The organism is Castellaniella ginsengisoli (genome assembly GCF_040955415.1).
Classification (GTDB): domain Bacteria; phylum Pseudomonadota; class Gammaproteobacteria; order Burkholderiales; family Burkholderiaceae_B; genus Castellaniella; species Castellaniella ginsengisoli.
The window spans coordinates 1,177,121-1,230,957 of record NZ_CP158257.1 but is presented as its reverse complement, the minus strand read 5'-3'; the positions used below and the strand labels follow the sequence as shown (position 1 = coordinate 1,230,957).

General features: G+C 67.2%; 64 protein-coding genes (2 of these 64 running past the window's edge). 33 read left to right on the top strand and 31 right to left on the bottom strand.

Annotated features, from left to right (window positions below):
- The 4 genes from ABRZ00_RS05820 to ABRZ00_RS05805 form a co-directional block, all read left to right on the top strand.
- A protein-coding gene (locus tag ABRZ00_RS05820; RefSeq protein WP_368642665.1) for an isochorismatase family protein crosses the window boundary here: on the top strand, positions 1-606 show its 3' portion. 69 nt of this gene lie to the left of the window's left edge; only the last 606 of its 675 coding nucleotides appear in the window; its start codon lies off the left edge, out of view; the stop codon is at positions 604-606.
- Positions 603-1,424, top strand: a complete 822-nt coding sequence (locus tag ABRZ00_RS05815; RefSeq protein WP_368642666.1) for a 2,3-dihydro-2,3-dihydroxybenzoate dehydrogenase — start codon at positions 603-605, stop codon at positions 1,422-1,424. The genes ABRZ00_RS05820 and ABRZ00_RS05815 overlap by 4 nt, the downstream gene beginning before the upstream one ends.
- Positions 1,425-1,693: 269 nt before the next feature.
- Positions 1,694-6,397, top strand: coding sequence for a glutamate synthase-related protein (locus tag ABRZ00_RS05810; RefSeq protein ID WP_368642667.1), 4,704 nt, complete (start codon positions 1,694-1,696; stop codon positions 6,395-6,397).
- 9 nt (positions 6,398-6,406) lie between these two features.
- Positions 6,407-7,870 carry a glutamate synthase subunit beta gene (locus tag ABRZ00_RS05805; protein ID WP_368639869.1) on the top strand — a complete coding sequence of 488 codons (1,464 nt, stop codon included), beginning with the start codon at positions 6,407-6,409 and terminating at the stop codon, positions 7,868-7,870.
- Between the two features lie 47 nt (positions 7,871-7,917).
- Here ABRZ00_RS05805 and ABRZ00_RS05800 read toward each other — a convergent pair whose 3' ends face one another.
- The 4 genes from ABRZ00_RS05800 to ABRZ00_RS05785 all read right to left on the bottom strand — a co-directional run bounded on the left by ABRZ00_RS05800 (position 7,918) and on the right by ABRZ00_RS05785 (position 10,023).
- Positions 7,918-8,415: a hypothetical protein gene (locus ABRZ00_RS05800; protein ID WP_368639870.1), complete on the bottom strand. Its 498-nt coding sequence runs from the start codon at positions 8,413-8,415 to the stop codon at positions 7,918-7,920.
- 117 nt (positions 8,416-8,532) lie between these two features.
- Positions 8,533-9,006 (bottom strand): Spy/CpxP family protein refolding chaperone, encoded by a 474-nt coding sequence (locus ABRZ00_RS05795; protein WP_368642668.1) that lies wholly within the window; start codon positions 9,004-9,006, stop codon positions 8,533-8,535.
- Complete coding sequence (locus tag ABRZ00_RS05790; protein WP_368642669.1) at positions 9,003-9,461, bottom strand: anti-sigma factor; 459 nt, start codon at positions 9,459-9,461, stop codon at positions 9,003-9,005. The genes ABRZ00_RS05795 and ABRZ00_RS05790 overlap by 4 nt, the downstream gene beginning before the upstream one ends.
- A gap of 13 nt (positions 9,462-9,474) precedes the next feature.
- Positions 9,475-10,023 (bottom strand): RNA polymerase sigma factor, encoded by a 549-nt coding sequence (locus ABRZ00_RS05785; RefSeq protein WP_368642670.1) that lies wholly within the window; start codon positions 10,021-10,023, stop codon positions 9,475-9,477.
- Positions 10,024-10,168: 145 nt separating this feature from the next.
- Here ABRZ00_RS05785 and ABRZ00_RS05780 point away from each other — a divergent pair, with 145 nt between their 5' ends.
- From ABRZ00_RS05780 to tatC, 21 genes are all read left to right on the top strand, one after another.
- On the top strand, positions 10,169-10,990 hold the full coding sequence (locus ABRZ00_RS05780) for an ABC transporter ATP-binding protein (RefSeq protein ID WP_368639874.1): 822 nt from the start codon (positions 10,169-10,171) through the stop codon (positions 10,988-10,990).
- A gap of 16 nt (positions 10,991-11,006) precedes the next feature.
- Positions 11,007-11,795 (top strand): lipid asymmetry maintenance ABC transporter permease subunit MlaE, encoded by a 789-nt coding sequence (gene mlaE / locus ABRZ00_RS05775; protein ID WP_343834915.1) that lies wholly within the window; start codon positions 11,007-11,009, stop codon positions 11,793-11,795.
- A 39-nt stretch (positions 11,796-11,834) separates the two neighbouring features.
- Entirely contained in the window at positions 11,835-12,323 is a 489-nt protein-coding gene (gene mlaD, locus ABRZ00_RS05770; RefSeq protein ID WP_343834914.1) for an outer membrane lipid asymmetry maintenance protein MlaD, read from the top strand.
- A gap of 75 nt (positions 12,324-12,398) precedes the next feature.
- Positions 12,399-13,235 carry a VacJ family lipoprotein gene (locus ABRZ00_RS05765; RefSeq protein ID WP_368639875.1) on the top strand — a complete coding sequence of 279 codons (837 nt, stop codon included), beginning with the start codon at positions 12,399-12,401 and terminating at the stop codon, positions 13,233-13,235.
- A gap of 118 nt (positions 13,236-13,353) precedes the next feature.
- Entirely contained in the window at positions 13,354-13,965 is a 612-nt protein-coding gene (locus ABRZ00_RS05760; protein ID WP_368640906.1) for a phospholipid-binding protein MlaC, read from the top strand.
- Positions 13,966-14,069: 104 nt separating this feature from the next.
- Positions 14,070-14,861: an ABC transporter ATP-binding protein gene (locus ABRZ00_RS05755; RefSeq protein ID WP_368639876.1), complete on the top strand. Its 792-nt coding sequence runs from the start codon at positions 14,070-14,072 to the stop codon at positions 14,859-14,861.
- 29 nt (positions 14,862-14,890) lie between these two features.
- The gene (locus ABRZ00_RS05750; protein ID WP_343835014.1) at positions 14,891-15,649 is read left to right on the top strand and encodes an ABC transporter permease; all 759 of its coding nucleotides are present in this window, start codon (positions 14,891-14,893) and stop codon (positions 15,647-15,649) included.
- A 3-nt stretch (positions 15,650-15,652) separates the two neighbouring features.
- The gene (locus ABRZ00_RS05745) at positions 15,653-15,904 is read left to right on the top strand and encodes a BolA/IbaG family iron-sulfur metabolism protein (protein WP_343834910.1); all 252 of its coding nucleotides are present in this window, start codon (positions 15,653-15,655) and stop codon (positions 15,902-15,904) included.
- Positions 15,897-17,150, top strand: a complete 1,254-nt coding sequence (gene murA, locus ABRZ00_RS05740) for a UDP-N-acetylglucosamine 1-carboxyvinyltransferase (RefSeq protein WP_368642671.1) — start codon at positions 15,897-15,899, stop codon at positions 17,148-17,150. Before ABRZ00_RS05745 ends, murA begins: the two co-directional genes overlap by 8 nt.
- Before the next feature lie 10 nt (positions 17,151-17,160).
- Positions 17,161-17,820: an ATP phosphoribosyltransferase gene (hisG, locus tag ABRZ00_RS05735; protein WP_368639878.1), complete on the top strand. Its 660-nt coding sequence runs from the start codon at positions 17,161-17,163 to the stop codon at positions 17,818-17,820.
- Positions 17,821-17,850: 30 nt separating this feature from the next.
- On the top strand, positions 17,851-19,152 hold the full coding sequence (gene hisD, locus ABRZ00_RS05730; protein WP_368642672.1) for a histidinol dehydrogenase: 1,302 nt from the start codon (positions 17,851-17,853) through the stop codon (positions 19,150-19,152).
- A gap of 61 nt (positions 19,153-19,213) precedes the next feature.
- A complete protein-coding gene (gene hisB, locus ABRZ00_RS05725) occupies positions 19,214-19,801 on the top strand; it encodes an imidazoleglycerol-phosphate dehydratase HisB (RefSeq protein WP_343834906.1) in 588 nt (195 codons plus the stop codon).
- A 34-nt stretch (positions 19,802-19,835) separates the two neighbouring features.
- Positions 19,836-20,480, top strand: coding sequence for an imidazole glycerol phosphate synthase subunit HisH (gene hisH / locus ABRZ00_RS05720; RefSeq protein WP_343834905.1), 645 nt, complete (start codon positions 19,836-19,838; stop codon positions 20,478-20,480).
- Between the two features lie 53 nt (positions 20,481-20,533).
- A complete protein-coding gene (gene hisA, locus ABRZ00_RS05715; protein WP_368647867.1) occupies positions 20,534-21,304 on the top strand; it encodes a 1-(5-phosphoribosyl)-5-[(5-phosphoribosylamino)methylideneamino]imidazole-4-carboxamide isomerase in 771 nt (256 codons plus the stop codon).
- Positions 21,301-22,134 (top strand): imidazole glycerol phosphate synthase subunit HisF, encoded by an 834-nt coding sequence (gene hisF, locus ABRZ00_RS05710; RefSeq protein ID WP_343834903.1) that lies wholly within the window; start codon positions 21,301-21,303, stop codon positions 22,132-22,134. Before hisA ends, hisF begins: the two co-directional genes overlap by 4 nt.
- Entirely contained in the window at positions 22,131-22,565 is a 435-nt protein-coding gene (gene hisI, locus ABRZ00_RS05705) for a phosphoribosyl-AMP cyclohydrolase (RefSeq protein ID WP_368647866.1), read from the top strand. Before hisF ends, hisI begins: the two co-directional genes overlap by 4 nt.
- A 46-nt stretch (positions 22,566-22,611) precedes the next feature.
- Positions 22,612-22,956 carry a phosphoribosyl-ATP diphosphatase gene (locus tag ABRZ00_RS05700; RefSeq protein ID WP_343834901.1) on the top strand — a complete coding sequence of 115 codons (345 nt, stop codon included), beginning with the start codon at positions 22,612-22,614 and terminating at the stop codon, positions 22,954-22,956.
- 138 nt (positions 22,957-23,094) lie between these two features.
- Complete coding sequence (locus tag ABRZ00_RS05695) at positions 23,095-23,463, top strand: histidine triad nucleotide-binding protein (RefSeq protein ID WP_368639884.1); 369 nt, start codon at positions 23,095-23,097, stop codon at positions 23,461-23,463.
- A gap of 9 nt (positions 23,464-23,472) precedes the next feature.
- Positions 23,473-23,703, top strand: coding sequence for a Sec-independent protein translocase subunit TatA (gene tatA, locus ABRZ00_RS05690; RefSeq protein ID WP_368644576.1), 231 nt, complete (start codon positions 23,473-23,475; stop codon positions 23,701-23,703).
- 24 nt (positions 23,704-23,727) lie between these two features.
- Complete coding sequence (gene tatB / locus ABRZ00_RS05685) at positions 23,728-24,207, top strand: Sec-independent protein translocase protein TatB (RefSeq protein WP_368642677.1); 480 nt, start codon at positions 23,728-23,730, stop codon at positions 24,205-24,207.
- 8 nt (positions 24,208-24,215) lie between these two features.
- Positions 24,216-25,031 carry a twin-arginine translocase subunit TatC gene (gene tatC / locus ABRZ00_RS05680; protein ID WP_343834897.1) on the top strand — a complete coding sequence of 272 codons (816 nt, stop codon included), beginning with the start codon at positions 24,216-24,218 and terminating at the stop codon, positions 25,029-25,031.
- A gap of 51 nt (positions 25,032-25,082) precedes the next feature.
- Here tatC and dsbD read toward each other — a convergent pair whose 3' ends face one another.
- The 21 genes from dsbD to ABRZ00_RS05575 all read right to left on the bottom strand — a co-directional run bounded on the left by dsbD (position 25,083) and on the right by ABRZ00_RS05575 (position 38,907).
- Complete coding sequence (gene dsbD / locus ABRZ00_RS05675) at positions 25,083-27,119, bottom strand: protein-disulfide reductase DsbD (RefSeq protein ID WP_368644575.1); 2,037 nt, start codon at positions 27,117-27,119, stop codon at positions 25,083-25,085.
- 36 nt (positions 27,120-27,155) lie between these two features.
- The gene (gene cutA, locus ABRZ00_RS05670) at positions 27,156-27,560 is read right to left on the bottom strand and encodes a divalent-cation tolerance protein CutA (RefSeq protein WP_368642679.1); all 405 of its coding nucleotides are present in this window, start codon (positions 27,558-27,560) and stop codon (positions 27,156-27,158) included.
- Between the two features lie 136 nt (positions 27,561-27,696).
- The gene (gene rplQ / locus ABRZ00_RS05665) at positions 27,697-28,080 is read right to left on the bottom strand and encodes a 50S ribosomal protein L17 (RefSeq protein WP_043678910.1); all 384 of its coding nucleotides are present in this window, start codon (positions 28,078-28,080) and stop codon (positions 27,697-27,699) included.
- A gap of 178 nt (positions 28,081-28,258) precedes the next feature.
- Entirely contained in the window at positions 28,259-29,257 is a 999-nt protein-coding gene (rpoA, locus tag ABRZ00_RS05660; protein WP_343834892.1) for a DNA-directed RNA polymerase subunit alpha, read from the bottom strand.
- A 183-nt stretch (positions 29,258-29,440) separates the two neighbouring features.
- On the bottom strand, positions 29,441-30,064 hold the full coding sequence (gene rpsD / locus ABRZ00_RS05655; protein ID WP_368644574.1) for a 30S ribosomal protein S4: 624 nt from the start codon (positions 30,062-30,064) through the stop codon (positions 29,441-29,443).
- 10 nt (positions 30,065-30,074) lie between these two features.
- On the bottom strand, positions 30,075-30,473 hold the full coding sequence (gene rpsK, locus ABRZ00_RS05650; protein WP_325125302.1) for a 30S ribosomal protein S11: 399 nt from the start codon (positions 30,471-30,473) through the stop codon (positions 30,075-30,077).
- A gap of 14 nt (positions 30,474-30,487) precedes the next feature.
- Complete coding sequence (gene rpsM, locus ABRZ00_RS05645; protein WP_043678921.1) at positions 30,488-30,853, bottom strand: 30S ribosomal protein S13; 366 nt, start codon at positions 30,851-30,853, stop codon at positions 30,488-30,490.
- Positions 30,854-30,886: 33 nt separating this feature from the next.
- Positions 30,887-31,000 carry a 50S ribosomal protein L36 gene (gene rpmJ, locus ABRZ00_RS05640; RefSeq protein WP_003805360.1) on the bottom strand — a complete coding sequence of 38 codons (114 nt, stop codon included), beginning with the start codon at positions 30,998-31,000 and terminating at the stop codon, positions 30,887-30,889.
- 31 nt (positions 31,001-31,031) lie between these two features.
- Complete coding sequence (infA, locus tag ABRZ00_RS05635; protein WP_043678924.1) at positions 31,032-31,250, bottom strand: translation initiation factor IF-1; 219 nt, start codon at positions 31,248-31,250, stop codon at positions 31,032-31,034.
- Between the two features lie 5 nt (positions 31,251-31,255).
- The gene (gene secY, locus ABRZ00_RS05630; RefSeq protein ID WP_343834890.1) at positions 31,256-32,581 is read right to left on the bottom strand and encodes a preprotein translocase subunit SecY; all 1,326 of its coding nucleotides are present in this window, start codon (positions 32,579-32,581) and stop codon (positions 31,256-31,258) included.
- Positions 32,582-32,590: 9 nt separating this feature from the next.
- Entirely contained in the window at positions 32,591-33,031 is a 441-nt protein-coding gene (gene rplO, locus ABRZ00_RS05625; protein WP_320348320.1) for a 50S ribosomal protein L15, read from the bottom strand.
- 10 nt (positions 33,032-33,041) lie between these two features.
- Positions 33,042-33,227, bottom strand: coding sequence for a 50S ribosomal protein L30 (gene rpmD, locus ABRZ00_RS05620; RefSeq protein ID WP_043678932.1), 186 nt, complete (start codon positions 33,225-33,227; stop codon positions 33,042-33,044).
- A gap of 3 nt (positions 33,228-33,230) precedes the next feature.
- Positions 33,231-33,752, bottom strand: coding sequence for a 30S ribosomal protein S5 (gene rpsE, locus ABRZ00_RS05615; protein WP_269356055.1), 522 nt, complete (start codon positions 33,750-33,752; stop codon positions 33,231-33,233).
- Between the two features lie 9 nt (positions 33,753-33,761).
- Entirely contained in the window at positions 33,762-34,127 is a 366-nt protein-coding gene (gene rplR / locus ABRZ00_RS05610; protein ID WP_343834888.1) for a 50S ribosomal protein L18, read from the bottom strand.
- A gap of 21 nt (positions 34,128-34,148) precedes the next feature.
- The gene (rplF, locus tag ABRZ00_RS05605; protein ID WP_343834886.1) at positions 34,149-34,682 is read right to left on the bottom strand and encodes a 50S ribosomal protein L6; all 534 of its coding nucleotides are present in this window, start codon (positions 34,680-34,682) and stop codon (positions 34,149-34,151) included.
- Positions 34,683-34,695: 13 nt separating this feature from the next.
- Positions 34,696-35,091 (bottom strand): 30S ribosomal protein S8, encoded by a 396-nt coding sequence (gene rpsH, locus ABRZ00_RS05600; protein WP_343834885.1) that lies wholly within the window; start codon positions 35,089-35,091, stop codon positions 34,696-34,698.
- Positions 35,092-35,102: 11 nt separating this feature from the next.
- Positions 35,103-35,408 carry a 30S ribosomal protein S14 gene (gene rpsN / locus ABRZ00_RS05595; protein WP_343834883.1) on the bottom strand — a complete coding sequence of 102 codons (306 nt, stop codon included), beginning with the start codon at positions 35,406-35,408 and terminating at the stop codon, positions 35,103-35,105.
- 9 nt (positions 35,409-35,417) lie between these two features.
- On the bottom strand, positions 35,418-35,957 hold the full coding sequence (gene rplE / locus ABRZ00_RS05590; RefSeq protein ID WP_343834882.1) for a 50S ribosomal protein L5: 540 nt from the start codon (positions 35,955-35,957) through the stop codon (positions 35,418-35,420).
- 14 nt (positions 35,958-35,971) lie between these two features.
- On the bottom strand, positions 35,972-36,292 hold the full coding sequence (gene rplX, locus ABRZ00_RS05585; RefSeq protein ID WP_368642681.1) for a 50S ribosomal protein L24: 321 nt from the start codon (positions 36,290-36,292) through the stop codon (positions 35,972-35,974).
- 10 nt (positions 36,293-36,302) lie between these two features.
- Positions 36,303-36,671, bottom strand: a complete 369-nt coding sequence (rplN, locus tag ABRZ00_RS05580) for a 50S ribosomal protein L14 (RefSeq protein ID WP_153231433.1) — start codon at positions 36,669-36,671, stop codon at positions 36,303-36,305.
- 337 nt (positions 36,672-37,008) lie between these two features.
- Positions 37,009-38,907, bottom strand: coding sequence for an EAL domain-containing protein (locus ABRZ00_RS05575; RefSeq protein ID WP_368642682.1), 1,899 nt, complete (start codon positions 38,905-38,907; stop codon positions 37,009-37,011).
- 173 nt (positions 38,908-39,080) lie between these two features.
- On the opposite strand from ABRZ00_RS05575, the gene ABRZ00_RS05570 reads away from it, so the two are divergent.
- The 8 genes from ABRZ00_RS05570 to ABRZ00_RS05535 all read left to right on the top strand — a co-directional run bounded on the left by ABRZ00_RS05570 (position 39,081) and on the right by ABRZ00_RS05535 (position 49,798).
- Positions 39,081-39,758 (top strand): TetR/AcrR family transcriptional regulator, encoded by a 678-nt coding sequence (locus ABRZ00_RS05570; protein WP_368642683.1) that lies wholly within the window; start codon positions 39,081-39,083, stop codon positions 39,756-39,758.
- Positions 39,755-42,100, top strand: a complete 2,346-nt coding sequence (locus tag ABRZ00_RS05565; RefSeq protein ID WP_368647865.1) for an acyl-CoA dehydrogenase — start codon at positions 39,755-39,757, stop codon at positions 42,098-42,100. The genes ABRZ00_RS05570 and ABRZ00_RS05565 overlap by 4 nt, the downstream gene beginning before the upstream one ends.
- The gene (locus tag ABRZ00_RS05560; RefSeq protein ID WP_368642685.1) at positions 42,100-43,392 is read left to right on the top strand and encodes an acetyl-CoA C-acetyltransferase; all 1,293 of its coding nucleotides are present in this window, start codon (positions 42,100-42,102) and stop codon (positions 43,390-43,392) included. The genes ABRZ00_RS05565 and ABRZ00_RS05560 overlap by 1 nt, the downstream gene beginning before the upstream one ends.
- A 1-nt stretch (position 43,393) precedes the next feature.
- Positions 43,394-45,316: a 3-hydroxyacyl-CoA dehydrogenase NAD-binding domain-containing protein gene (locus ABRZ00_RS05555; protein WP_368642686.1), complete on the top strand. Its 1,923-nt coding sequence runs from the start codon at positions 43,394-43,396 to the stop codon at positions 45,314-45,316.
- 245 nt (positions 45,317-45,561) lie between these two features.
- Positions 45,562-46,908: an OmpP1/FadL family transporter gene (locus ABRZ00_RS05550; protein WP_368647864.1), complete on the top strand. Its 1,347-nt coding sequence runs from the start codon at positions 45,562-45,564 to the stop codon at positions 46,906-46,908.
- Between the two features lie 22 nt (positions 46,909-46,930).
- The gene (locus ABRZ00_RS05545) at positions 46,931-47,458 is read left to right on the top strand and encodes a DUF4442 domain-containing protein (protein WP_368647863.1); all 528 of its coding nucleotides are present in this window, start codon (positions 46,931-46,933) and stop codon (positions 47,456-47,458) included.
- Positions 47,455-48,105: a chalcone isomerase family protein gene (locus ABRZ00_RS05540; protein ID WP_368647862.1), complete on the top strand. Its 651-nt coding sequence runs from the start codon at positions 47,455-47,457 to the stop codon at positions 48,103-48,105. The genes ABRZ00_RS05545 and ABRZ00_RS05540 overlap by 4 nt, the downstream gene beginning before the upstream one ends.
- Before the next feature lie 22 nt (positions 48,106-48,127).
- A complete protein-coding gene (locus ABRZ00_RS05535) occupies positions 48,128-49,798 on the top strand; it encodes an AMP-binding protein (protein WP_368647861.1) in 1,671 nt (556 codons plus the stop codon).
- A gap of 54 nt (positions 49,799-49,852) precedes the next feature.
- Here ABRZ00_RS05535 and ggt read toward each other — a convergent pair whose 3' ends face one another.
- From ggt to rpsC, 6 genes are all read right to left on the bottom strand, one after another.
- Positions 49,853-51,628, bottom strand: coding sequence for a gamma-glutamyltransferase (gene ggt, locus ABRZ00_RS05530; protein ID WP_368647860.1), 1,776 nt, complete (start codon positions 51,626-51,628; stop codon positions 49,853-49,855).
- Positions 51,629-51,686: 58 nt separating this feature from the next.
- The gene (locus tag ABRZ00_RS05525; RefSeq protein WP_368647859.1) at positions 51,687-52,097 is read right to left on the bottom strand and encodes a ribonucleotide reductase subunit alpha; all 411 of its coding nucleotides are present in this window, start codon (positions 52,095-52,097) and stop codon (positions 51,687-51,689) included.
- A gap of 204 nt (positions 52,098-52,301) precedes the next feature.
- Positions 52,302-52,583 carry a 30S ribosomal protein S17 gene (gene rpsQ / locus ABRZ00_RS05520; protein ID WP_343834867.1) on the bottom strand — a complete coding sequence of 94 codons (282 nt, stop codon included), beginning with the start codon at positions 52,581-52,583 and terminating at the stop codon, positions 52,302-52,304.
- 1 nt (position 52,584) lies between these two features.
- On the bottom strand, positions 52,585-52,776 hold the full coding sequence (gene rpmC, locus ABRZ00_RS05515) for a 50S ribosomal protein L29 (protein ID WP_343834866.1): 192 nt from the start codon (positions 52,774-52,776) through the stop codon (positions 52,585-52,587).
- Positions 52,777-52,787: 11 nt separating this feature from the next.
- A complete protein-coding gene (gene rplP / locus ABRZ00_RS05510; protein ID WP_043678990.1) occupies positions 52,788-53,204 on the bottom strand; it encodes a 50S ribosomal protein L16 in 417 nt (138 codons plus the stop codon).
- Positions 53,205-53,206: 2 nt separating this feature from the next.
- Positions 53,207-53,837: the 3' portion of a 30S ribosomal protein S3 gene (rpsC, locus tag ABRZ00_RS05505; RefSeq protein WP_343834863.1), read on the bottom strand. 161 nt of this gene lie beyond the right edge of the window; only the last 631 of its 792 coding nucleotides appear in the window; its start codon lies off the right edge, out of view — the gene reads right to left on this strand; its stop codon occupies positions 53,207-53,209.

Sequence of the window (53,837 nt, the reverse complement as noted above, 5' to 3'; positions counted from 1 at the left end):
CCCGCCCCCCACCGCGCCGCCTTGCTGATCCACGACATGCAGGATTACTTCCTCGGCAAGTACGATGTGACGCAGGCGCCGATCCCCGATCTGATCGCCGCCATCGGCCGCCTGCGGGACCACTGCCACGCCCTGGACATCCCCGTCTACTACACCGCGCAGCCGTCCGTGCAGCCCAAGGCCGACCGGGCGCTGCTCAACGATTTCTGGGGCCCGGGCCTGACCGCGCCGGAACACCGGGAGGGCGCGCGCATCGTCGCGGCCCTGGAGCCGCGCCCGCAGGACACGGTTCTGACCAAATGGCGCTACAGCGCCTTCCAGCGCTCCGACCTGCGCGAACGGCTGCGCGCCCAAGGGCGCGATCAGCTCATCATCACCGGCGTCTACGCCCACATCGGCTGCCTGAGCACCGCGCTGGAAGCCTTCATGCAGGACATCCAGCCCTTTCTGGCCATCGACGCCTGCGCGGATTTCAGCCTGGAAGACCACGGCATGGCCGTGACCCACGTCGCGCGCCGCTGCGGCGTCAGCCTGACTCTGGCCGAAATCCTCGCCGCGCTGGCGCCGCAGGCCGCCCGCCCCACCCTTCGGGAGACCCCCGCATGAACGCCCTGCCCGACATCGGCCGCGCCGCACCCGGCGATTTCCAAGGCCGCCATTTCTTCGTCACCGGCGCCGCAGGCGGCATCGGCGCCGCCGTCGCCCGTCAACTGCTCGGCCGGGGCGCCCGCGTCTCGGCCCTCGACCTCGACCAGACCGGCCTGCGGCGCCTGCACGAATCCCTCCCGCACGGCACGGACGCTTCCGGCCGGCTGTGGACCGCCCCCCTGGACGTGCGCGACGCCACGCAGGTCGAACGGGCCGTGGCCCGGGCCGAGGCCGCCCTGGGCCCGCTGGACGGCCTGGCCAGCGTCGCAGGCATCCTGGAAATGGGCGACGTCGTGGATCTGGACGATGCCCAATGGGCACGCTGCTTCGACGTCAATGCCACCGGCGTCTTCCACGTCTGCCGCGCCATCGCCCGCCGCCTGCGCGAGCGCCGCGCGGGCGCCATCGTCACGGTCAGCTCCAACGCCGCCGCCACGCCGCGCGCCGGCATGGCGGCATACGCGGCTTCCAAGGCCGCCGTCACGCAATTCAGCCGCTGTCTGGGCCTGGAACTGGCGCCGCACGGCATCCGCGTCAACATCGTCTCGCCCGGTTCGACCGACACCGCCATGCAGCAGGCCATGTGGGCGCTGGGCAGCTCGCGCGAGGCCGTCATCGCCGGCGATGCCGCCCGCTGGCGCCTGGGCATCCCCCTGGCCAAGATCGCCGAGCCCGATGAAATCGCCCGGGCGGTCTTGTTCCTGCTCTCGGACCAGGCCAGCCACATTACCCTGCACGACTTGCGTGTGGACGGCGGCGCCACGCTGGATCAATAGCGTGGCCGAGGCCTGGAGGATCCGGGCTTGAAACAAAAAATCCACTCCCCATCCATCGGGGTTTCCCCTGAACCCCGAGGACAACCCGACAAAACACATTTTTTCTTTCAATTCATTTGATCCGTCCCCAGATATAAGAGACAGGATTCACAGCATTAATAAATAGGGACACATCAACAAAAAATCCTATTGTCAGCAAGGACTTGGGGCTGTAATTTTCCCCTTCTGCCGTGCCAAACGGCATCTGTATCCGCCACGCGAGTCCTGCCATGACCCACCCCGTTTCCTGTCCCCCCGGCCTGCCGGCCGCCCAGGGTCTCTACCGCCCCGAGCAAGAACACGACGCCTGCGGCGTCGGCTTCGTCGCCCACATCCAGGGCCATAAAAGCCACGCCATCATCCAGCAGGCCTTGAAGATTCTGGAAAACCTCGACCATCGGGGCGCCGTCGGCGCCGACGAGCTCATGGGCGATGGCGCGGGCATCCTGATCCAGATCCCCGACCAGCTCTATCGCGAGGAAATGGCCGCGCAAGGCGTGACCCTGCCGCAGCCCGACGACTACGGCGTCGCCATGGTCTTCCTGCCCAAGGAAACCGCCTCGCGCCTGGCCTGTGAACGCGAACTGGAGCGCGCCGTGCGCGACGAAGGCCAGGTCGTGCTGGGGTGGCGCGACGTGCCCGTCGACCAGGACATGCGGATGTCGCCCGCCGTGCGGGCCTGCGAGCCCGTCATCCGCCAGCTCTTCATCGGCCGCGGGCACGACATCATGGTCCCCGACGCGCTGGAGCGCAAACTCTACGTCATCCGCAAGACGGCCAGCCACGCCATCCAGCGCATGCAACTGGCGCACGGCCAGGAATATTTCGTGCCTTCGATCTCGGTGCGCACGGTGGTCTACAAGGGCCTGCTGCTGGCCAGCCAGGTCGGCCTGTACTACCGCGACCTGGCCGACACGCGCGCCGTATCCGCCCTGGCGCTGGTCCACCAGCGCTTTTCCACCAACACTTTCCCGGCCTGGCCGCTGGCGCACCCCTACCGCATGATCGCGCACAATGGCGAGATCAACACGGTCAAGGGCAACTTCAACTGGCTGCGCGCCCGCGAAGGCGCCATGAGTTCGGCCGTGCTGGGCGAAGACCTGGCCAAGCTCTATCCCATCGTCTACGAAGGCCAATCCGACACCGCCACCTTCGACAACTGCCTGGAGCTGCTGGTCATGTCGGGCTATTCCCTGGCCCAGGCGATGATGATCATGATCCCGGAGGCCTGGGAGCAGCACGCCGACATGGACGATTCGCGGCGTGCCTTCTATGAGTATCACGCCGCCTTGATGGAACCCTGGGACGGCCCGGCCGCCGTCGCCTTCACCGATGGACGCCAGATCGGCGCCACGCTGGACCGCAACGGCCTGCGCCCGGCCCGCTACCTGATCACCGACGACAATCTGGTGATCCTCGCGTCCGAAGCCGGCACGCTGCCAATCCCCGAACACCGCATCGTCAAGAAGTGGCGCCTGCAGCCCGGCCGCATGCTGCTGATCGACCTGCAGCAGGGCCGCATCATCGAGGACGAGGAAATCAAGTCCCAACTGGCCAACGCGCATCCCTACCCGCAGTGGATCGAGCGGCTGCGCCTGAAGCTCGACGACCTGCCCGCCCTGAAGGCCGACGACCTGCCCGAACCCTCCGCCAGCCTGCTGGACCGCCAGCAGGCCTTCGGCTGGACCCAGGAAGACTTCAAGTTCATCCTGGAGCCCATGGCGAAAAACGGCGAGGAAGCCATCGGTTCCATGGGCAACGATGCGCCGCTGACCGTGCTGTCGGACCGCCCCAAGCCCTTCTACAACTACTTCCGCCAGATGTTCGCCCAGGTGACCAATCCGCCGATCGACCCGATCCGCGAGCAGATGGTCATGTCGCTGGTGTCCTTCATCGGGCCCAAGCCGAATCTGCTGGACATCAACAACGTCAACCCGCCCCTGCGCCTGGAGATCAGCCAGCCGGTGCTGGACCGGGCCGCCATGGCGCAGTTGCGCCACATCAGCCGCCAGACCAACGACAAGTTCCGCTGCTGCGAGCTGGACATCACCTATCCGGTCGCCTGGGGCCGCGAAGGCATCGAAGCCTGCCTGGCCTCGCTGTGCGCCAGCGCCGCCGATGCCGTGTTGAGCGGCGACAACATCCTGCTGATCAGCGACCGCCACGTCGATGCCGAGCGCGTCGCGATCCCCGCGCTGCTGGCGACCTCGGCCATCCACCAGCATCTGATCCGCGCGGGCCTGCGCACCCGGACCGGTCTGATCGTGGAAACCGGCTCGGCGCGCGAAACGCACCATTTCGCGCTGCTGGGCGGCTATGGCGCCGAGGCCGTGCATCCCTGGCTGGCGCTCGAAACCTTATCGGCGATGCCGGACCCCCACGCCGCCGAAAACTACATCAAGGCGATCGGCAAAGGGCTGAAGAAGGTCATGTCCAAGATGGGCATCTCGACCTATATGTCCTACACCGGCGCGCAGATCTTCGAGGCGGTGGGCCTGCACGAAAGCCTGGTGGAAAAATACTTCACCGGCACGCCCAGCAATATCTCGGGCATCGATATCTTCCAGGTGGCCGAAGAGGCCCTGCGCACCCACCAGGCCGCCTTCAGCGCCGATCCGGTGCTGGCCGACGCGCTGGACGCGGGAGGGGAATACGCCTTCCGCATCCGCGGCGAACAGCACCTGTGGACGCCGGATTCGATCGCCAAGCTGCAGCACGCCACGCGCGCCAACAACTACTCGACCTTCAAGGAATACGCCCAGCTCATCAACGATCAGTCGCGCCGCCACATGACGCTGCGCGGCTTGTTCGAATTCCGCGTCGACCCGGCCCGGGCCATCCCCCTGTCCGAAGTCGAGCCCGCCAAGGAAATCGTCAAGCGTTTCGCCACCGGCGCCATGTCGCTGGGCTCGATCTCCACCGAGGCGCACGCCACCCTGGCGGTCGCCATGAACCGCATCGGCGGCAAATCCAACACCGGCGAAGGCGGTGAAGACGCGCTGCGCTACCGCGCCGAGATGCGTGCGGGCAAGCCCACGGTGCGCAAGGGCGACAGCCTGGCCTCCGTGCTGGGCGCGGACCGCATCGCCGCCGACGTGCCGCTGGCGGCCGGCGATTCGCTGCGTTCGCGCATCAAGCAAGTGGCCTCGGGGCGCTTCGGCGTCACGGCCGAATACCTGTGCAGCGCCGACCAGATCCAGATCAAGATGGCCCAGGGCGCCAAGCCCGGCGAAGGCGGCCAACTGCCGGGCCACAAGGTCACCGACTACATTGCGCAACTGCGCTATTCGGTGCCGGGCGTGGGCCTGATCTCGCCCCCGCCACACCATGACATCTACTCCATCGAAGACCTGGCCCAACTGATCCACGACCTGAAGAACGTCAACGAGCGCGCCTCGATCTCGGTGAAGCTGGTGGCCGAGGTGGGGGTGGGCACGGTGGCCACCGGGGTGGCCAAGGCCAAGGCCGACCACGTGGTCATCGCCGGCCACGACGGCGGCACGGGCGCCTCGCCCGTATCCTCCATCAAACATGCCGGCATCCCCTGGGAACTGGGCCTGGCCGAAACGCAGCAGACCCTGGTGCTGAACCGCCTGCGCAGCCGCATCCGCGTGCAGGCCGACGGCCAGATGAAAACCGGGCGCGACGTGGCCATCGCCGCCATGCTGGGGGCCGACGAGGTCGGCTTCGCCACGGCGCCGCTGATCGTCGAAGGCTGCATCATGATGCGCAAGTGCCACCTGAACACCTGCCCGACGGGGGTCGCCACCCAGGATCCCGAGCTGCGCAAGAAGTTCAACGGCAAGCCGGAATACGTCGTCAACTATTTCTTCTTCGTCGCCGAGGAAGTGCGCGAAATCATGGCGCAACTGGGCATCCGCACCTTCGACGAACTGATCGGCCGCGCCGACCTGCTCGACATGCGCAAGGGCATCGACCACTGGAAGGCGCACGGCCTGGACTTCAGCCGCATCTTCCACCAAGTGCCCACCGAAGACCCGGTGCACCACACCGACGAACAGGACCACGGCCTGTCGCACGCGCTGGATCACCAGTTGATCGAACGCAGCAAGGCCGCGCTGGAACGCGCCGAGAAAGTGTCCTTCATCACCCCGGTGCGCAACCGCAACCGCACCATCGGCGCCATGCTGTCGGGCGAAGTCGCCCGGCGCTATGGCCATGAGGGCTTGCCCGACGACACCATCCACATCCAATGCAACGGCGCCGCCGGCCAGAGTTTCGGCGCTTTCCTGGCCCACGGCGTGACCCTGGACCTGGTGGGCGAGGCCAACGACTACGTCGGCAAGGGCCTGTCGGGCGGCCGCCTGATCCTGCGTTCGCCCAATGATTTCCGCGGCTTCGGCCCGGATCACATCATCGCCGGCAACACGGTGCTGTATGGCGCCACCGGTGGCGAAGCGTATTTCAACGGCGTCGCCGGCGAACGCTTTGCGGTGCGCAACTCGGGCGCCGCCGCCGTGGTGGAAGGCACGGGCGACCACGGCTGCGAGTACATGACGGGCGGCACCGTGGTGGTGCTGGGCGAGACCGGCCGCAATTTCGCGGCCGGCATGTCCGGCGGCATCGCCTACGTCTGGGATCCGGAACAGCGATTCGCGCGCCGCTGCAACACCGGCATGGTGCGCCTCGACCCGATGGAGACCGACGAGGCCCAGCGGCAGGCCGGCGAGCCGCAATTCTGGCACGGCCTGGAGCGCAACGGCCCGCGCGAGACCGACGAGGCCATCGTGCGCCGCCTGGTGGAAAACCATTTCCGCCACACCGGCAGCTTCCGCGCCCGGGAAATCCTAGAGGACTGGAACCAGGCGCGCCGCGCCTTCATCAAAGTCACTCCGATCGAATACCGCCGCGCCCTGGGCGAACTGTGGCAGGCGGCGCAGACCCCGACCCAGGCTCAGGCTCAGGTCGCTTGAGAGAACATCATGGGAAAAATCACTGGTTTCATGGAATTCGCGCGGGTCAAGCCGGCCTACGAGGCGCCGGAATCCCGCCTGCGCCACTGGAAAGAATTCGTCTCCCCGCTGACCGACGAGCAGGCCCGCATCCAGGGCGCGCGCTGCATGGACTGCGGGGTGCCGTTCTGCACGCACGGCTGCCCGGTCAACAACATCATCCCGGACTGGAACGATCTGGTCTACCGCCAGGACTGGAAGCGCGCGCTCGACGTGCTGCTGTCGACCAACAACTTCCCGGAATTCACCGGCCGGATCTGCCCGGCGCCCTGCGAGGCGGCCTGTACGCTGAACCTGAACGACGACGCCGTGGGCATCAAGTCGATCGAGCACACGATCATCGAACGCGGCTGGCAGGAAGGCTGGGTGACGCCGCAACCGCCCGCGCGCAAGACGGGCAAGCGGGTCGCCGTGGTGGGTTCGGGGCCGGCAGGCCTGGCCTGCGCGCAGCAATTGGCGCGCGCCGGGCACAGCGTGTCCGTCTACGAGAAGAGCAACCGCATCGGCGGGCTGCTGCGCTACGGGATCCCGGACTTCAAACTGGAAAAACTCCACATCGACCGGCGCCTGGCCCAGATGGAGGCCGAAGGAGTGGAGTTCTTCCCCTCGACCTACGTGGGCGACGCGGCACACGCGGAGGACGGCCTGACGGTCGTGACGCCCGACGAGCTGCTGACGCAGCACGATGCGGTCGTGCTGGCGGGCGGGTCCGAGCAGCCGCGCGACCTGCCGGTGCCGGGCCGCGCGCTGCGCGGGGTGCATTTCGCCATGGACTTCCTGCGCCAGCAGAACAAGATCAACCATGGCGACCGCATCGCCAAGCCGATCAGCGCCAAAGGCAAGCACGTGGTGGTGATCGGCGGCGGCGACACGGGTTCGGATTGCGTGGGCACGAGCAACCGCCAGGGGGCGGCTTCGGTGACCCAGTTCGAGCTGATGTTCCGCCCGCCGGAGGAAGAGGACAAACTGCTGACGTGGCCCTACTGGCCGATCCGGCTGCGCACCTCGTCTTCGCACGAAGAAGGCTGCCAGCGCGACTGGGCGGTCGGCACCCAGGCCTTCGAGGGCAAGGGCGGCAAGGTGGAGAAGCTGGTCGCAACGCGCCTGGAATGGCTGAAGGACAAGGCGACGGGCCAGATGAAGATGCGCGAGGTGAAGGATTCGCGCTTCGAAATCCAGGCCGATCTGGTGCTGCTGGCCATGGGTTTCGTCTCGCCGGTGCGCACGGTGCTGGACGCCTTCGGCGTGGAAACCGACGCGCGCGGGAACGCCCGGGCCAACACCGACGACTACTGCAGCTCCCGGGCGAAGGTATTCGCCGCGGGCGACATGCGGCGCGGACAGTCGCTGGTGGTGTGGGCGATCCGCGAAGGACGCCAGTGCGCGCGGTCGGTGGATGAATACCTGATGGGCGCTTCCGTACTGCCGCGCTGAAGCATGCCGGGCACGGCTCCCGCCGCTTCAGCGGCGGGAGCGCCCCATCAGGACTCGTGCGGAATCCGGATCGCCTGCCAGCCCGGGTGATCGAAGTACTCGCCGTAGCGGTTCAGCGCCTCGGCCAGGCGCACGACCCCGGCGGCGCGGGCTTGCCCGGCGTGCTGGCCGCCCGCGATACCCGCCCCCTCGACCACATCGGCCAGAATCACATGCAGCACGGCATCGGCCTGCGGTTCGAGCTTGCAGTTCTCAACGATATACGCCAGTTCGCGATTCGCCTGCGCGCCCAGCGCATCGTAACCCGCATCGGACAGCGCACCCGCGTGCGCCTCGGGCAGGGCCCGCGCCACGGCCTGGTGCAGATTGCCCATGGCCTGGCGCAGCGGATCATCGGTGGCCCATTTCTGGCCGTGATCCAGGGCCAGTTCCGCGGCCGCGTGGCCGTGATCGTGCGTCTGCGCCGCTTGAAGAGGCCCGGCGGCGATCGCAAGCGGCAAAGCGAACCCCAGGGCGAACAGGAGGCGGGAAGTCTGGATTTTCATGATTCATCTCTCAAAAAAGGGGGAAGTCGATGTCATTCCGACATCTGCTCTAACGAACCGCCCATGAAAAAGTTCCCTGGCCGCCCGCAAAACGCCCGCACACAGGATGCGCGCATTTCAGCGGGTTGCGGGCGCCGTCTGGTGCAACTGCTCCACCCGCGTGGCCTGCGCGGCGAATTCCTGCATCAGCAGGTCTTTGAGCATGGCTTGCTGACCGGGATCGAGCACGCTGCGCTCCGCCAGCAACTGGCGGATCACGCGCTTTTGCTGCGCGTCTTGCAAGCGGGCGATCTTTGCCTGGATACCGTCAAGCCGCGCCGCATCCGGCCGCGCGGAAAAAACTTCGTCGAGCAAGGCCTGGCGCTGCGCACGGATGTCCGCCCAGTTTTCGGCCAGATCCTCCAGAAACGGGGCTTCGAGCGCCGCCCAGGCGGCCTGCTGGCCGGGCGACAGCCCGAGGCGCTGCGTCAGCGAGGCCGCCGCCTGAGCCGGCTCATCGCCCGGCCAGTGCCGCTGGACGGCGATGGCAACGAAACCGATGTTCAGGGCCAGGGAAGCGGCCAGCAGGATATTCCGGTGGCGTGGGGTCATGTTCTCTCCTTGGCGGATCCGCACAAATCGCCCGCAGCGCACAGTCCGCCGGGCGGGACCGGCCCAAAAACGTCCAGCCGCGCCATCGAAGCCGGAGGCGATGCGGGGGCCGCCGCGGGCCAAGTCCGGTCAGCCATCCCGATCCCGACCGCCAGCGAGGCCGTGACGGCCGCTCCAGCCGGCAACCAGCCCAGCCCGGCCAGCAGGATGTCGGTGAAAGAACGGCGCCGGGCGGGCCGCCGCCCGGCAGGCGCGGGACGCCAGGAACGGGCCACGTCCGGCGCCCCGGCGGGATCCGGCAAGGCGCGCAGGCCGGCGGTCATGCTCCGCAAGGCCTCCAGTTCGGCCTCGCAGATCGGGCAGCGCGCCACGTGCGCCTCGACCAGGGCGCGCCTGCGCCCGGCCCATTCCGGGTCCAGGCAAGCGCAGAGCAATCGTGTTCGGGGGCAAGGCATGGCGTCTCCTTCGTCAATCTTTCAGGGCGGCCAGCAAGGCCGCCCGGGCACGGGCGATGCGCGAGCGCACGGTGCCCGGATTCAGGTCCAGGGTCCGGGCGATGTCCTCGTAGGACATGCCCTCGATCTCTCGCAGCAGCAGAATCTCGCGATGCGCGGGCGCCACGGCGGCCAGCGCCCGTTCCAGGCGGTGCGCCCTTTGTGCGGTTTCAAGCCGCCGTTCGGGGCCTGGCGCAGGGTCGGGAACCTCCAGGCCCGATTCCAGGGGCTCCATGCGCACCCGGCCGGCCCTGCGCAAATGATCCAGCGCCAGGTTGTGCGCGATGCGAAACAGCCAGGTCCGGAACTTGGCTTCTGGCCGCCAGGCGCGAATCGCCTGATAGGCGCGCAGGAACGTGTCCTGGGTGAGGTCCCGGGCAATTTCCGGCACACGGATCATGCGCACGAGATACCGGTAGACGGCGCCCTGGTGGCGCGCCACCAGCCAGGAATAGGCGTGATCATCTCCCGCGCCCGCACGCACGGCATACTGTTCGTCCTCGAGATCGGCTTCTGCACTCACACCCAGTCCAACGAACGGCGGCGCGAAAAGTTCCCTGCCCCCATGCCACAGCCCGCCCTGCCGGCATGGTACTGGATATGCGCGCCAGCAAACCGGAAACCCACACAGGTACAATCCATAGAAAACAGGCGTCCGCCCCTTTTCCATGACTGACATTTCCTCCGACCCTCTCGTCACCTTCGACGACGTTTCGCTCGGCTACGGCGAATTCACCGTACTGAGCGGCATCGACCTGCGCGTCATGCCGGGGCAGGTCGTGGCCATGATGGGCGGCTCGGGCTCGGGCAAGACGACGCTGCTGCGGGCGGTGACCGGCCAGTTACAGGCGCAGGCCGGGCGCATCCGCGTATTCGGCCAAGACATGGCCCGGCTGGATGGCGAGCCGCTGCGGGCAGTGCGCCAGCGCATGGGCGTGCTGTTCCAGGGCGGGGCGCTGTTCACCGACCTGAACGTCTTCGAGAACGTCGCCTTTCCGCTGCGCGAGCACACGTGCATCTCCGAGCATCAGATCCTGGAACAAGTGCTGGACAAACTCCAGGCGGTGGGCTTGCGGCATGCGGCGCACCTGCGGATCTCGGAGATTTCCGGCGGCATGGCGCGGCGCGTGGCGCTGGCGCGCGCGATCGTGCTGGAACCCGAACTCATCCTCTACGACGAGCCCTTCGCCGGGCTGGACCCGATTTCACTGGGCATCACGGCCCAGTTGATCCGCTCCCTGACGGATCAACTGCATTGCGCCTCGATCCTGATCACGCACGACGTGGCGGAATCCTTCGCCATCGTGGATCAGGTCTATCTGATCGGCCAGGGCCGGCTGGTGGCCCAGGGCACGCCGGCGGATCTCTCGGCCTCGCAAGACGAATACCTGCAGCAGTTCCTGCAGGGCCGGCCCGACGGGCCGATCGGTTTTCACTACCCCTTGACGCCGGCCTTCGAGCGCTGGCTGGCCGACCGGAGGGCCGCATGAACACAAAGGCCGCGCCATGAACGCGCTCGCACGCCGCATCGCGGCACTGGGGCACGGTTTCGCTTCCATGATCACCGGCCTGGGCGCCTTCGCCCGCCTCTTCGGGGCCATCCTCGCGCGCAGCGGCGTGGTGCTGCGCCGCCCGCGCCTGACGGCCCAGCAGGTTCACTTCATCGGCAACCATTCCCTGCTGATCATCGGGGTTTCGGGCCTGTTCGTGGGTTTCGTGCTGGGCCTGCAGGGTTACTACACGTTGAACCGCTACGGCTCCGAAGAGGCCCTGGGCCTGCTGGTGGCCCTGTCCCTCACGCGCGAACTGGGGCCGGTGGTGACGGCGCTGTTGTTCGCCGGGCGGGCCGGCACGTCGCTGACGGCGGAAATCGGCCTGATGAAGGCCGGCGAGCAGATCTCGGCCATGGAAGTCATGGCCGTGGACCCGATCCGCCGCGTGCTGGCGCCGCGCTTCTGGGGCGGTGTGATCGCCATGCCGGTGCTGGCGGCGGTCTTTTCCATGGTCGGCATTCTCGGCGGCTGGTTCGTGGGCGTGGTGCTGATCGGCATCGACCCGGGGGCGTTCTGGTCGCAGATGCAAGGCGGGGTGGATGTGATCGACGACGTGCTCAACGGCGTGATCAAGAGTCTGGTCTTCGGCATCGTGGTGACCCTGATCGCCCTCTACCAAGGCTGGACGGCGCGCGCCACCCCCGAGGGCGTCGCGCGCGCCACCACCCGCACCGTGGTCAGCGGCGCCCTGGCGGTGCTGGGGCTGGATTTCCTGCTGACGGCGCTGATGTTCGCCCACTGACCCCCATTTTTCGCCAACCGAAACCTGCGGAACGACTTCATGACACGCGAGAAAACCGATTTCTGGGTAGGCCTGTTCATTCTGCTGGGGCTGATCGCCCTGGTGTTCCTGGCGCTGCGCGCCGGCAATATGAGCTCCTTTTCCTTCGCCCCCACCTACCGGGTGCAAGCCTACTTCGACAATGTCGGCGGGCTGAAGGCCCGCGCGCCGGTCAAAAGCAGCGGCGTGGTGGTCGGGCGGGTCGCCGCCATCGGCTTCGACAATCAACGCTTCCAGGCCGTCGTCACCCTGGATATGGAGCAGGCCTACGCATTCCCGAAGGATTCCTCGGCCTCGATCCTGACTTCCGGCCTGCTGGGCGAGCAGTACATCGGCCTGACCCCCGGGGGCGACGACAAGAACCTGGCCGACGGCGGCACGATCGAATTCACGCAATCCGCCGTGGTGCTGGAAGACCTCATCAGCAAGTTCCTGTACAGTTCGGCCGAAAAGGAAGGTTCGCAGCAGGGCGCGGACGCCGGGCATTGAGCCCCTTCCTTTACACTTACAATAAGCAATAAACGACGCCCGAACGCACACCGACCCGACCGCACGAGATCCGACATGCACCCTGCAGCCCCGACGAAACCCGCCGCACGGCATCCCCGCCCATTCCCGGCCCGCGCAGGGCTGGCTCTGGCGACCGCCGCCCTGCTGGCCGGCTGCGCCAACGTGCCGCACCCCGCGCCCAACGATCCCTGGGAATCCTACAACCGCAGCATGTACAGCTTCAACGACGCGGTGGACCGCGCCGTGCTCAAGCCCATCGCGACGGGCTACGAGACGGTCACGCCGCGTCCGGTGCGCACCTGTATCCACAACATCTTCAGCAATCTGGGCGACGTCTGGTCTGGCGTCAACAGTCTGCTTCAGGGCCGCGGCCGCGACTTCGTGGATACCTTCGGCCGGGTGCTGTTCAACAGCACGGCGGGCCTGGGAGGCTGCATCGACGTCGCTTCGATGCACGGTGCGCGCAAGATCCCCAATGATTTCGGCATGACGCTGGGTGTCTGGGGCTTCGATCAAGGCCCGTACTTCGTGCTGCCTTTCCTCGGCGCGAGCACGGTGCGCGACGGGGTCGGCACGGCGGTCGCCCTGTCGGCGCCGCTGACGCCGACCGCCGCGGTGTTCGCCATCGACAACGTCCCGGTGCGCAATTCCATCCTGGGCCTGTACATCGTGGATACGCGCGCCAACCTCCTGGAGGCCGACCGCCTCGTAGACCAGATCGCGCTCGACAGGTACAGCTTCATCCGTGACGCCTACCTGCAGCGCCGCAAGGCGATGCTCGACAGCCGCCAGCAGGGCAGCCGCGCCTCGACCGAGGACGCGCTGGATCACACGGCGGCGCCGGCCGGCCCGGACCTGCCGGTCTACGAAGACCCGGACGCCGAGAACTGAAACCGCCCGCCCGGGCCGGCGGACGGCCCGGGCCCCGAGCCGTCCGCCTCGCGCGGGCAAGCGTCACACGGAGACGACCATGCGTTTTTTTTCTTTTTTCCTGCATACCCTGCGCCGGATGGCCGGCCCGTGCCTTCTGGGCGCCGCCCTGGGCCTGGCCGCCGCGCCTGCCGGCGCGGCTGAGCGCCCGGTCGACCCCCTGGCCGCGCCCAACGACTTCCTCGAAGCCGTCGCCAACAACATGCTCGACGCAGTCAAGGCCGACCCCCTGGCGCTGCAGGGCGACACCGGCCACATCGCCGACCTCGTGCGCCGCTACGCGCTGCCCCACGTCGATATGAACAAGACGACGCGCCTGGCGGCGGGACGCCACTGGCGCCAGGCCTCGGCCGCCCAGCAGGAGGCGCTGGTCCAGGCGTTCACGGGCACATTGATCCGCACCTACAGCGGGGCGTTCACGCGGGTGACGTCGGGCACGACGATCACGCTGCTGCCGTTCCGGGGCGATCCCAAGGCGGACGACGCGGTGGTGCGCACGTCGATCTCGCAGCCGAACAGCCCGCCGATCGGCGTGGACTACCGGCTCGAGCGCACCGACGCGGGCTGGAAAGTCTACGACCTGAACGTCGAAGGCATCTGGCTGATCCAGAACTACCGCAACCAGTTTGCCGCAGAGATCGGCCGCAGCGGGATCGACGGGCTGATCAAGGCGCTGAACGCGAAACAGTGATTTCTTGCTGAACGCGCCCGTGTGCGGACGCGACGAGCGGGGCCGCATCCGTACAAGCCCTTATAATGTCCGATGGCGCCCACTTCGGGGCGCATCGCCTGCCCATGCCCGCTCTCGACCTGCAACACATTTCCAAGACCTATGCCCCGCACCCGCGCTCCTGGCGCGATCGCCTGCGAGGCCGGCCGGCGCCCGCCGGTTTCCAGGCCCTGCGCGACGTCAGCCTGGCCATCGAGCACGGTGAATTCTTCGGCCTGCTGGGCCCCAACGGCGCCGGCAAGACCTCGCTGATCTCCATCCTGGCCGGGCTTTCCCACGCCACCCGGGGCAGCGCGCGCGTCTGCGGCTACGACGTGGTCGAGGACTTCCGCCGCGCCCGCCAATCGCTGGGCGTGGTGCCCCAGGAAATCGTCTACGACCCCTTCTTCACCGTGCGCGAGACGCTGCGGCTGCAGTCGGGCTATTTCGGCCTGCGCAACAACGACGACTGGATCGATGAGATCCTGGACAACCTGGGGCTGCTGGACAAGGCCGATACCAATATGCGCGAGCTGTCGGGCGGGATGAAGCGCCGCGTGCTGGTGGCGCAGGCCCTGGTGCACCGCCCGCCCGTGATCATCCTGGACGAACCCACCGCCGGGGTGGACGTGGACCTGCGCCGCACGCTGTGGGACTTCATCACGCGCCTGAACCAGGCGGGGCACACGATCCTGCTGACCACCCACTACCTGGAAGAAGCCGAATCCCTGTGCGGGCGGGTGGCGATGCTGAAATCCGGCCAGATCGTGGCGCTGGACACCACCCAGGCGCTGATGGCGCGGGTCGGCGGCGCCGACCTCGAAGACGCCTTCGTGCGCATCATGCACGACGATTCCGTGCTGGAGGCCGAGCTGTGATCCGCCCCGTCGCCCAGACCCGGCCCGCGATGGGTTCGGGCTTTCCGACCCTGCTGCACAAAGAGCTGATGCGCTTCTGGAAGGTCGGCCTGCAGACCATCGCCGCGCCGGTGGTCACGGCGCTGCTGTACCTGCTGATCTTTTCCCACGTGCTGGAAGACCGCGTCCAGGTGTACGACACGATCTCCTACACCGCTTTCCTGATTCCCGGGCTGATGATGATGAGCATGCTGCAAAACAGCTTTGCCAATCCCTCCTCGTCCCTGATCCAGAGCCGCATCACCGGCAACCTGATCTTCGTGCTGCTGCCGCCGTTCTCCCACCGCCAGATCTTTGCCGCCTACATCCTGGCGGCAGTCGTGCGCGGGCTGTGCGTGGGGGCCTGTGTCTGGCTGGTGGCGCTGTTCTTCGTGCGCCTGCCGGTCGCGGAACCCCTCTGGCTGCTGGTCTTCGCCGTGCTGTCGTGCTGGATCCTTGGGGTGCTCGGCCTGGTCGCGGGCCTGTGGTCGGAAAAATTCGACCAGTTGGCGGCCTTCCAGAACTTCCTGATTGTGCCCGCCACATTCCTGTCGGGCGTGTTCTACTCGATCCACAGCCTGCCGCCCTTCTGGCAGGAAGTCTCGCGCTGGAACCCCGTGTTCTACATGATCGACGGCTTCCGCTACGGATTCTTCGCGGCGTCCGATGTTTCCCCCTGGCACGGCCTGGCCATCGTGCTGGCCGTCGCCGTGGCCCTGAGCCTGTTTGCCCTGCGCCTGCTGGCGCGCGGCTACAAACTACGGAGCTGAACCATGTCTCCCACCCCCGACCACGTCCGCCAGTACATTGCCGACAACCTGCCCTGCGAGCATCTCGAAGTCTACGGCGACGGCGCCCATTTCGAAGCCCTGATCGTCAGCCCCCTGTTCGAGGGCAAGCGCACGCTGGCCCGCCACCAGGCCGTCTACCAGGCCCTGGGTGAGCGCATGCGCGCGGAAATCCACGCCCTGTCGATGCGCACCCTGACGCCCGCCGAATACGAAACCATCAAGAACAATGGATAAGCTGTTGATCCAGGGCGGGCGGCCGCTGCAGGGCGAAGTCGCCATTTCGGGCGCCAAGAACGCCGCCCTGCCGATCCTCTGCGCCTCGCTGCTCACCGCCGATCCCCTGGCGCTGGACAACGTGCCGGATCTGCGCGACATCGGCACCACCCTGACCCTGCTGCAGCGCATGGGCGTGCGCGCGCAGCGCGGGGAGGGAAACCGCGTCACCCTGCAGGCCGACGAAGTCTCCAGCCAGGAAGCCCCCTACGAACTGGTCAAGACCATGCGGGCGTCCATCCTGGTGCTGGGCCCGCTGGTGGCGCGCTTCGGCCGCGCCCGGGTCAGCCTGCCGGGCGGCTGCGCCATCGGCCAGCGGCCGGTGGACCAGCACATCAAGGGCCTGGCCGCCATGGGCGCGCACATCCGCATCGAGCACGGCTTTGTCGTCGCCGAGGCCAGGCGCCTGCGCGGCGCCAGCATCCTCACGGACATGGTCACCGTCACCGGCACCGAAAACCTGATGATGGCCGCCGCCCTGGCCGAGGGCCGCACCGTGCTGGAAAACGCCGCCTGCGAACCCGAGGTCGTCGACCTGGCCCACATGCTGGTCGCCATGGGCGCCCACATCGAGGGCCACGGCACCGACCGCATCGTCATCGAGGGCGTCGAGCGCCTGCACGGCGCGGCCCACCGCATCGTGCCCGACCGCATCGAAGCCGGCACCTTCCTGTGCGCCGTGGCGGCCACGGGCGGCGACATCACCCTGCGCCATGCGGCCCCCGATACGCTGGGCGCGGTGCTGGACAAACTGCGCGACGCCGGGCTCGAAATCACCACCGGGCCGGACTGGATCCGCGCCCGCATGGCCGGCCGGCCACGCGCCACGGGCTTTCGCACCAGCGAATACCCGGGCTTCCCGACCGACATGCAGGCCCAGCTCATGGCCTTGAACACCCTGGCCGACGGCACCGCCGTCATCACCGAAAACATCTTCGAAAACCGCTACATGCACGTGCAGGAACTGCACCGCATGGGCGCGGACATCGAGATCGACGGCCACACCGCCGTGGTCCAGGGCGTCGAGCAACTGCTCGGGGCCACCGTCATGGCCACCGACCTGCGCGCCTCGGCCAGCCTGGTGATCGCCGGCCTGGCGGCCAGCGGCCAGACCACGGTGGAGCGCATCTACCACCTGGACCGCGGCTACGAACGCATGGAGCTCAAGCTCCAGGCGCTGGGCGCGGACATCCAACGCATTCAATGACAGGCCCCGCATGGCTCTCCACCCTCTGACCCTGGCGCTGTCCAAGGGCCGCATCTTCGAAGAAACCCTGCCCCTGCTGGCCGCCGCCGGCGTGAACGTATCCGAGAACCCGGAATCCTCGCGCAAGCTGATCCTGCCCACGGATTCCGACGACCTGCGCATCATCATCGTGCGCGCCTCCGACGTGCCCACCTACGTCCAGTACGGCGCGGCCGACTTCGGCATCGCCGGCAAGGATGTGCTGCACGAGCACATGGCGCAGCACCCGGGCGGCCTGTACCAGCCCACCGACCTGAACATCGCCCGCTGCCGCCTCTGCGTGGCCGCCCCCGAAGGCTTCGATTACCAGGCCGCCGTGCACCAGGGTTCGCGCCTGCGCATCGCCACCAAGTACGTGCGCGCCGCGCGCGAGCACTTCGCCGCCAAGGGCGTGCACGTGGACATCATCAAGCTCTACGGCTCGATGGAGCTGGCCCCGCTGGTGGGCCTGGCCGACGCCATCGTCGACCTGGTGTCCTCGGGCGGCACGCTGCGCGCCAACCGCCTGGTCGAAGTCGAGGAAATCCGCCAGATCTCCTCGCGCCTGATCGTCAACCAGGCCGCGCTCAAGATGAAGGGCGCGCGCCTGCAGCCCTTCCTGGATGCTTTCGCCCGGGCCGCCGCACAGTAAGATAGAACCCACCCCATTCCAATCGCCGCCATGTCCCTGATTCACCGCCTGGATGCCCGCTCTCCCGATTTCGATGCGGCCCTGACCCGCCTGCTGGCCTACGACGCCTCCCAGGACGAGGCCATCGAGACCGCCGTGCGCGAGATCCTCCGCGACGTGCAGGCGCGCGGCGACGCGGCCATCCTGGACTACACGGCGCGTTTCGACCGCGTACAGGCCGACGACCTGTCGGCGCTGGAAATCCCCCGCGCCGACTGGCTGGCGGCCCTGGACAGCCTGCCCGCCGATCAGCGCGCGGCGCTCGAAGCCGCCGCCGACCGCGTGCGCCGCTACCACGAACACCAGCGCGCCGAAACCTGGACCTACACCGAACCCGACGGCACGATGCTGGGCCAGCAAGTCACCGCGCTGGACCGCGTCGGACTGTACGTGCCGGGCGGCAAGGCCGCCTACCCGTCTTCCGTGCTGATGAACGCCATCCCGGCCAAGGTCGCCGGCGTGCCCGAGCTGATCATGGTCACGCCCACGCCCGGCGGCGTGCGCAATCCCATGGTGCTGGCCGCCGCCGCCCTGGGCGGCGCGGACCGCGTGTTCGCCATCGGCGGAGCCCAGGCCGTGGGCGGCCTGGCCTATGGCACGCGCACGCTGCCCGCGGTGGACAAGATCGTCGGGCCGGGCAACGCCTACGTCGCGGCGGCCAAGCGCCGCGTGTTCGGCACGGTGGGCATCGACATGATCGCCGGCCCGTCCGAGATCCTGATCGTGGCCGACGGCAGCACGCCGGCCGAATGGCTGGCCATCGACCTGTTCTCCCAGGCCGAGCACGACGAACTCGCCCAGGCCATCCTGTTGTGCCCGGACGGCGACTACCTGGACGCCGTCCAGACCGCCATCGAGCGGTTGCTGCCCGCCCAGCCGCGCGCCGATATCCTGCGCATCAGCCTGGCCAACCGGGGCGCGCTGATCCGCACCGACAGCCTTGAGCAGGCATGCGGCATCGTCAACCGCATCGCCCCCGAACACCTGGAGCTCTCCACCCGGGATCCGCAGGCCCTGCTGCCCCTGGTGCGCCACGCGGGCGCGATCTTCCTGGGCGCCTACAGCTCCGAATCCCTGGGCGATTACTGCGCCGGGCCGAACCACGTCCTGCCCACCGCGCGCACGGCGCGCTTCTCCTCGCCGCTGGGCGTGTATGATTTCCAGAAGCGCAGCAGCCTGATCCAGGTGTCGCGCGCCGGCGCCCAGACCCTGGGCCGCATCGCCGCCACCCTGGCCACGGGCGAGGGTCTGCACGCCCACGCCGCCAGCGCCTCGCTGCGCCTGGACCCCTGACATCCGCCCGGGCGGCCCCGCACGGCCGCGCGGTTCCCACCCGAACGAGCCTTCATCGCCCATGCGCACCGCCACCATCGAACGCAACACCCAGGAAACCCGCATCCGCGTCAGCATCAATCTCGACGGCACCGGCACCCGCACGCTGAACACCGGCGTGCCTTTCCTGGATCACATGCTCGACCAGATCGCCCGCCACGGCCTGTTCGACCTGGACGTCCACTGCGACGGCGACACCCACATCGACGACCACCACAGCGTGGAAGACGTCGGCATCACGCTGGGCCAGGCCTTCGCCGCCGCCGCGGGCGACAAGGCCGGCCTGCGCCGCTACGGCCACGCCTACGTGCCGCTGGACGAGGCCCTGTCGCGCGTGGTGGTGGATCTTTCCGGCCGCCCCGGCCTGTTCTACCGGGTGGACTACGCCCGCGCCCGCATCGGCACCTTCGACGTCGATCTGGCGCGCGAGTTCTTCCAGGGTTTCGTCAATCACGCCCAGGCGACCGTGCACATCGACAATCTGCATGGGGAAAACGCCCACCACCAGTGCGAGACGATCTTCAAGGCCTTCGGCCGCGCCCTGCGCATGGCCACCGAAGTCGATCCGCGCGCCGGGGGCGCCATCCCCTCGACCAAGGGCTCGCTGTAATCCACCCCGCCTACCGTCCCAGGATCTCCGCATCGTGACCCGCATCGCCATCGTCGACTACGGCATGGGCAACTTCCATTCCGTCGCCCGCGCCCTGCAAGCCGCCGCCCCCGACCACGACATCCGCATCGCCCGGGAGGCCGGCGAAATCCGCGCCGCCGACCGTGTCGTGTTTCCGGGCCAGGGCGCCATGCCCGACTGCATGCGCACCCTGGATACCTCCGGGCTGCGCGAAGCCGTGCTGCAGGCCGCCCGCGAGAAACCGCTGCTGGGCGTGTGCGTGGGCGAACAGATGCTGTTCGAAGCCAGCGACGAGGGCGACACCCCCGGCCTGGGCCTGTTCGCCGGCCGTGTACGCCGCTTTCAGGGCCCGGCCTTCGACCATGCCACCGGCGACGGCGCCCGGCTGAAAGTGCCCCACATGGGCTGGAACGCCGTCACCCAGACGCGCGCCCACCCGCTCTGGGAAGGCATCGCCCAGGACACGCCGTTTTATTTCGTGCACAGCTATTACGCCGAACCCGCCGATCCGGCGCTGGCGGCCGGCACCAGCCTCCACGGCCTGCCATTTTGCTGCGCCATTGCGGACGGCAATATTTTTGCCGTACAGTTTCACCCAGAAAAGAGCGCAGCCCCCGGGCTGCGGATGTACCGCAATTTCACCCGCTGGCAGCCCTGAAACCATCCGGCTCCCGGCACCGCTTCCTCCTTTCGGCACTGACCACGACGACCATGCTTCTCATCCCCGCCATCGATCTCAAAGACGGGCATTGCGTGCGCCTGCGCCAGGGCGACCTGGACCAGGCCACCGTGTTTTCCGAAGATCCCGCCGCCATGGCCACCCAATGGGTCGACCAGGGCACGCGCCGCCTGCACCTGGTTGACCTGAACGGCGCCGTCGCCGGCAAGCCGCGCAACCGCGCCGCCATCCAGGCCATCATCGAGGCCGTCGACGAATCCATCCCCGTGCAGATCGGCGGGGGCATCCGCGACCTGGACACGGTCGAATACTACCTGGACAACGGCATCTCCTACGTCATCATCGGCACGGCGGCGGTCAAGGATCCCGGTTTTCTCAGCGACGCCTGCTCGGCCTTCCCCGGCCACATCATCGTCGGCCTGGACGCACGCGACGGCAAGGTCGCCACCGACGGCTGGTCGAAACTGACCCGCCACGACGTGCTGGACCTGGCCCGCAAGTTCGAGGACTACGGCTGCGAGTCCATCATCTACACCGATATCGGCCGCGACGGCATGCTCTCGGGCGTCAACATCGAGGCCACCGTGCGCCTGGCGCAGCACGTCCGCATCCCTGTGATCGCCTCGGGCGGCGTCGCCTCGCTGGACGACATCCGCGCCCTGTGCGAAGTGTCCCAAGAAGGCGTCGACGGCGCCATCCTGGGCCGCAGCCTGTACGAAGGCACCCTGGATTTCGCCGCCGCCCAGGCCCTGGCCGACGAACTCGTCGGCTCCGCGGAAGAAGACGAGGGCGACGGCGCATGACCCAAGCCGCCGCAGTGGCCGGGCAGCCGGCCCTCTCGGGCCTGTGCCGCCGCATCATCCCCTGTCTGGACGTCAATGCCGGACGGGTGGTCAAGGGGGTGAACTTCGTCAACCTGACCGATGCCGGCGACCCGGTGGAAATCGCCCGCCGCTACGACGAGCAGGGCGCCGACGAAATCACCTTCCTGGACATCACGGCCACGTCCGACAACCGCGGCCTGATCCTGCCCATCATCGAAGCGGTCGCGCGCCAGGTCTTCATCCCCCTGACGGTCGGCGGCGGCGTACGCGAGGTGGGCGACGTGCAGCGCCTGCTGGACGCCGGCGCCGACAAGGTCTCGATCAACAGCGCGGCGGTCGCCCGCCCCGAGCTCGTGGCCGAGGCCGCGCGCCACCACGGATCGCAATGCATTGTCGTCGCGCTCGACGCACGCCGCGTCAGCGGCGCGGATGAGCCCCCGCGCTGGGAAATCTTCACCCACGGCGGGCGCCGCGCCACAGGGCTGGACGCCGTGCAGTGGGCGCGCCGCATGGCCGACCTGGGCGCCGGCGAACTGCTGCTGACCAGCATGGACCGCGACGGCACCAAATCCGGTTTCGACCTGGAACTGACCCGCACCGTCTCGGACGCCGTGCCGGTGCCGGTGATCGCCTCGGGCGGCGTCGGCACCCTGCAGCACCTGGCCGACGGCGTCACCCTGGGCCACGCCAGCGCCGTGCTGGCCGCCAGCATTTTTCATTTCGGCCAGCACACCCTGGCCGAGGCCAAGGCCTACCTGGCCGCCCGAGGCATCCCGGTGCGCACCGCCCCCGGGCAGGCCACCGCATGACGGCGTCCGCTTCCCCCGAAGACTGGCTGGCGGCCCTGCGCTTCGACGAACAGGGCCTGATCCCCGCCATCGCCCAGGATGCCTGCACCGGCACCGTGCTGATGATGGCATGGATGAACGCCGAGGCGGTCCGCGAGACCGTGCGCACCGGCCAGGCCGTGTACTATTCGCGCTCACGCGCCCGCCTGTGGCGCAAGGGCGAGGAATCCGGCCACGTCCAGCAGGTCCACGACATCCGCCTGGATTGCGACGGCGACGTGCTGCTGCTCAAGATCACCCAGATCGGCGGCATCGCCTGCCACACCGGGCGCGAGCGATGCTTCTACCGCAGCCTCGACCTGAACGGCATGCAGCCGGCCTGGGCCGTCCAGGATCCCGTGCTGAAGGATCCGACGGCCATCTACGGGCATCCGCACCCGGACAAGCACTGAGCGTGCGCATCCGGCGCGGTTTTCCTTCGATCACGGATCCATCCACATGACGACTCCCTCCTCTGCCGATATCCTGGCCCGGCTGGCCGACACCCTGGCGACGCGCCGGCCCGATCGCGGCGGGGATCCGCAGACCTCCTACACCGCCAAGCTGCTGGCGCGTGGCCCCGACGCCTTCCTGAAGAAGATCGGAGAAGAAGCCACCGAACTGGTCATGGCCGCCAAGGACGGCACCCGCGAGCGCATCGTCGCCGAAACCGCCGACCTGTGGTTCCACTGCCTGGTCGCCCTGACGCATTTCGACCTGCGCCCCGAAGACGTGCTGGCCGAACTGGCGCGCCGCGAGGGCCTGTCCGGCCTGGAAGAAAAAGCATCGCGGCCCCGGGATTGAGCCCCGTCCGCGCCCGCCTTCTCGGGACATACCCGCAAACAAGGCATCCCGCCCCGCCGCGTCGAACCGGCCCTCGCGAAAATATGGCAACATACGGGATTGATGGGGCCGATGTCCGGCCCTGCCTCGTAGATCCCCATGAGCCACGATTGCCTGTTCTGTAAAATCGCCCGGCACGAAATTCCCGCCCGCATTGTCCACGAAGACGACGAATTCCTCGCGTTCCACGACATCAACCCGGCGGCGCCCGTGCACCTGCTGCTGATTCCGAAACATCACGTGGCCTCCCTGGCCGAGATCGGCCCCGCCGACGGCGATTGGCTGGCGCGCATGCTGCGTCTGGCGCCCGAGATCGCTTTCGGCAACGGCTGCAACCCCCTGCCCGCCGGGGGCTTCCGCCTGGTGGCCAACACCGGCGCCGAAGGCGGGCAGGAAATCGATCACCTGCATTTCCACATCCTGGGGGGCGAACGCCCCTGGTCAAACCGCGCGGCGCCCGCCGCTTAAGGAGTTCTCATGGGTAGTTTCAGCATTTGGCACTGGCTGATCGTCCTGGTCATCGTGGCCCTGATCTTCGGCACGAAAAAATTGCGCAACATGGGCGAAGACCTCGGCGGCGCCGTCAAGGGCTTCAAGAAGGGCATGAAAGACGCGCAGGACGACTCCGCCGCCAAGCCCGCCGTCACCCAGCAGACCCAGGATCCCGATACCGTGGACGTCCAGGCCCGCGAAAAGACCGACGCCTGATCCCCGCCGCCCACCGGATTCGCCATGTTTGATGTCAGCTTCAGCGAACTGATGCTGATCGGCGTCATCGCGCTGATCGTCATCGGCCCCGAGCGCCTGCCCAAGGTCGCCCGCACCATCGGGCACCTGCTCGGCCGCGCCCAGCGCTACGTGAACGAAGTCAAGACCGATATCCAGAAGGAAATGGATCTCAAGGAAATCGGCGACATCAAGCATCAGATGGAAGACGCCGCCCGCTCGGTCCAGACCTCGATGACCTCGTCGGTGGACGACCTGAAGGCGGCCGTCACCCAGCCCACGCAGGCGCTCAAGGACACCCTGGACCAGGCCCGCCAGGCGCTGGATCCCCTGCCTTCCGGCACCTCCGCGCCGGCTGCCGCCGATGCCGATGCGTCCGCGCCCCAGGCACCGGCCTCCATTCCCCCGGCGCCCAGGCCGGAACCGGCCGCTGAACCGGCGCCCGCCTCCCGGCCCGCGCCGGCTTCCCCCGAATCCAGCCACTGAAGCCCGGCATGACAGACGCTTCCGAACCCTCCTCCCAGGACACGTTCATCTCCCATCTGGTCGAACTGCGCACGCGCCTGCTGCGGGCCGTGGCGGCCGTGCTGGGCATCTTCGTGGTGCTGTTCATCTACCCCGGCCCCTCGCCGATCTACGACCTCCTGGCCCAGCCCATGCTGGCGACCCTGCCCCAGGGAACCCGCATGATCGCCACCGGCGTCATCACCCCTTTCATGGTGCCGATCAAGGTCACCCTGCTGGCCTCCTTCGTGCTGGCCCTGCCGGTGGTCCTGTACCAGGCCTGGGCCTTCGTCGCCCCGGGCCTGTATCGCCACGAACAACGCCTGGCGCTGCCGCTGATCATCTCCAGCACCCTGCTGTTCCTGGCGGGAATGGCATTCTGCTATTTCGTGGTCTTCCACACGGTGTTCAGCTTCATTGCCCATTTCGCGCCGCAATCCATCACCCCCGCGCCGGACATCGAAGCCTACGTCAATTTCGTGCTCACCATGTTCCTGGCCTTCGGCGTGACCTTCGAGGTCCCGATCGCGGTCATCCTGCTGGTCAAGACCGGCATGGTCACGGTGAAGAAACTGCGCGAGATCCGCGGCTATGTGATCGTCGGCGCCTTCGTCGTCGCCGCCGTGGTGACGCCGCCCGATGTGCTCAGCCAGATCCTGCTGGCCGCGCCGTTGTGTCTGCTGTATGAAATCGGCATCCTGGCCGGCGCCGCCATCGAGAAGCGCAAGCCCGCGCCAGAGGACGAGGCCGACTCCGCGCGCGACCTCAGCCGCACGGACGCTCCCACTGGCGAGCCGGGCGACTGAGGCGCGCCTGCCCGGGCCCGCCGCCGTCCGGCGAGGGCCGGGACGCCCGCCTCAACGAGCGCCCAGCACCCGGTCCTGCACCTTCAGAAAGGCCTCGGCCTTGCTGAATCCCACCACCCGGGCCTCGGGAATCAACCGTCCCCGCGCATCGAAAAACAGAATGCCCGGCGGGCCGAACAGATCGAAGCGCGCCAGCAGCGCGCGATCCTCGTCCGTCATCCGGGTGACATCCGCCTGCAACAGCAGCATCCGGTCCATACGATCCGACACGGCCGGATCGCTGAAGGTGAATTTCTCCATCTCCAGGCAGGACACGCACCAGTCGGCGTAGAAATCCAGCATCACGGGCCGGTCGGTGGCGGCCAGCCGCGCGTCCAGATCCGCCAGCGACGCCACGCGCGTGAAACGGGCGCGAACCGCGGCGGGATCCGCGGACGCCGCCACGCCGCCCGCACCGGCGGTGAATGGCGCCAGAGGGCGCAGCATATCCTGCCCGCCCGCCAGCAGGCCGGCCCCCTGCGCCAACCCCCACAGGGCCAGCATCGCAGCCAGGGCGCGCGCCAGCAGCCGCATCGGCCCGGTTTCATCCGGGTCCCGGCCCGCCGCCGACCAGACCAGCAACGCGGCCCACAGGGCCAGCAGGATCCAGCCGGCGACGTACAGCCCGTCGGCCAGGAGAGGCCGCGCCATCCACCACGCGGTCGCCAGCAGCAGCAGGCCGAAGCCCCCTTTCAGCAACGCCATCCAGGCGCCCGCACGCGGAATCAAGGCGCCCGCCCCGGCCCCCACGGCCAGCAGCAGCAGGCCCTCACCCCAGGCCAGCGCGAACAGGGCGGCGCCGCCCACCACCACGTCGCCGGTCTGTGAGATGAACAGCAGCACGCCGGCCAGCGGCGCGGCCACGCACGGGCCGACGATGAGGGCCGACAACGCCCCCATTGCGAACACGCCGCCCGCGCGCCCCCCCGGCAGGCGCTGCAGGCGCGCCTGCATGGCCGACTGCAGGCCCACAGGCGCCTGCAGAGTGAATACATCCAGCATCGCCAGGGCGAACAGCGCCAGCAGGACGGCAAACGTGCCCAGCACCCAGGGCGACTGCAGCCAGGCCGCCAGACCGGCGCCCAGCAGGCCGGCCGCCACACCCAGCGCGGTATACACCAGGGACATGCCCAGCACGTAGAGAGCCGCCAGCCCCAGGCCCCGCGCCCGGCCGACCGCGCCGCTGCCGGAGATCACGGCCAGCAAAATGGGCACCATGGGCAGCACGCAGGGCGTGAGGGACAGCAAGGCGCCCAGCAGCAAGCTCAACGCCAGGATCTGCCACATCGGCGCCTGATGCAGCCAGGCCGCCATGCCCCGGTCGCCCCATTCCAGCCAGGACCCGCCGCCGGGTGCGGCGAGCGCGGCGCCGGCCTGCCCGGCCAACATCCCGGATGCGTCCGGGGCAGCCGTCTCGTCGCGCGGCGGCGGCACCCGATCACTCGCCAGATCGCCGACCGCGCGATAGCCGTCGCCGTCCGCCTGCAGGACAAAGGTTTTTGTCATGGGCGGATAGCACAGGCCGGCATCGGCGCAGCCTTGTCCCGTGATCGTGACCTGCAAAGGCCCCTGGGCGCCTGGCCGCAGGGCCGCGCGCAGCGTCACGCCTTCATGGAAGACCTCCATGTCCTTTTCGAACGTAGGGTCATACTTGACCCGCCCGCGCGGCAGATGAAGCGCATCACCCCACTCCGGCACACGGGTTTCGGCTTCTGGCGGGGTCAGATCGGAGCGCCGGAACAGCAGCAATGCGCCCTGGGCGTCTTCGATACGCACTTCGAAGCGATCCTGGTACATGTAATAGCCTGGAGCGATCCGCCAGTGCATGTCGAGCGTCAGGGGATCCGTCATCGCCACCGTTTCCACGAACGCCAGCGCGGGGTCCAGAAACTCATCCTGGGCGCGAACGGCATTGGGGGCGCACAACACACCCAGCGCCAGCAATAGCGCGCTCAGCCCGGCTGCGGCGCGACGCGAGAAGCCCTGCAGGCGCGCGCGCGGAAGCGGGCCCGGCGACAGCGGCAGGCGGAGGTCCGGCAGAAACGACATCGGTGAATTCCTTGCAGACAATGACGGGAAGGCCCGTCAGGCATCCCCGGCGGCGGGCTGGGCGGCGGCCCGGGTGCCCTGGGCCACCCAGCTCAGGTAGGCGCGGCTGCCCGCCGGCACGCCGAGCACCACGAATTCGGGAATTTCGTAGGGGTGCAGGTCGCACAAGCGCGCATACAGCGCGGGCAGCGCATCGGCCGCCGTCTTGAAGGTGAGCTGGACTTCGTCCGTACCTTCGAGCTCGCCCTGCCACAGATACATGGAGATCACTGCCGGGCCCACCTGGGCGCACGCCACGAGGGATTCTTCGACCAGCACATGCGCGATACGCTTGGCCAGCAGTTCGTCGGGCGCGGTGCTGAGCACCACCACGGTGTCGGTAGGCGCCCCGGCCTGGCGCACGACAGGGGTGGACTCGCCGCCAGGTGTCTGATCTTTCATGATTTCCACGGCAATGGGGTATTGAATCCATTGTACCCGGGGATGCCGCGCGGCATGTATGCGCCAACGCAAAACGGGCTCCTCGCGGAACCCGTTTCTGGTGCGGCACCGCCCCCCCGGGGCGGCATGGCCTGGCTTACTCGCCGGCCGGCGCCTCGGCTTCGGGGCGATCGACCAGTTCCATGTAGGCCATGGGGGCGTTGTCGCCCTGGCGGAAGCCCATCTTCAACACGCGGGTATAACCGCCGTTACGGGCGGCGAAGCGCGGCCCGATATCGTTGAAGAGCTTGGTGACGGCGTCACGGTCGCGCAGGCGGGCGAAGGCCAGGCGGCGGTTGGCCAGCGTAGGGTTCTTGCCCAGGGTGATCAGGGGCTCGACCACGCGGCGCAGTTCCTTGGCCTTGGGGAGGGTAGTCTTGATGGCTTCGTGGGTCAGCAGGGACACCGCCATGTTGCGGAACATGGCCAGACGGTGGCTGCTGGTGCGGTTCAGTTTGCGAAGGCCGTGACGATGGCGCATTTCGGTTTCCTTTTGAATCTATGAAACCCGGATCTTCTATCGGATCAGAGCGCCTCGTGTTCGGAAAGCGCCTCACCGCGGCCCGGGTGGGTTGAATCCCGGCCGCCAAAACGGCCAGGGCGGGATATTAGCATGTGCGCGGCCGCGGCAGGCGGCCTTGCACACGCCGGTACTGCGATCAGGGGCGCTCGAGGCCGACGGGCGGCCAGTTTTCGAGCTTCATGCCCAGGGTCAGGCCGCGTGCGGCCAGGACTTCCTTGATCTCGTTGAGCGACTTGCGCCCCAGGTTCGGCGTCTTGAGCAGCTCGTTCTCGGTGCGCTGGATCAGGTCGCCGATGTAGTAGATGTTCTCGGCCTTCAGGCAGTTGGCCGAACGCACCGTCAGTTCGAGGTCGTCGACCGGACGCAGCAGCACCGGATCGATCGGCGCCGACTGGCCGCCCACCGGCAGGCTGGTGGTCAGTTGGCCGGCGTCCTTGTCGGCCAGCGACACGAACACGGAAATCTGGTCCATCAGGATGCGGGCCGACTGGCGCACGGCTTCCTCGGGGCTGATGACGCCATTGGTTTCCACGTCCAGCACCAGCTTGTCCAGGTCGGTGCGCTGCTCGACGCGGGCGTTCTCGACGGCGTAGCTGACGCGGCGCACAGGGCTGAAAGAGGCATCCAGCACGATCTGGCCGATGGTGGCCGAACGGTCGTCGGCCAGGGCGCGCACATTGCCCGGCACGTAGCCGCGGCCTTGCTCGACCTTGACCTGCATTTCCAGGCGGCCGTTGTCCGTCAGGGTGGCGATCAGGTGATCCGGATTGACGATCTCGACGTCGTGGGGCAGCTCGATGTCGCGGGCGCGGACTTCGCCGGGGCCCTGCTTGTTGAGCTGCAGCGTGACTTCGTCGCGGTTGTGGAGCTTGAACACCACACCCTTGAGATTCAGGAGGATGTCGACCACGTCCTCGCGCACGCCGGTGATCGTGGAGTATTCATGCACGACGCCGCTGATCTGGACTTCAGTGGGGGCGTAGCCCGTCATGGAAGACAGCAGGATACGGCGCAGGGCGTTGCCCAGCGTGTGGCCGTAGCCGCGTTCGAAGGGCTCCATCACGACCTTGGCGTGATGCGCGCTCAGGGTCTCGACGGAAATGGTACGGGGCTTCAGAAAACCTTGTGCGGACATGGATGTTCCTTTTCAATACCCTCGGCTCGTTACACCGATAAGGCTGACGGAATGAAGAACCGGCGGTGAAACCGGAACACGAACACAGCCCACCTCGGGCTGACGGCCGGAGCGTGGGCTGTGCTGCGGATCCCGGACACCTGGCCCGGAACCCGCGCGGCGGCGCAAGGCCGCCGGAATCGATTAGCGGGAATACAATTCCACGACCATGGATTCATTGACGTCGTGAGCGACGTCGGCACGGTCCGGAACCTGCTTGAACACGCCCGACAGCTTGCTCGCATCGACTTCGACCCACTGGGGCAGGCCATTGCCGGTCGCCAGTTCCAGGGATTCCTTGATGCGCCCCTGGCTCTTGGCCTTCTCGCGCACGGTGATCACGTCGCCGGCCTTGACCAGCATCGAAGCGATGTCGGCGGTCCGGCCGTTCAGTTCGATGGCGCGGTGGTTCACCAGTTGGCGCGCTTCGGCGCGGGTCGAGCCGAAGCCCATGCGGTAGACGACGTTGTCCAGACGCGACTCCAGCAACTGGATCAGCGTCTCGCCGGTGTTGCCGCGGCGACGGTCGGCTTCGGCGAAGTACTTGCGGAACTGCTTTTCCAGCACGCCGTACATGCGCTTGAGTTTCTGCTTTTCACGCAACTGCAGGCCGAAATCCGAAGTGCGCGAACCCGAGATGCGGCCGTGCTGGCCGGGCTTGGATTCCAGCTTGCACTTGGAATCCAGCGAACGGCGGGCGCTCTTCAGGAACAGGTCGGTGCCTTCGCGACGCGAAAGCTTGCATTTGGGTCCAGTGTAACGAGCCAAGATGTTCCCCTTAGATACGACGACGCTTGGGCGGACGGCAGCCGTTGTGCGGCACCGGCGTGATGTCCGAAATGCTGGAGATCTTGATCCCCAGGGCATTCAGGGCGCGCACGGAGGATTCGCGGCCGGGACCGGGGCCCTTGATGCGGACTTCCAGCGTCTTGATGCCGTACTCCTGGGCCACGCGGCCGGCGGACTCGGCAGCCACCTGGGCGGCGAACGGCGTCGACTTGCGCGAGCCCTTGAAGCCGGCGCCGCCGGACGTGGCCCACGACAGGGCGTTGCCCTGACGGTCGGTGATGGTGATGATGGTGTTGTTGAAGGACGCGTGGACGTGAGCGATCCCGTCGGCCACGTTCTTCTTGACTTTCTTGCGGACGCGCGAGGCGCCGCTCTGAGCTTTCGCCATGTTCTTTCCTCAGGTTATTTCTTCAGGGACGCTGCGGCGCGACGCGGGCCCTTGCGGGTGCGCGCGTTGGTGCGGGTGCGCTGGCCGCGCACCGGCAGGCCGCGCTTGTGGCGCATGCCACGATACGTGCCCAGGTCGATCAGGCGCTTGATCGACAACTGCACTTCGCGGCGCAGGTCGCCCTCGATCGTGTAGCCGTTGATCTGTTCGCGGATCTTTTCCAGTTCCTCGTCGGTCAGATCCTTGATCTTCTTCGAGTACTCGATGCCGGTCGCTTCGCAAATCTTGCGGGCGCGGGTGCGGCCGATGCCAAAGATGGCCGTCAGACCGATCTCGGCGTGTTGGTGCGGCGGAATATTGATGCCAGCAATACGGGCCATGACTGTTCCTCGTGAAATCCGTGATGCCCGGCCTTAGCCTTGGCGTTGCTTGTGACGCGGGTCGGTGCAGATGACGCGCACCACGCCGTGACGTTTGATGATTTTGCAGTTGCGGCAGATCCGCTTTACCGATGCCATTACCTTCATGGTGATCTCCTGGTTCTTGACCGGCCGCTACCTATTTGGAGCGGAAAACAATCCTGGCGCGCGACAGGTCATAGGGCGTGAGCTCCACTGTGACCTTGTCACCCGGAAGGATCCGGATGTAGTGCATACGCATCTTGCCCGAAATATGGCCCAATACCATGTGGCCGTTTTCCAGCTTGACGCGGAACGTTGCGTTGGGCAGGTTTTCGATGACCTCCCCTTGCATCTGGATGACGTCGTCCTTGGACATGTTGTTCAGCGCATGGGTAAACCCGCGCCACCCTTGAAGTTGGCCTTCCTGAGCAACGAATCGTACTGTTGGGACATCATGTAAGCCTGCGCCTGCGCCATGAAATCCATGGCGACCACGACGATGATCAGCAGGGACGTGCCGCCAAAGTAGAAAGGCACGTTCCAGCGCATCTGCATCAGCTCGGGCAGCAGGCAAACCAGCGTGACGTAGATCGCTCCCGCCAGCGTCAGCCGCATGAGGATCTTGTCGATGTAGCGGGCGGTCTGCTCGCCGGGACGGATCCCGGGCACGAAGGCGCCGCTTTTCTTCAGGTTGTCCGCCGTCTCGCGGCTGTTGAACACCAGCGCCGTGTAGAAGAAGCAGAAGAAAATGATCAGGCCCGAATACAGCGTCACGTACAACGGCTGCTGCGGCGACAGTGCGGCCGCCAGATCGCCCAGCCAGCGCATGTTCGGGTTGCTGGAAAACCAGCTTGTGACCGTCGCGGGCAGCAGGATGATCGACGAGGCGAAGATCGGCGGGATCACGCCGGACATGTTCAGCTTCAGCGGCAAGTGCGAGGACTGGCCGCCATAGAGCTTGTTGCCCACCTGGCGCTTGGCGTAGTTCACCGTGATGCGGCGTTGGCCACGCTCGACGAAAACCACGAAGTAGGTCACCGCCACGACCAGCGCCAGGATGAACAGCGCCGACAGGATGGACATCGAATCCGTGCGGACCAGATCGAGCATGCCGCCCAGCGCGCCGGGCAGGCCGGCGACGATCCCGGCGAAGATCAGCAGGGAAATGCCATTGCCCAGGCCGCGCTCGGTGATCTGCTCGCCCAGCCACATGATGAACATGCTGCCGGTGACCAGCGTCACGATCGCGGTGAAGCGGAACAGCAGGCCCGGATCGATGACCAGGCCGGGCTGGGATTCCAGCGCCACCGAGATGCCGATCGCCTGGAAGGTCGCCAGGAACACCGTGCCATAGCGGGTGTACTGGGTGATCTTGCGCTGGCCCGACTGGCCCTCTTTCTTGATGGCCTCCAGCGTGGGAACCACCACAGCCAGCAACTGCATGATGATGGCCGCCGAGATATACGGCATGATGCCCAGCGCCAGCACCGAGAAGCGCTCCAGGGCGCCGCCCGAGAACATGTTGAACAGCCCCAGGATACCGCCCTGGTTCTGCTGGAACAGGTCGGCCAGCGCATCCGGGTTGATGCCGGGCACGGGGATGTGCGTCCCCAGGCGATAGACGATCAGGGCGAGCACGAGAAACAGGATGCGGCGCTTGAGATCGCCGTATCCTGCGCTGGGCTTATGTGCCTGAGCTTTGGCCACTGCCGCCCCTTACGCCAGCGAACCGCCGGCCGCTTCGATCGCGGCGCGCGCGCCGGCCGTCGCATTGATGCCGCGCAGGGTGACCTTGCGGGACAGTTCGCCGGTCTTGATGACCTTGACGGTGCGAACCAGCTCGCCCACCAGGCCGGCGGCCTTCAGGACCTGCAGATCGATTTCATCGACCGGCAGCGCCTGGAGATCCGACAGGCGGATTTCGGCGAACAGGTGGCGGCCCAGCGGCGTGAAGCCGCGCTTGGGCAGGCGGCGCTGCAGCGGCATCTGGCCGCCTTCGAAACCGACCTTGTGAAAACCGCCCGCGCGGGACTTCTGGCCCTTATGGCCACGGCCGGCGGTCTTGCCCAGACCGGAACCGATGCCACGGCCCACGCGGCGGCGGGGACGCTTGGCGCCTTCGGCGGGGGCGAGCGTGTTCAGTTGAGTGACGGACATCTGAATTCCTTTAGGCTTCCGAGACGGTGACCAGATAATCCACTTTGCGGATCATCCCGCGCACCTCGGGGGTATCGACCAGGACACGGCTGCTGTTGACCTTGCCCAGACCCAGACCGCGCACCGTGGCGCGGTGGGACTTGTGCGTGCCGATGACGGAGCGCACGAGCGTGACTTTGATTTGCTTCTGTGCCATGTCTTACCCCAGGATTTCTTCGACGGACTTGCCGCGCTTGGCCGCGATTTCCGCAGGCGTGGAGCAGGCGCGAAGGCCGTTGAGGGTCGCACGGACCATGTTGTAGGGATTGCTGGAGCCGAGGCTCTTGGCCACGACGTTGCGCACGCCCATCACTTCGAAGATGGCGCGCATCGGGCCGCCGGCGATCACGCCGGTCCCTTCGGCGGCCGGCGAGATCAGCACCGTCGAGGCGCCGTGCTTGCCCACCACGGTGTGGTGCAGCGTGCCGTTCTTCAGGGCCACCTTGAGCAGGCCGCGACGGGCCTGTTCCATGGCCTTCTGAACGGCGACGGGCACTTCGCGGGCCTTGCCCTTGCCCATGCCGATGCGGCCATCTCCGTCGCCGACCACGGTCAGCGCGGCGAAGCTCATCGTGCGGCCGCCCTTGACGACCTTGCTGACGCGGTTGACCGCGATCATCTTTTCACGCATGCCGTCGTCGCGTTCCTGCTCCGGGGCGTGCTTGCCTTGTGCTTTAGCCATGTGATTCCCTTAGAACTTCAAGCCGGCTTCACGCGCAGCTTCGGCCAACGCCTTGACGCGGCCATGGTAACGGAAGCCCGAACGGTCGAAAGCGACGAGTTCGATGCCGGCAGCCTTGGCCTTCTCGGCCACGCGCTTGCCGACCAGAGTGGCGGCGGCGGCATTGCCGCCATTGGCCTTCTGGCTGGCGAGTTCCTTGCGGACCTCGGGCTCGAGCGTCGAGGCGCTGACGAGCACGCGGTCGCCTTCCGGCGAAATGATGTTGGCGTAGATGTGCAGATTCGTGCGGTGCACCGCCAGGCGATGCACGCGCAACTCGTGAATCTTGCGGCGGGTTGCCGCGGCACGACGCAAACGGGAAGTTTTCTTGTCCATGATTCGTCCTTGCCTGCGTGCTTATTTCTTCTTGGTTTCTTTCAGGATCACGCGCTCGTCCGCATAGCGCACGCCCTTGCCCTTGTAGGGCTCGGGTTCGCGATAAGCGCGGATTTCGGCGGCGACCTGGCCGACGACCTGCTTGTTGGAGCCCTTGACCACGACCTCGGTCTGGGAAGGGCACTCGATCTTGATCCCCTCGGGGATGTCATGCAGGATGTCGTGCGAGAAACCAAGCTGCAGCTTCAGGGCGTTGCCCTGGACCTGGGCGCGGAAACCCACGCCGACCAGGTTCAGGCGGCGTTCGAAGCCGGTGCTGACGCCCGTGACCATGTTGTTCACCAGCGCGCGCACGGTGCCCGACATGGCGTTGGCCTGGCGGGAATCGTTGGCGACGGCGAAGGTGATCTGGCCGTCTTCCTGGGTGACCCGGACATTGCCGTCCAGGGCCTGGGTCAGGGTGCCCAGCGGGCCCTTGACGACGATCTGCCCGGCGCTGATGGTGGCTTCGACGCCTTTCGGCAGCGCGACGGGGTATTTGGCGATGCGTGACATGGTTGAAATCTCCTTATGCCACGTAGCAGAGCACTTCGCCGCCGACGCCGTTGGCGCGGGCCTTGCGGTCCGTCATGACGCCACGGGGGGTCGAGACGATCGCCACGCCCAGGCCGTTCATGACCTGGGGAATGGCGGTGCTGCTCTTGTAGATACGCAGGCCGGGACGCGAGACGCGGTCGATGCGCTCGATCACCGGGCGGCCGGCATAATACTTCAGGGTGAGTTCCAGTTCCGGCTTGGCTTGTTCGCCGCCGATACGGAAATCCTCGATGTAGCCTTCGTCCTTCAGCACGGCGGCAATGGCCGCCTTCAGCTTGGAGGAGGGCATGGAAACCGACGTCTTGTTGACCATTTGTGCATTGCGCACACGGGTCAGCATATCGGCGATGGGATCGCTCATGCTCATGTGTGATTCTCCTACCAGCTTGCCTTGGTCATGCCGGGCACTTCGCCGCGCATGGTCATTTCACGCAGTTTGTGACGGGTCAGCCCGAACTTGCTGAACACGCCGCGGGAGCGGCCCGTCACCACGCAGCGGTTGCGCTGGCGGGTGGGGTTGGCGTTGCGCGGCAGTTGTTGCAGTGCCAGGCGCGCCTGATAGCGTTCTTCGTCGGATTTGGACTGGTCGGCGATGATCGCCTTCAGCGCGGCGCGCTTGGCGGCGAATTTCTCGGCCAGCTTGGCGCGCTTGATGTCGCGATTGATGAGGGAAAGTTTTGCCACGTCAGCCCCTTAGTTGCGGAAGGGGAAGCTGAATGCGCTCAACAGCGCCTTGGCTTCCTCGTCGGTCTTTGCGGTGGTGGTGATGCTGATGTTCATCCCGCGCACGGCATCGATCTTGTCGTACTCGATTTCCGGGAAGATGATCTGTTCCTTCACACCGATGTTGTAGTTGCCACGGCCATCGAAGGCACGGCCCGACACGCCGCGGAAGTCGCGCACGCGGGGCAGGGCCACCGAGATCAGACGGTCCAGGAATTCATACATGCGCTGGCCGCGCAGAGTGACCATGCAGCCGATCGGATAGTCTTCGCGGATCTTGAAACCGGCGATCGCCTTGCGGGTCTTGGTGATCACGGGCTTCTGGCCGGCGATCTTGGTCATGTCGCCCACGGCGTTCTCGATGACCTTCTTGTCGGCGACGGCTTCGGACACGCCCATGTTCAGGGTGATCTTGGTGATGCGGGGCACCTCCATGATCGACTTGTAGCCGAACTTCGCCTGCAGGTCGGCGGCGACCTTGGAGCGATAGAAATCTTGTAAACGAGCCATTTTGTACGCGCCCCTTATGCCTTCGCGCCAACGACAGCGCCGTTGGAGCGGAAAATGCGAACCTTGGCGCCGTCCACGACCTTGACGCCGACGCGGTCGCCCTTGCCGGTTTCGGGATTGTAGAGCGCCACATTCGAGATGTGGATGGGCAGGGTCTTGTCGATGATGCCGCCTTGGGCCCCCGTCATGGGGTTGCCGCGGGCGTGCTTCTTCACGACGTTGATGCCTTCGACCAGCACGTGATCGTCGCCGACCCGGGCCACCACGGTGCCACGGCGGCTGCGGTCGCGGCCAGACAGCACGATGACTTCGTCGCCTTTGCGAATATTTTGCATGATCGGCTCCTTACAGCACTTCGGGCGCCAGGGACACGATCTTCATGAACTTTTCGGTGCGCAGTTCGCGCGTGACCGGTCCGAAGATGCGCGTGCCGATGGGCTCGAGCTTGGCGTTGAGCAACACGGCGGCGTTGCCGCCGAAGCGGATCAACGAGCCGTCCTTGCGGCGGACGCCCTTGGCGGTACGCACCACCACGGCGTTGTAGATTTCGCCCTTTTTGACGCGCCCGCGGGGGGCCGCTTCCTTGACCGTCACCTTGATGACGTCGCCAATGGCGGCATAACGGCGCTTGGAGCCGCCCAACACCTTGATGCACATCACAGAACGCGCACCCGTGTTGTCGGCCACGTCCAGCGTGGTCTGCATTTGGATCATGATTTTTCCTGTTCCAACTTAACAACGAAGCCCAGGGCATGTACCCCCGGCCGCGCAGCCAGTTTTGGTCCCGTCAGGCCTACTTGGCTTGCCGCTTGGGGCTTGCCAGATAAGGTTCGCCAATTCGGTTGGCCAAGTACACCCTGGGTTGAAATTCGAGAACTTCCTTTGCCCGGCGCAAAAACACACAGCCCCAAGGCCATGCAAATCCGCGCCTCTTTGAAGGCAAGACAGCAATTATAGGATACCGACCAGTTCTTAGCAAGCGTTTCCTGTAAAAAACACAGGCAATGGCCACGCCATGCCAAGGATAGAAGCCGCCGCTGGCGGCCGGCGGTCAGGCAATGCGCGGCAGCGCGCCGTATTCGATGACCATCTGGCGCGTGGCCGGATCATCCGCATCGTCTATATAGACACGCATGCCCATGCCGATGGCGGTTTCGGTGACGGCCACCATCATCTGCACGCCGCCCGGACTGGCCAGCAATTCACGCACGAAGGCGCCTCCCAGCTTGACGTAGGTGAAGTCGATTTCGTGAATCTGGCGCAGGGCGTCGGGCTGCTGATCCAGGCCGCGCAGGCCGACATGCAGCCCGGCTTCGATCGCGCCCTGGGCGAAGGCCCGGAAAGCCTCGTGGTGGCGGCTCAGGCCGTAGGCGTCCAGCTCCACCGCCAGGCGATGCAGCAGTTGCGCGTCGGCATTGCGGCAGATCTGGCGGATTTCCTCCAGATACTGCGGGTCGAGGACCGAGGCGATCGACATGCGGATGACCAGAACGCCATCGTGCTCACCCAGCCAGTTCAGCGCCAGGCACAGCGCGCGCAGGTCACAGGCCGGCGACAAGCCCAGGCGCGCTGCGGCCGGCATGAACAGGAAGCCGGACATGCGCGGCTGGTCGGGTTCGTCCTCCTGGAGAACCAGCGCGGCCTCGTAACGCTCTGGAACGTCGTCGCCCTCGTACTGGACGCGGCGCACGTCCAGCGACAGGCGGTCGTGGTCCAGCGCCTGGGTGATCAAGGTGCGCCAAGACGCCTCGCCCATGAGCAATTCGCCGTCCTCGTGGTCGGCGTAGGACAGGAATTCGATTTCCTCGTGCCCGGCGCTCTCGGCGCACATCAGGGCCTGGTCCAGGCGCGTCAGGACTTCCTTGGGCGTGCACTGCACGGTGTAGTCCGTCAGGGCGAAGGCCCAGCGCGACAGGTTATGGCTGTCGAGCTTGACCCGCAGGGTTTCCAGCAAGGCGCGCAGCCGCTGCACCGGGCGCATGACCTCGGGGCCGCCGCCCACCGGGAACAGCACCACGAAATCGCTGCCCGTCAGCCGGGCGGGCAAGGCCCGCGCCTGCGGGTTTTCATTCAGCAGTTCAATGATGCGCCGCCCCAGCAGCCGCAGCCAGTCGTCCAGTTCCTGGCGACTGGTCTGGTTCTGCAGCCGCGCCATGTCGCGGCTGCGCACCAGCAGCACGTAGCCGCTGACCGCGCCTTGGCGGGAATCGTCGCGCAGCATGCGCTTGAGTTCATTGAGAAAGTAGCTGCGGTTGGCCAGGCCGGTGACCGGATCGCGGTTGAGTTCGATTTCCAGCCGCTCGATGCGCGCCATCTGCTCGTCCATCGTGGGCGCGACGCGCTCGCGGACGTCGTCCATGAGCTCGGCGTCCTCGACGGGTTCGGTGCGCTTGATCTTGATTTCGGGCGCGTCGGCCGCGGCGGAAGCGGCAAGTTCGCGCCGCACCCGGGCCATCAGCGCAACCACGAACAAGGCCCAGAAGGCCGCCAGCCCCAGCGCCAGCCAGGTCCATTGCGATACATGCGCCCAGAGGGCGTCGCGCGCGGGCCCGGGATCCAGCGTCAGCCGCAGCGCTCCCACGCCCGCGACTTGCCGTGACGCCTGGTGGGGCTGGATATCGACCAGCGCAGTGAACCAGTCCGGCGCGTCGCCGGTGGAATGCGCGGTGCGGCGGGACTGGAAAGCGGGCGCCGCGGGGTCGTCGGGCGCGAGATCCAGATCGGCGAAACGCCCCTGCTGGAAGGCCGCCTCCAGCACCCGCACGCGGGCCTCGGCGCCAGGCTGGGCGCTCACCAGCAGGGCCAATGTGGCGGCGGCGTTTTCGCCATCGGTCTGCAGTTGGGCGTCGAGCCGGCGTTCCATCAGACTGGTGCCCATCGCCAGCATGCCTACCAGAATGCAGGCGATCACCAGGGATGAAATCACCAGCAGCTGTCGCACGGAAGCCATCGCGAACCCTTCAGATCATGGAAACGAACGTGTGGAAGTGTATCCTGGACGCGGCATTTCCCCAAGAAACAAACACCGGCACACAACTGCGGCCTCCTTATCCTAGGGGGTAACACGGATACCCAATCCCGACAGACTGTGTATAGTTTTAAAACAAACGTTTGAATTGATTCATGGCCACTACTCGCTCGATCCTCACTCGCGATGCCATTCTCAATGCCGCCGAACGCCTGTTCGCCGAGCATGGGCACGACAACACCTCCATGCGCCAGATCACCCGGGCGGCGCAGGTGAACCTGTCCGCCGTGAACTACCACTTCGGCTCCAAGGATGCGCTGATCGAGGCCGTCTTCCAGCGCCGCCTGGATGCGCTCAACGACGAGCGCCTGCGCATCCTGGACGCCCTCGAAGCCAAGGCCGGCGGCCAGCCGCTCAAGCCCTCGTCCATCGTTGAAGCCTATTTCGGCCCCCTGGTGCGTCATGCCTGCAGCGCCGGGGCCGAGCGGCGCGCCTTCATCCCGCTGCAATCGAACACCATGTCCGACCCCAACGGCGCCATCAGCGCCTTGTTCGCCACCGAGCGTTCCGTGGTCGCGCACCGCTTCACCCGCGCCCTGCTGACCTCGTTGCCAAGCGTGCCGGAAGCCGAGATCGTCTGGCGCTTTCACTTCATGCTGGGCGCCACGGCCTACGCCCTCATGGGCGTCGAGAGCTCCAGCCGGGCCATGAACCTGCCCGATGACACCAACATCGACGCCCAGGCCCTGCTCGACCGCCTGATGGCCTTTCTGCTGGGCGGCCTGCGCGCACCGCTGCCGCTGGGCTCACTTTCAGGAGCACAGACATCATGACGTTCCTGCTGATTCTCCTCATCCTGCTGCTGGTGGCCGCCGCCTTCGTGCTGTCCAACCGCGACTTGCGCACCCGCCACCTCAGCCGTCCCCTTTACCAAGTCTTCCGCCGCATCCTGCCGCGCATGTCGGATACCGAACGCGAGGCCCTGGAAGCGGGCACCGTCTGGTGGGAAGGCGAACTCTTCCGCGGCCGGCCCAGCGCCCGCGCCCTGCATGCCATCCCGGCGCCGCGCCTGTCCGGGGACGAACAGGCCTTCCTGGACAACGAAGTCGAGACCGTCTGCGCCCTGGTGAACGACTGGCAGGTCACCCGCCGCGACCAGGACATCCCCGCCGAAGCCTGGGACTACATCAAGACCCACCGCTTCTTCGGCATGATCATTCCCAAGGAATACGGCGGCCTGGGTTTTTCGGCGCTGGCGCATTCCGCCGTGGTCGCCAAGCTGTCCACCCGCTGCTCCGCATTGTCGGTCACCGTCATGGTGCCCAATTCCCTGGGGCCCGCCGAACTGCTGCTGCACTACGGCACAGACGAACAGAAGAACCACTACCTGCCGCGCCTGGCGCGCGGCGAGGATATCCCGGCCTTCGCCCTGACCAGCCCCTGGGCCGGCTCGGACGCCGCCGCGATCCCCGATCACGGGGTCGTCTGCAAGGGCGAATGGCAGGGCCGCGAGGTCCTGGGCATGCGCGTCACCTGGGACAAGCGCTACATCACCCTGGGGCCGGTCTGCACTCTCCTGGGCCTGGCCTTCCGCCTGTATGACCCCGACGGCCTGCTGGGCGACGCGCCCGACCTGGGCATCACCTGCGCGCTGGTGCCGTCCGACCACCCCGGCGTGGAAATCGGCCGCCGCCACTTCCCACTGGACGCCATGTTCATGAACGGCCCCACGCGCGGGCGGGATGTGTTCATGCCGCTGGACTTCATCATCGGCGGGCCCGACATGGCCGGCCAGGGCTGGCGCATGCTGATGGAATGCCTGGCGGCGGGACGTTCGATCTCGCTGCCGTCATCCTATACCGGCATGGCCAAGCTCACGGCGCGCGCCGTGGGCGCCTACACCGTGGTGCGCGACCAGTTCCGCACCCGCATCCACAAATTCGAGGGCGTGGCCGAGGCCCTGGCCCGCATCGGCGGCCATACCTATCTGATGGACGCGGCCCGCGTGATGACGGCCGGCGCCGTGGATCTCGGCGAAAAGCCCGCCGTGGTCTCGGCCATCGTCAAATACCACGTCACCGAGCGCGGCCGCATCGTGGTCAACGACGGCATGGACATCATCGGCGGCAAAGGCATCTGCCTGGGGCCGCAGAATTTCCTGGGCCGCGCCTACCAGCAGCTTCCGGTGGGCATCACGGTCGAGGGCGCCAACATCCTCACGCGCAGCCTGATCATCTTCGGTCAGGGTGCGATCCGCTGCCACCCCTATGTGCTGGATGAAATGCACGCTGCCCAGGCCGCCGATCCGGAACAAGGCCTGCAAGACTTCGACCGCGCCTTCTGGGGCCATGTGCGCCATACCACGACCAACGCGCTGCGCGCCGTCGGCCATGGCTTCACGAACGCCCTGCTGGCCCGCCCCGACACCACCGTCGCGCCTGAAATGGCGCGCTACTACCGGCAGATGACGCGATTCTCGGCGGCCTTCGCCACCCTGGCCGACGTCTCCATGCTGACGCTGGGCGGCTCGCTGAAGCGGCGCGAATCGATCTCCGCCCGGCTGGGCGACATCCTGTCGCAGCTCTATCTGATTTCCGCCGTCCTCAAGCGCTACCAGGACGAGGGCCGCCAGGCCGACGACGCGCCGCTGGCGCACTGGGCGATCCAGGATGCCTTCTGCCGCGCCCAGGATGCCTGCGCCGGCGTCCTGGCCAATTTTCCCAACCGACCCCTCGCCTGGGTCTTGCGCGCATTACTGTTCCCCTGGGGCCGGCCGTTCACCGCGCCGTCCGATGCGCTCTCCATGGCCGTGGCCGACGCCATCAGCCAGCCCGGCGGCGCACGCGACCGGCTGACGCGAGGCGCTTACGTCCCGCGCGATCCGGCCGAGCCCGTCGGCGCCATCGAAGTCGCCTTCTCCGCCGTGCTGGATACGCAGGCCATCGAGGCCCGCATGCGCGAATTCGAGAAGGCCGGCCGCGTGCCGGCCGCCGACCCGCGCGCCAATGTGCGCGACATGGCCGAGGCCGTCCATGCGGCCGGCGGCCTCACCGACGATGAGCTGCAACGCCTGCGCGCGCGCAACGCGCTGCGGGACCGCGTCATCGCCGTGGATGACTTCGCCCCCGATTTCCAGGGCCCGTCCAATACCGACACCACGGGAGAGCGATCCTGATGGCCTTCGAACCCGTCTACATCATCGATGGGGCGCGCAGCCCCTTCCTCAAGGCCCGCAACGCGCCGGGGCCCTTCTCCGCGTCCGACCTGGCCGTGCAGACGGGCCGCGAACTGCTGCTGCGCCAGCCCTTCGCGCCCACCGAGCTGGACGAAGTCGTGATCGGCTGCGCGGCGCCCTCGGCCGACGAAACCAATATCGGCCGGGTGATCGCGCTGCGCCTGGGCTGCGGCGAGCACGTGCCGGGCTGGACGGTGATGCGCAATTGCGCCTCGGGCATGCAGGCGCTGGATTCCGCCGCCATGGGCCTGCAGACCGGCCGGCACGGCCTGGTCCTGGCCGGCGGCGTGGACGCGCTATCGCGCGCGCCGCTGCTGTTCCCCGATGAAATGGTCCATTGGCTGGCCCAATGGAACCAGACGAAGCGCTGGTCGCAGCGCCTGCCGCTGCTGCGCCGCTTGCGCCCCGCCTACTTCACGCCCGTGATCGGCCTGCTCAAGGGGCTCAGCGATCCGGTGATCGGCCTGTCCATGGGGCAAACCGCCGAAAACCTGGTCCACCGCTTCGGCCTGACACGCGAACAGCTCGACGCCTATGCGGCGCAAAGCCATGCCCGCGCCCTGGCGGCGCGCGCCCGCGGCGCCTTCGACGAAATCGTGCCCCTGGTCGATGCCAAGGGTGCGTTGTACGCCGAGGACGATGGCGTGCGGGCGGATTCCACGCCCGAGAAGCTTGCCCGGCTCAAACCTGTCTTCGACAAGCCCTACGGCAACATCACGGCGGGCAACAGCTCCCAGGTGACCGACGGCGCGGCGCTCCTGCTGCTGGCTTCCGAACGCGCCGTGCGCGAGCGGGGTCTGCGGCCCATCGCCCGCATCGTCGACGCACAGTGGGCCGCTCTGGACCCCGCCGTCATGGGCCTGGGCCCCGTACACGCGGCTTCGGCTATACTCGCGCGCCACGGTCTGGAACTGAATGATCCGGACTTGTGGGAAATCAATGAAGCCTTCGCCGCACAGGTGCTAGGCTGCCTTGCCGCCTGGCGCGACGAAACGTGGTGCCGGGAGCACCTGGGTCGCGGCGCACTGGGAGATCTGGACATGGATCGGTTGAACGTAGACGGCGGCGCCATCGCACAAGGCCATCCGGTGGGGGCCTCGGGCGCGCGCATCGTGCTGCACCTGGTGCGCGCCTTGCAGGCGCGCGGGTTGCACCGGGGCATGGCCGCCATCTGCATTGGCGGCGGCCAGGGCGGCGCCATGCTGGTCGAACTCTGCACGCAGGAGGGCTGACATGAGTTTCGCCTCCCTGAACCTGCGCCATTTCCGCTGCGACACGGACCCGCAAGGCATCGCCTGGCTGACCATCGACTGCGCCGACAGCAGCGTCAACCGCCTGTCGGGCGAGGTGCTGACGGAACTGGGCCGCGTCCTGGAGTACTTTCAGTCCGCTCCGCCCGCCGCGCTGGTGATCCGCTCCGGCAAGGCCGCAGGCTTCATCGCGGGCGCCGACATCCATGAATTCTCTCAACTGGACGACGCCGCGGCCGCGCGCGCCTTCGTCGAGCGCGGCTGGACGGTCTTCAACCGCCTGGCGGCGGTGTCCTGGCCGACCCTGGCGCTGATTCAGGGGCACTGCATGGGCGGCGGCCTGGAGCTGGCCCTCGCCTGCCGCTACCGGATCGTCGTGGACCAGCCCGATACGCGCCTGTCGCTGCCCGAAGTCATGCTGGGCATCTTCCCGGGCTGGGGCGGCATGCTGCGCCTGCCCCGGCGCGTGGGGGCTCCCCTGGCCCTGGACATGATGCTGACGGGCCGCGCCTTGAATGCGCGCCGCGCGGCATCCGCCGGCCTGGCCGACCTGTGCGTGCCGCCCCGCCTGGCGGAGCGGTCCGCCGCATGCCACGTCCTGTCCGGGCAACCGGTGCGCGGCCCCCGGGGCAAAGACGCCTGGCTCAGCCACCCGATCCTGCGGCCGCTGCTGCTGCGCCAGGCCCGCAAGACCCTGGACAAGCGCGATCCGCAGGGCCACTATCCGGCCCCGCGCGCCATCCTGGAAATCTGGGCGCATCACGAAGGCGACGCGCTGGCCGCGCCCGGGCTGATCGAGGGCATCGTCCAGTCGGACACCGTCCGCAACCTGCTGCGCGTCTTCCACATGCAGGAACGCCTCAAGGCCTTCGGCAAGGCCTCAGACCGGCCGCCCGTACACCGCGTCCACGTGGTGGGCGCAGGCGTGATGGGCGGCGACATCGCCGCCTGGTGCGCCCTCAAGGGGCTGACTGTCACCCTGCAGGACACAGACCGCGCACGCATCGCCCAGGCCATCGGCCGCGCCCAGGCGCTGTATGCCCGCCGGATCAAGCCCGCCCGCGAAGCGAGGCTGGCCGCCGACCGCCTGATCCCGGATCCGGACGGCCAGGGCATCGACCACGCCGACCTGGTCATCGAGGCCATCAGCGAAAACCTGGAGGCCAAGCGCGGCCTGTACGCCCTGATCGAGCCGCGCCTGAAAGACGGCGCGCTGCTGGCGACCAACACCTCCAGCCTGTCCCTGGAGGATCTGGGCCGGGATCTGGCGCGGCCGGACCGCCTGGTCGGCATCCATTTTTTCAATCCCGTGGCGAAGATGCCGCTGGTCGAAGTCGTGGCCGCCGAGGCCACCGACCCGGACGCTCAAACCGCCGCCTGCGCTTTCGTCGGCCGCATCGGCAAGCTGCCCCTGCCGGTCAAGAGCGTGCCCGGGTTCCTGGTCAACGCCGTGCTGGCGCCCTACATGCTGGAAGCCATGCGCTGCGTGGACGAAGGCCTGCGCCCCGAGACCATCGATGCCGCCATGCAGGCCTACGGCATGCCCATGGGGCCGATCGAACTCATCGACACCGTGGGCCTGGACATCGCCCGCGACGCCGGCGCGCAACTCACCGGCCAGGCCGAGCCGCCCGCCTGCCTGGCGCGCCATCTGGAACGCAATGAACTGGGCCGGAAATCCGGCCAGGGCTTCTACCGCTGGCGCGAGGGCAAGCCCGTCCGCGCCGAAGCCGGAGCGGCCCCGGCCGGGCTGGCACGCCGCCTGCTGCAACCCTTGATCGATGCCACGCACCGCCAACTGGCGGCGGGCGTCGTCGCCGATCCCGAACTCGCCAATGCCGGCGTGATTTTCGGGACGGGCTATGCACCCTACACGGGGGGACCTATGACACTCGACGACGATTGATTTCGCCCTGATGCCGGGCTGAGAGCCCGGTAGGACACCGCTGACCCGAAAAACGCTGCGCCGACCGCGCGGCGCGGGGTTTTTTGCGCCTTTTATTTGACAGGCCGCAGCCACCTGCTGCGCGGCCGGAGGGCGTTTGTTTCCAATTTTATCCCTAAACCCGGCGCAGTCGTCCGGGAAGTACCTATCAACAGGCAGGCATGCCTGTGCACTAAGACGACTTTCATCTATCAACCGGAGGTAACATGATGAAAACGCAACACCCGATCAAGACCTTATCGGCCCTGATCCTGGGCTTGGGTGCCATGGGCGCCGCCCACGGCGCAGGCTTCCAACTGCTGGAGCAAAACGCCAGCGGCCTGGGCAACGCCTATGCCGGTTCCGCCGCCATCGGTGAGAACGCCAGCGCCAACTTCTTCAACCCCGCCAGCATCACCTTGCTGCCGGGCATGAACGTCAGCGCCGGCGCGGTGGCGATCAAGCCGAGCTTCAAGTTTTCGGACGGCGGCAGCACGGGGCCGACGCACTTCGCCGGCAACCCGCTCGGCCCCCTGGGCGCCCGACCGACCGGCGGTGCCGATGGCGGCGATGCCGGCTCCTGGGCCGCCGTGCCCAACGCCCACTTCACCTGGGAGGTCAACCCGCGCGTCTGGCTGGGTCTGAGCGTGGGCGCCCCCTTCGGCCTGATGACCGACTACGAGAAGGGCTGGGCCGGCCGCTACCACTCGGAAAAATTCGCCATCGAGAGCATCAACATCAATCCGTCCATCGCTTTCAAGGCCACCGAGACGCTGTCGGTCGGCTTCGGCCTGAACTGGATGCATCTGGATGCGGACTACAGGAAGGCACAGTACGCGTATCTGGCTCCCGTTCCGGGCATGAGCGGCGACTTGGAAGCCCGGGTCAAGGCCAAGGGCGACGGCTGGGGCTGGAACGCCGGCCTGATGTGGCAGGCCACGCCGGACACGCGCTTCGGCCTGTCCTACCGCTCCAAGGTCAAGATCGATGCGGACGGCACCACCAAGGTCAGCAATCGGTCGTTGAGCGCCGCCGGTGCCGGCGTCCTCACCGGCATGGGTGTCATCGGCTCCCACAATGCCGAAACCACCGTCGAGCTGCCCGACACCGCCACCCTGAGCGTGGTCCACCAGTTGAACGAGCGCTGGACCTTGCTGGGCGACGTGTCCTGGACGGGCTGGAGCAGCATCCCGAACTTGAAGATCAAGAACACCGGCATCCCGGACGCCGAGCTGGACCTGCGCTTCAAGGATGCCTGGCGCGTGGCCCTGGGCGCAAACTACCGCCACAGCGACCGCTGGACCTTCAAGGGCGGCGTGGCCTGGGACCAGTCGCCGGTGCAGGACGACGCCTTCCGCCCCGCCTCTCTGCCGGACAACGACCGCTACTGGGTGTCCGTGGGCGCGCAATACAACTTCAGCAAGAACACCGCCATCGACGTCGGCTACGCCCACCTGTTCGTGAAGAACACCTCGGTGAACAATACCTCCGATCCCCGGGGCGCGGGCGTGCTGAAGGGCGACTACAAGAGCAGCGCGGACCTGATCGGCGTGCAGTTCTCGCACCGCTTCTGATCGTGGCCACCGTGAGCCTGGCATGAAGTTGTCGCAGTTGAAACGCCTGCCGCCCCGGTGGCGGGCGCGCGCCATGCGCACGGGCTTCAACCTGCATCCGGCCTTCCGCGCGACGGGAGGCCGGGTGGAATATGTATCCCACGATCTGCTGCACGTGCGCGTGCGCCTGGCGCTGACGCGGCGCACGCGCAACATCGTGGGCTCGCTCTTCGGCGGTTCGCTGTTCGCCGTGACGGACGGCGTGCACGTCGGCATGCTGATGGCCCGCCTGGGGCGGGACGCCATCATCTGGGACAAGGCCGCCGAAATCCGCTACCGCAAACCGGCCTTTCGCACGCTGTACGCGGATTTCATCCTGACGGAGGCCGAACTGCAGGACATCCGCGACACGCTGGACCGCGACCACGAGACCGAACGGGTCTACCAGGTCAACCTGAAGGATGCCGAGGGCACGGTGCACACGGAAGTCCGGCGCACCATCTACCTGGCCGACAAGGCCTATTACAAACAACGCAAGCCGCGCACCGACGCGGCGGGAGACGAAACATGACTCACCCGAACACATTGCCCGATGCGGCGCGGCACGCGCGCGGCGCGCTGCTGCGCAAGGCGCTGCCCCCCTTCGCGGCCCTGGTCCTGGCGGCCGCCGGCCTGTGCGCGGCCCCGCCCGCCCTGGCCCTGACCGTGGCCAACGTGGACGTGCCGGAACAGCAGTCGGTCGCCGGCCAGAGCCTGGTGCTCAATGGCGCCGGATTGCGCCAGCGCTTCGTCTTCCACGTCTACGTCGCCGCCCTGTACCGGCTGCAGCCGACACAGGACGCCGACACGATCCTGACCAGCCCCGAGCCGCAGATGCTGCGTCTGACGCTGCTGCGCGACATCAACAGCAAGGCGCTGACCGATGCGCTGAACGACGGCCTGAAAGCCAACTGCACCGAGGCCGAGCTGCGCGACATGGCCGACACGATCGCCCATTTCGAGGCGTTCATGAAAACCGGCGGCGAGGGCGCCTCCGGCGATCTGGTGGACGTCGTTTTCAATCAGGGGACAGTCTCGGTATCATTCAAGGGAAAGGCGCTGGGGGAGGTCAAGGATCCTCGCTTCGCCACCGCGCTCCTGAAGGTCTGGCTGGGCGCCCACCCGGCCCAGGAATCCCTGAAGAAGGCCCTGCTGGGCCAGGACTCCAAAAACAACTGATAGACACATAAGGAACCGCATCATGGAACGCATCTGGCTGGAACACTACCCCGAGGGGGTGCCGGCTGACATCACCGATCAGGCCGCCGCCTTCGATTCGCTGGCCGACCTGTTCGAGCAAAGCTGCAGGCAGTATGCCGGCAACACGGCGTACATCAGCATGGGTGCATCCATGACCTACGCGCAGACACGGGACAAGGCCCAGGCCTTCGCGGCCTGGCTGCAATCCCAGGGCGTGGAAAAAGGCGACCGCGTCGCGCTGATGATGCCCAATCTGCTGCAATACCCGGTCTGCCTGTTTGGCACGCTGATGGCGGGCGCGGCGGTGGTCAACACCAACCCGCTCTATACGGCGCATGAACTGAACCATCAACTGGTCGATTCGGGCGCCACGACGGTGGTGGTGGCGGAAAACTTCGCCCACACCCTGCAGCAGGCGCTGCCCGGCACCCAGGTCAAGCGCGTGGTGGTGACCTCGCTGGGCGAGATGCTGGGCTTTCCGAAGGGGGCGATCACCGACCTGGTGGTCCGCCACGTCAAGAAAATGGTGCCCGCCTGGAAGATCCCGGGCGCCTTGCGCCTGCGCGACGTGCTGGCCGCCGGCGCCCGCGCGCCCTTCCACCCCCCGGCACTGACGCACGACGACCTGGCGGCGCTGCAATACACCGGCGGCACCACCGGCGTGGCCAAGGGCGCCATGCTGAGCCACGGCAACCTGGTGTCCAACGTCTGCCAGGCCTACGCCTGGGTGCGGCCCTTCTGCAACGGCGACCGCGAGTGCATCGTGACGGCGCTGCCCCTCTATCACATCTTTGCGCTGACGGCGAACTGCCTGACCTTCATGCGGCTGGGCGCCAGCAATCTGCTGATCGTCAATCCGCGCGACATCCCGGCCTTCATCAAAGAGATGGGCAAGGTCAGGTTCACCGCCCTGACTGGCGTCAACACCCTGTTCAATGCGCTGCTGAATCATCCCGACTTCAGCAAGCTGGACTTCAGCAGCCTGCAGACCACGTTGGGCGGCGGCATGGCCGTGCAGGAAGCCATTGCCCAGCGCTGGCTGAAAATCACCGGCAAGCCCATCGCCCAGGCTTACGGCTTGACGGAAACCTCACCCGCCGTGACCATCAATCCGCTCGACAAGGTTGATTTCAACGGCTCCATCGGCTTGCCGGTCTCGTCGACCGACGTGGCCGTGCGCAACGACAACCGCACCGTCGCCATCGGCGAGTCGGGCGAGATCTGCGTCAAGGGCCCGCAAGTCACGGCCGGCTACTGGAACCGCCCCGAGGAAACCGCCAAGGTCTTCGATGCGGACGGCTGGCTGCTGACCGGCGACATCGGCTACATGAACGACAAGGGTTACGTCTTCCTGCTGGACCGCAAGAAGGACATGATCCTGGTGTCGGGTTTCAATGTCTACCCCAACGAAGTCGAGGCCGCCGCCATCGAGCACCCCGGCATCCTCGAGGCGGCCGCGATCGGCGTACCCAATGGCGCTTCAGGCGAAGTGGTCAAGCTCTACGTGATCCGCAAGGATCCGAACCTGACCGAAGCCGATGTGATCGCGCACTGCCGCAAGCTGCTGACGGGCTACAAGGTGCCGAAGTACGTGGAGTTCCGCGAGGATCTGCCGCGCAGCAACGTGGGCAAGATCCTGCGCAAGGAACTGCGCAACGAGAAGAAGGCGTAGGCGGCCCGATACCGCCGGCCGGCCTCCCGGCCTTCGCGGCACGGGGGCCGGCGCTCAGTACCCGAGCGCGGCGCCGTCCGGGTTGCGCGGGTCCGAGGCCCCGTACAGCATGCCGTCGCGGATCAGGATGGTCTGTGTCCGGCCCATGGCGGGCTTGACGGCAATACGATGCCCATAGCGGCGCAACAAGGCCAGCGTATCGGGGCTGAAGCCTTTTTCGACCCGCAGCTCGTCGGGCTGCCACTGATGGTGGAAACGCGGGCGGGCGGCCGATTCCGCCGGGTTCATGCCGAAGTCGATGGCATCGGTCACGGTCTCGAGCACCGTGGTGATGATGCGCGCGCCGCCGGGGCTGCCCGTGACGAGCCACGGCCGCCCGTCGCGCAGCACGAGGGTCGGCGTCATGGACGACAGCGGCCGCTTGCCGGCCTGGATGGCGTTCGCCTCGCCGCCGATCAGGCCGTAGACATTGGCCACGCCCGGCTTGGCCGAAAAATCGTCCATCTCGTTGTTCAGCAGAATGCCGGTGCCCTCGGCCACGATGCCCGAACCGAAGTTGGTGTTCAGGGTGTAGGTGACGGCCACCGCGTTGCCCGCCGCGTCGGCCACGGAGAAATGCGTGGTCTGATCGCTTTCGTAGGGTTGCGGCCGGCCCGGCCGGACATCGGCTGCCGGCCGGGCGCGCTCGGGCGCGATGCCGGCGGCCAGATGCCGGGCATAGGCCTTGGAGACCAGGCCCGCGACGGGCACCCGGACGAAGTCCGTATCCCCCAGGTATTCGGCGCGATCCGCGTAGGCGAGCTTCATCGCCTCGGCCATGTGGTGCAGGGTGCGCGCGCTGCCCGCGCCCCACTGGGCGATGGGCCAGGATTCCATCATGTTCAGGATCTGGACCATGTGGATCCCGCCCGAGCTGGGCGGCGGCATGGTCACGATCCGATAGCCGCGGTAGGTGCCGACGATGGGCTGGCGCTCGATGGCCCGGTAGCCCGCCAGATCCTGCCGCGTGATCAAGCCGCCATGACGCGCCATCTCGGCGGCGATGCCGTCTCCGATCGGGCCCTGGTAGAAGGCGTGCGCACCCTCGCGCGCGATCAGGCGCAGGGTGCGCGCCAGGTCGCGCTGCACCAGCCGCTCGCCGGCCCGCAGAGGGCGGCCATCGCGCCAGAAGATTTTCCGCGTCGCGGGCCAGCGGCCCATGGGTTCCGCGTTCTTCGCCAGGGCATCGGCCAAGGTGGGGCTGACAGGATAGCCCCGCTCCGCCAGGCGGATGGCGGGCGCCATGACCTGCTCCAGGGGCAGCGACCCCCAGCGTGTCAGGGCATGGGTCAGGCCGGCCACCGTCCCGGGCACGCCCACCGCCTGGTGGGTGTGCAGGGAACGGCCGTCCACGACTTTTCCATGCGCATCCAGGTACATGTCGCGCGTCGCCCGCCCCGGCGCTGTCTCGCGGAAATCCAGGGCGAAGTCTTGCCCGCCGGCCTGGTGCACCATCATGAAGCCGCCGCCGCCCAGATTGCCGGCATTCGGCAATGTCACCGCCAGCGTGAATCCGACGGCCACCGCCGCATCGACGGCGTTGCCGCCCGCCCGCAGCATCTCCAGCCCCGCCCGCGCGGCCTGCGCCTGCTCCGCGACCACCATCCCATGCCGCGCGGCGACCGGATGGAAGATGTCCATCCCCGCGTCGTAAGCCGCCGCCGCAGCCTGGGTGGCGGGCGGGGCGGACCCTGGCCCGGCCGCCTGCGTTGCCGGCCGTCCGGGGGCGGCGCACGCCGCCAGCAGGCTCAGCAGGCCCAGGCACAACCAGCGATGAACGCGCTCTTTCATGAGTATCCTCTCGATGCCGGGCGGGGGCGGACGACCGGCGCGGTGGCCGGGGGCGGAATCAGGCCGCGCTGAACTGGATCGGTTCGCCGGTCCGGTCGAACGCCAGCAGCGAACTGACCGTGCCGTACTTGATCATCTGCGTCATGCGCTGGAATGCCTGATCCACGTCTTTGTTATCCGGCAGATAGGCCGTCTGGTCGGCCATGGCGGCCACGAACACGACATGCCAATCCTGGCCGGTGCGGCGCGACTCCTCCGCCAGCGCGGCGAACGTATCCAGTTCGTCCGGTGTCTTGTCCACGCACAGGATGGGCGTCAATTCGCCGCCTTCGCCCCGGGCATGGCTGGCCTTCTGTTGCGGCGTGGCATCGTCCGGCACCGAGCTGGCGGCGAAGACGAACAGCAGGCGCTGCGGCTCGGGCTGCAGGCGCGCCGCCTGCAGCAGATCGTCGAAACACGTGATGTCCATGACGGATGCCTCTTGTGAAAATTGACATGCTACAGGATTACGCCGGAGGCGCCGGTCCGCCGGCGGCGGCGGCTTGCGCCGGATCATGGCCGGTCGGCCCGGCGCGCCCATGAAAAGACCCCGCGCGAGGCGGGGTCCGGGCGGCGCGGCCGAAGCCGCGCGAAGTCGTGGCCAGCGGAGGAAATCCGCAGGCCGGCAGCGGCATCAGATGATGCGCACGGCCTCGATCAGGCGCACCACGGTCCAGGACTTGGTCTTGGAGATGGGGCGGCCTTCGGCGATTTCGACGGTGTCGCCTTCGTTGTACTGGTTGGCTTCGTCATGCGCCTTGTACTTCGCGGTGCGATTGACGAACTTGCCCAGCACGGGGTGCTTGACACGGGTCTGGACGCTGACGACGACGGACTTGTCCATCTTGTTGCTGACGACCTTGCCGACCAGCGTGCGTTGACGCTTGGCGGTATCTTTCTGGGTTTCGGTAGTCATATTACTTTCCTGCGTTCTCAGTCATGATGGTGCGGATGCGCGCGATATCGCGACGCACCTTGCCCAACTGGCTGGTGTTGGAAAGCTGCTGGGTGGCACGCTGCATGCGCAGGTTGAAGTGTGCCTTCAGCAGGCTCTCGAGCTCGGCCTGGAGCCCGGCGGCATCCTTGGCGCGCAGTTCACTGGCTTTCATATCCTGATCTCCTAGGCGCCCACGCGGCGCGACACGAAGGTCGTGCTGATGGGCAGCTTGGCGGCGGCCAGGCGGAACGCTTCGCGGGCGAGTTCTTCGCTCACGCCTTCCATTTCGTACAGCACCTTGCCGGGTTGAATTTCCGCGACCCAGAACTCCGGGTTGCCCTTGCCGTTACCCATCCGGACTTCGGCGGGCTTCTGCGAAATGGGCTTGTCCGGGAAGATCCGGATCCAGATGCGGCCGCCACGCTTGATGTGACGGTTGATGGCACGACGGGCAGCCTCGATCTGGCGAGCGGTCAGGCGGCCACGACCGGTGGCCTTCAGACCGAACTCGCCGAAGGAGACCTGGGCACCGCGCGTGGCCAGGCCGGTATTGCGGCCTTTCTGTTCCTTGCGGTACTTCCTGCGAGAGGGTGACAGCATGTTTATTCTCCTTCAGGCGCCGGAGCAGCCGAGGCGGCATCACGGCGCGGGCCACGGCCACGGCCGCGGTTGTCGCCGGGACGGCCCGGACGATCACCACGCGGCGCACGGCGCGGACGGCGTTCTTCGTCACGCGGGGCGGCGGTTTCCGGGGGCATTTCGCCGTTGGGCAGCATGTCGCCCTTGTAGACCCAGACCTTGATCCCGATGATCCCGTAGGTCGTCTGGGCTTCCGAGAAGCCGTAGTCGATGTTCGCGCGCAGCGTGTGCAGAGGCACGCGGCCTTCGCGGTACCACTCGGTACGAGCGATCTCGATGCCGTTCAGGCGGCCGGAGGACATGATCTTGATGCCCTGGGCGCCCAGGCGCATGGCGTTCTGCATGGCGCGTTTCATGGCGCGGCGGAACATGATGCGCTTTTCGAGCTGCTGGGCGATCGAGTCGGCGATGAGCTGCGCGTCGGTTTCCGGCTTGCGGATTTCCTCGATGTTGACGTGCACGGGCACGCCCATCAGGCGCTGCAGGTCGGCCTTCAGCGTTTCGATGTCCTCGCCGCGGCGGCCGATCACCACGCCCGGGCGGGCCGAGTACACAGTGATGCGGGCGTTCTTGGCGGGGCGCTCGATGATGACG

What these genes read in the sequence shown, in the direction of transcription:
- ABRZ00_RS05815 (WP_368642666.1), top strand. Translation starts at nt 603, where the DNA reads ATGAACGCCCTGCCCGACATCGGCCGCGCCGCACCCGGCGATTTCCAA.
- ABRZ00_RS05810 (WP_368642667.1), top strand. Translation starts at nt 1,694, where the DNA reads ATGACCCACCCCGTTTCCTGTCCCCCCGGCCTGCCGGCCGCCCAGGGT.
- ABRZ00_RS05805 (WP_368639869.1), top strand. Translation starts at nt 6,407, where the DNA reads ATGGGAAAAATCACTGGTTTCATGGAATTCGCGCGGGTCAAGCCGGCC.
- ABRZ00_RS05800 (WP_368639870.1), bottom strand. Translation starts at nt 8,415, where the DNA reads ATGAAAATCCAGACTTCCCGCCTCCTGTTCGCCCTGGGGTTCGCTTTG.
- ABRZ00_RS05795 (WP_368642668.1), bottom strand. Translation starts at nt 9,006, where the DNA reads ATGACCCCACGCCACCGGAATATCCTGCTGGCCGCTTCCCTGGCCCTG.
- ABRZ00_RS05790 (WP_368642669.1), bottom strand. Translation starts at nt 9,461, where the DNA reads ATGCCTTGCCCCCGAACACGATTGCTCTGCGCTTGCCTGGACCCGGAA.
- ABRZ00_RS05780 (WP_368639874.1), top strand. Translation starts at nt 10,169, where the DNA reads ATGACTGACATTTCCTCCGACCCTCTCGTCACCTTCGACGACGTTTCG.
- mlaE (WP_343834915.1), top strand. Translation starts at nt 11,007, where the DNA reads ATGAACGCGCTCGCACGCCGCATCGCGGCACTGGGGCACGGTTTCGCT.
- mlaD (WP_343834914.1), top strand. Translation starts at nt 11,835, where the DNA reads ATGACACGCGAGAAAACCGATTTCTGGGTAGGCCTGTTCATTCTGCTG.
- ABRZ00_RS05765 (WP_368639875.1), top strand. Translation starts at nt 12,399, where the DNA reads ATGCACCCTGCAGCCCCGACGAAACCCGCCGCACGGCATCCCCGCCCA.
- ABRZ00_RS05760 (WP_368640906.1), top strand. Translation starts at nt 13,354, where the DNA reads ATGGCCGGCCCGTGCCTTCTGGGCGCCGCCCTGGGCCTGGCCGCCGCG.
- ABRZ00_RS05755 (WP_368639876.1), top strand. Translation starts at nt 14,070, where the DNA reads ATGCCCGCTCTCGACCTGCAACACATTTCCAAGACCTATGCCCCGCAC.
- ABRZ00_RS05750 (WP_343835014.1), top strand. Translation starts at nt 14,891, where the DNA reads ATGGGTTCGGGCTTTCCGACCCTGCTGCACAAAGAGCTGATGCGCTTC.
- ABRZ00_RS05745 (WP_343834910.1), top strand. Translation starts at nt 15,653, where the DNA reads ATGTCTCCCACCCCCGACCACGTCCGCCAGTACATTGCCGACAACCTG.
- murA (WP_368642671.1), top strand. Translation starts at nt 15,897, where the DNA reads ATGGATAAGCTGTTGATCCAGGGCGGGCGGCCGCTGCAGGGCGAAGTC.
- hisG (WP_368639878.1), top strand. Translation starts at nt 17,161, where the DNA reads ATGGCTCTCCACCCTCTGACCCTGGCGCTGTCCAAGGGCCGCATCTTC.
- hisD (WP_368642672.1), top strand. Translation starts at nt 17,851, where the DNA reads ATGTCCCTGATTCACCGCCTGGATGCCCGCTCTCCCGATTTCGATGCG.
- hisB (WP_343834906.1), top strand. Translation starts at nt 19,214, where the DNA reads ATGCGCACCGCCACCATCGAACGCAACACCCAGGAAACCCGCATCCGC.
- hisA (WP_368647867.1), top strand. Translation starts at nt 20,534, where the DNA reads ATGCTTCTCATCCCCGCCATCGATCTCAAAGACGGGCATTGCGTGCGC.
- hisF (WP_343834903.1), top strand. Translation starts at nt 21,301, where the DNA reads ATGACCCAAGCCGCCGCAGTGGCCGGGCAGCCGGCCCTCTCGGGCCTG.
- hisI (WP_368647866.1), top strand. Translation starts at nt 22,131, where the DNA reads ATGACGGCGTCCGCTTCCCCCGAAGACTGGCTGGCGGCCCTGCGCTTC.
- ABRZ00_RS05700 (WP_343834901.1), top strand. Translation starts at nt 22,612, where the DNA reads ATGACGACTCCCTCCTCTGCCGATATCCTGGCCCGGCTGGCCGACACC.
- ABRZ00_RS05695 (WP_368639884.1), top strand. Translation starts at nt 23,095, where the DNA reads ATGAGCCACGATTGCCTGTTCTGTAAAATCGCCCGGCACGAAATTCCC.
- tatA (WP_368644576.1), top strand. Translation starts at nt 23,473, where the DNA reads ATGGGTAGTTTCAGCATTTGGCACTGGCTGATCGTCCTGGTCATCGTG.
- tatB (WP_368642677.1), top strand. Translation starts at nt 23,728, where the DNA reads ATGTTTGATGTCAGCTTCAGCGAACTGATGCTGATCGGCGTCATCGCG.
- tatC (WP_343834897.1), top strand. Translation starts at nt 24,216, where the DNA reads ATGACAGACGCTTCCGAACCCTCCTCCCAGGACACGTTCATCTCCCAT.
- dsbD (WP_368644575.1), bottom strand. Translation starts at nt 27,119, where the DNA reads ATGTCGTTTCTGCCGGACCTCCGCCTGCCGCTGTCGCCGGGCCCGCTT.
- cutA (WP_368642679.1), bottom strand. Translation starts at nt 27,560, where the DNA reads ATGAAAGATCAGACACCTGGCGGCGAGTCCACCCCTGTCGTGCGCCAG.
- rplQ (WP_043678910.1), bottom strand. Translation starts at nt 28,080, where the DNA reads ATGCGCCATCGTCACGGCCTTCGCAAACTGAACCGCACCAGCAGCCAC.
- rpoA (WP_343834892.1), bottom strand. Translation starts at nt 29,257, where the DNA reads ATGTCCGCACAAGGTTTTCTGAAGCCCCGTACCATTTCCGTCGAGACC.
- rpsK (WP_325125302.1), bottom strand. Translation starts at nt 30,473, where the DNA reads ATGGCGAAAGCTCAGAGCGGCGCCTCGCGCGTCCGCAAGAAAGTCAAG.
- rpsM (WP_043678921.1), bottom strand. Translation starts at nt 30,853, where the DNA reads ATGGCCCGTATTGCTGGCATCAATATTCCGCCGCACCAACACGCCGAG.
- rpmJ (WP_003805360.1), bottom strand. Translation starts at nt 31,000, where the DNA reads ATGAAGGTAATGGCATCGGTAAAGCGGATCTGCCGCAACTGCAAAATC.
- infA (WP_043678924.1), bottom strand. Translation starts at nt 31,250, where the DNA reads ATGTCCAAGGACGACGTCATCCAGATGCAAGGGGAGGTCATCGAAAAC.
- rplO (WP_320348320.1), bottom strand. Translation starts at nt 33,031, where the DNA reads ATGTCCGTCACTCAACTGAACACGCTCGCCCCCGCCGAAGGCGCCAAG.
- rpmD (WP_043678932.1), bottom strand. Translation starts at nt 33,227, where the DNA reads ATGGCACAGAAGCAAATCAAAGTCACGCTCGTGCGCTCCGTCATCGGC.
- rpsE (WP_269356055.1), bottom strand. Translation starts at nt 33,752, where the DNA reads ATGGCTAAAGCACAAGGCAAGCACGCCCCGGAGCAGGAACGCGACGAC.
- rplR (WP_343834888.1), bottom strand. Translation starts at nt 34,127, where the DNA reads ATGGACAAGAAAACTTCCCGTTTGCGTCGTGCCGCGGCAACCCGCCGC.
- rplF (WP_343834886.1), bottom strand. Translation starts at nt 34,682, where the DNA reads ATGTCACGCATCGCCAAATACCCCGTCGCGCTGCCGAAAGGCGTCGAA.
- rpsH (WP_343834885.1), bottom strand. Translation starts at nt 35,091, where the DNA reads ATGAGCATGAGCGATCCCATCGCCGATATGCTGACCCGTGTGCGCAAT.
- rplE (WP_343834882.1), bottom strand. Translation starts at nt 35,957, where the DNA reads ATGGCTCGTTTACAAGATTTCTATCGCTCCAAGGTCGCCGCCGACCTG.
- rplX (WP_368642681.1), bottom strand. Translation starts at nt 36,292, where the DNA reads ATGCAAAATATTCGCAAAGGCGACGAAGTCATCGTGCTGTCTGGCCGC.
- rplN (WP_153231433.1), bottom strand. Translation starts at nt 36,671, where the DNA reads ATGATCCAAATGCAGACCACGCTGGACGTGGCCGACAACACGGGTGCG.
- ABRZ00_RS05575 (WP_368642682.1), bottom strand. Translation starts at nt 38,907, where the DNA reads ATGGCTTCCGTGCGACAGCTGCTGGTGATTTCATCCCTGGTGATCGCC.
- ABRZ00_RS05570 (WP_368642683.1), top strand. Translation starts at nt 39,081, where the DNA reads ATGGCCACTACTCGCTCGATCCTCACTCGCGATGCCATTCTCAATGCC.
- ABRZ00_RS05565 (WP_368647865.1), top strand. Translation starts at nt 39,755, where the DNA reads ATGACGTTCCTGCTGATTCTCCTCATCCTGCTGCTGGTGGCCGCCGCC.
- ABRZ00_RS05560 (WP_368642685.1), top strand. Translation starts at nt 42,100, where the DNA reads ATGGCCTTCGAACCCGTCTACATCATCGATGGGGCGCGCAGCCCCTTC.
- ABRZ00_RS05555 (WP_368642686.1), top strand. Translation starts at nt 43,394, where the DNA reads ATGAGTTTCGCCTCCCTGAACCTGCGCCATTTCCGCTGCGACACGGAC.
- ABRZ00_RS05550 (WP_368647864.1), top strand. Translation starts at nt 45,562, where the DNA reads ATGATGAAAACGCAACACCCGATCAAGACCTTATCGGCCCTGATCCTG.
- ABRZ00_RS05545 (WP_368647863.1), top strand. Translation starts at nt 46,931, where the DNA reads ATGAAGTTGTCGCAGTTGAAACGCCTGCCGCCCCGGTGGCGGGCGCGC.
- ABRZ00_RS05540 (WP_368647862.1), top strand. Translation starts at nt 47,455, where the DNA reads ATGACTCACCCGAACACATTGCCCGATGCGGCGCGGCACGCGCGCGGC.
- ABRZ00_RS05535 (WP_368647861.1), top strand. Translation starts at nt 48,128, where the DNA reads ATGGAACGCATCTGGCTGGAACACTACCCCGAGGGGGTGCCGGCTGAC.
- ggt (WP_368647860.1), bottom strand. Translation starts at nt 51,628, where the DNA reads ATGAAAGAGCGCGTTCATCGCTGGTTGTGCCTGGGCCTGCTGAGCCTG.
- ABRZ00_RS05525 (WP_368647859.1), bottom strand. Translation starts at nt 52,097, where the DNA reads ATGGACATCACGTGTTTCGACGATCTGCTGCAGGCGGCGCGCCTGCAG.
- rpsQ (WP_343834867.1), bottom strand. Translation starts at nt 52,583, where the DNA reads ATGACTACCGAAACCCAGAAAGATACCGCCAAGCGTCAACGCACGCTG.
- rpmC (WP_343834866.1), bottom strand. Translation starts at nt 52,776, where the DNA reads ATGAAAGCCAGTGAACTGCGCGCCAAGGATGCCGCCGGGCTCCAGGCC.
- rplP (WP_043678990.1), bottom strand. Translation starts at nt 53,204, where the DNA reads ATGCTGTCACCCTCTCGCAGGAAGTACCGCAAGGAACAGAAAGGCCGC.